We start from the raw sequence: 56,016 nt of genomic DNA, 5'->3' as shown, positions 1-56,016 counted from the left end.
CGTCACCGACGACGACGAGCCCGAGAAGATCCTCGCCAAACTCCGCGAAGCCCTCCCCAGCGGTAGCGCGCTGATCCTCTCGCACGCCTCCCTCGACGGCCGCCCCGACAAGGCCGAATCCCACCAGGACCTGTACCGCGCCACCCCCACCCCGCTCACCATGCGCAGCCGCGAACGGATCACCTCCTTCTTCGACGGCTTCGACCTGGTCGAACCAGGGGTGGTCTACCTGTCCCAGTGGCGCCCCGACGACGCCGACGCCGTCGACCCGCACCCCGAGCGGATCACCGGGATGGCCGGCGTCGGACGCCTGTCATGAACGAGGCGGCCGCTCCCGACCACGGGTTCCGCACCGCCTGGGCCGCCATGCTGCGCACCGGACACGGCGCGGCGGTGCGCCCCGGCGTCCTCAACCCGCTGATCGCGCGGACCGCCGACCTGCTGCGCCGCGCCGCCCTGGAACAGCCGTTCCGCCCGGAGCTCGCCGGGCAGGTCGGCGCCCTGCTGATCGACAACCACTTCACCGATCCCCAACTGCTGTCCGACGCCGTCCAGTTGATCCAGACCCAGCCCGTCCCCGACGGCCGCGGCCCCGCCCTGTCGGGCGCGTTCGCGGCCGGCTGGGCGGCCGCTCTGCGCGAACGCACCCTGAACGAGCAGGAGGCGATCCGGCTGGCCGCCGACACCGCCCGGCAGGAGGTCGAGAGGGCGCTGCGGGTCTCCGAGGCGCGCTTCCGCGCCCTGTTCGAATCCGCGGCGATCGGCATCGGCCTCGGCGACACCGACGGCAACATCCTCGCCGTCAACCGGGCCCTCGGCGAGATCTTCGGCGGCGGCCCCGAGGACATGCAGGGCGTCCGCGTCAACGACCTGATGCACCCCGAGGACACCCCAGGCGTGTGGGAGGCCTACGAGGAACTGATCAGCGGCAAGCGCGAGTACTTCCAGTTCGACAAGCCGTACTACCGGCGCGACGGCGAAGTGGTCTGGACGCACCTCACGGTCTCGCTGATCCGCGACGACGACGGCTCGCCGCTGTACCAGGTCGCGATGCTGGAGGACGTCACCGACCGCTACCGGCTCCAGGAACGCCTGCGCCACCAGGCCACCCACGACCCGCTGACCGGCCTGCCCAACCGCGCCGCGTTCTTCGAACGGCTGGAGCGGCTCTTCGAATCGCCCGAGCCGGACGAACGTTTCGGCCTGTGCTACGTCGACCTGGACGGTTTCAAGGTCGTCAACGACAGCCTCGGCCACGACATGGGCGACCAGCTGCTCACCGTGGTCGCCGGCCGCCTGGAGTCCGCGCTCAGCCCGCTCGGACACATGGTGGCCCGGCTTGGCGGCGACGAGTTCGTCGTCCTGCTGGAGAACTGCCGCGGCGAACAGGAAGCCGTCGCCGCCGCCAAGACCGTCCTTGCCGCGCTCACCAAGCCCGTGGTGATCGGCGACCACCGGCTCGCCGTCGGCGCCAGCGTCGGCGTCCTCGAACGCCGGATCTCCAGCACCACCCCCGGCGCCGCCGTCCGCGCCGCGGACCTGACGCTGTACCGCGCCAAGGAAGCCGGACGCGGCCGCTGGACGCTGTTCGACCCGAAGGAGAACGCGCGCGCCGTCAGCCGATACGCCGTATCGGTGCGCATGCCCGCCGCGCTCGACCGCGGCGAGTTCTTCATCGACTACCAGCCGATGATCGACCTCTCCACCGGCGCGATGACCGGCGTCGAGGCACTGGTGCGCTGGCGTGACCCGGAACACGGCGTGATCGGCCCCGAGACGTTCGTCGGCGTCGCCGAGGAGACCGGGCTGATCATGCCGCTCGGCCGCTGGGTGCTGGAACAGGCCTGCGAACAGGCCGCCGACTGGGTCGCCAGATTCGGCGACCGGGCACCCAAGCTGAGCGTCAACCTGGCCGTCCGGCAGGCCCGCAACGCCGGCCTCGTCGCCGACATCGACCGGATCCTGCGCAACACCGGGCTCGACCCGTCCATGCTGCAACTCGAGATCACCGAATCCACCGTGGTCGGCCCCGAGGACGAAGCCCTCAAGGCCCTGCACGCCCTCGTCGACATGGGCGTCTCGCTGGCCGTCGACGACTTCGGCACCGGCTGGTCCAACCTCGCCTACCTGCGCGACCTGCCGGTGTCCAACCTGAAGATCGCCGGGTCGTTCGTCGGCGACCTGCACGACCCCGCCAAGGACACCCATCTCGGCTGGCGCATCGTCAGCGGCCTGGTCTCGCTCGCCCACACCCTCGGCCTGTCCGTCACCGCCGAAGGCGTGGAGAGCCGCGCCGACGCCGAACGGCTGCGGCTGATGGGCTGCGACCTCGCCCAGGGCTGGCACTTCGGCCGCCCCGTACGGCCCGCCGAGATCGCCCGCCGGATCGCCGAGGGCGACCCGGAACGCGCGGCCGAGATCGCCCTCGAGGCCGGGACCGGCCCGGACGGCGTCGACCGCAGGCACGCACCCGACGGCGCGCCCCGGCCTTTCGTCCTCGGGCGGGAGTACGCCGCCGGGACCGAACCCGCACCCGGCTCCGACAGCGACACCTGAGTTCCCGCCGGGGGTTCCGCGCTCCCGTTCGGCCCACCCGCCCCTTGCTACCGGCCGGTACCCCGGCAAGCTGAGGGGCGTCGGGGCGGAACCGGAGAGCAGGAAGAGGCGGGACGAGATGGTGAAGGCATTCGGGTTCGTCGCGTACGGCGGGCCGGAGCAGCAGACGTTCCTGGACCGGCCGCTGCCCGAACCCGGCCCCGGCGGGGTGCGGATCGAGGTCAGAGCGGCCGGCGTCAACCCGGCCGACTGGAAGAAACGCGAAGGCTGGTTCGGGACGGCCGCCGAACCGCCGCTGGTGATGGGCAGCGAAGCCGCGGGCGTGGTGACCGCCGTGGGGGAGGAGGTCAACGGGATCGCCGTCGGCGACGAGGTCTTCGGCATCGCGCCCGCCGGGGCGTTCGCCGAACAGGTGCTGCTGTCCGCCCGCGCCACCGCCCGCAAACCCGCCGCCGTCGGCTTCGACCAGGCCGCCGCACTGCCCGTCGCCGCCGCCACCGCGTACGACGCGCTCCAGCAACTCGACCTGGTGCCCGGCGAAACCCTGCTCATCGTCGGCATCGCTGGCGGCGTGGGCAGCGCCGCCACCCAGATCGCCCGCGCCCGCGGCATCACCGTCCTCGGCACCGCCGGCGCCGCCAGCGCCGACCACGTCCGCACCCTCGGCGGAACACCCGTCCGCTACGGCGACGGCGTCGCCGAACGGCTCCGCGAAGCCGCCCCCCACGGTGTGGACGCGGTCCTCGACCTGGTCGGCGGAGCCGCCGTCCGCGACGTCGCCGGGGCACTGCGCCGGCCCGGACGGCTGGTGTCCACCGCCGACCGCGCCACCGCCGAAGAGCTCGGCGGCGCGTACGTACGACGCGACGGCACCGCGACCGTGCTCACCGTCCTCGCCGAAATGGTCGCCGACGGGGCACTCGACGCGCAGATCAGCGCCAGGTACCCGCTGGAGCGCGCCGCCGAAGCCATCGCAGAGGTCGAGTCCGGGCACGCCCGCGGCAAGCTGATCCTGGAGATGAACCGCCCGTGAAAATCACCGAGTTGACACCCGGAGCGCCCTGCTGGGTCGAACTGTCCACCAAGGACCCCATCGCGGCCCGGACCTTCTACCACGAACTGTTCGGCTGGCGCACCGAACCCATCCCCGTCGAGAAGGCGATGGGCTACACCCGGCTCTACGCCGGCGAGCAACTCGTCGCCGGACTGGTCGGGTTGGCGAAGCCCGAACAGCCCACCGCGTGGAACATCAGCTTCTACAGCCCCGACGTCGACGCCACCGCCGAGAAGATCACCGCCGGCGGCGGCAGCCTGATCGTCCCGCCGAGGGACGCCTTCGACTGGGGCCGGTTCACCGTCGCCCGCGACCCCGGCGGCGCGGTCTTCTGCGGCTGGCAGCCCCTGACCCTGCGCGGCTGCGACGTGATGAACGAACCCGGCGCGCTCGGCTGGGTGGAACTCGCCACCCGCGACCCGAAAGGCGCCACCGAGTTCTACCCCCAGGTGTTCGGCTGGAGCGTCACCATCGGCGAGATGTACGCCCAATTCGGCCTGGGCGGACGGGACTTCGGCGGCATGATGGACATGGCCGACCAGTTCCCGGCCGAAGTCCCGCCGTACTGGATGCCGTACTTCGCGGTCGCCGACGTCGACCTCAGCGCGGAACGCGCCGCGCTGCTCGGCGCCACCGTCACGCTGCCACCCACCGACGTCCCCGACGGCCCGCGCCTCGCCGTGCTGCGCGACCCGCAGGGCGCGGTGTTCGGCATCCACGTGGCCTATCCGGAGAGTTGAGGCCGGGGCGGGTCGACCTGCCTGCGGGGCGCGGGAGTTGTGGCCGGTTCGCCGGTTCGCCGGTTCGCGGTTCGCCGGTGAGGCACGGGAGTTATGGCCGGTTCGCCGGTTCGCCTGCGGGGCGCGGGAGTTGTGGCCGATTCGCCGGTGAGGGACGGGAGTGGTGGTCGATTCGCCGGTGAGAGACGGGAGTTCACGCAGCGGTCCCGACTGCGTTGCGCGGCAAGGGAGTTCAGACCCTGGCCGACGGCAGGTCCGGCGACGGCGCGGTCGGCTCGCCCCGGCGACGGCGCTCGCGCAGCCGGGGCAGCGCGCCCGCCGCCCCGGCCGCCGCCGTCACCACCAGCGCCGACAGCGGCACCCAGTCGCCGAGGCGGACGTACCACGTCCGGGCCGCCGGATCGGCCGGCGACACCCGCACCGTCACCACCCCCGACTCGGCCGTGGTCAGGAGCGCCAGCCGCCGGCCCTGCGCGTCGTACGCCACCGACTCGCCCGTCAACGCCGCCTGCACCACCGGCCGGCCGGTCTCCGCCGCCCGGATCGCGCCCAATGAGGCGTGCTGCGCCGGGGCCCAGGTGGACTGGAAGGTCGAGGTCGCCGACTGGTAGACGATCAGCCCGGCGCCCTCCCGGGACACGCTGCGCGACATGTCCGGGAACGCCGACTCGAAGCAGATCAGCGCGCCGACCGGCAGCGGACGGCCGTCCCGGCCCACCACCGGCAGCAGGTGCAGCGAGTGGCCCGGCGCCCGGTTCTCGCCCGCCGCCGAGCTCACCCCCGCGATCCAACCCAGCAGCGGGCGCAGCGGAATGTACTCGCCGAACGGCACCAGCCGGATCTTCCGGTAGCGGGCCACGATGCCCGAAGGGTCGATCAGTACCGCGTCCTTGGAGATCCGGCCGTCCGCCTTCCGGGCGTCCTCGCCGACCATCAGCTGCGCGCCCGTCGAAGCGGACAGCGCCGTCAGCCGGTTCAGCGTCGCGCTGCCCCGGTCCAGGTCGGCGGTGGTCGAACTCTCGCCCCACACCACCAGGTCCACGGGCCGGCCCGCCAGCGACCGGGTGATCCGGATGTTCGCCTCCAACCGGGCCTGCTCGTCCGGAGTCTGGCCCGCCTGCACCAGCGCCACCGACGCCGAACCGCGCGAGGCCGGCGCGGCCTGCGCGGCGAACGCCAACGGACCCGCCAGCACCGACACCAGCGCCGTCGCGCCCGCCAGCAGCCGTGGCCACACGCTGCGGGCCAGCACCACAATCGTCAATGCGGTGTTGACGGTGACCAGCGCCCAGCTCACCAGCCACACCCCGCCGATCGAGGCCAGGCCGAGCACCGCCGGATGCTCCCACTGCGACGCGCCCAGCAACGCCCACGGCCCACCCAGCGCATGCCAGGACCGGGCGAACTCGGCACTCACCCACACCGCGGGGACCACCACCAGCGCCGCCGCCGACCGGCCCAGCGTCAACTCGCCGTGCAGCAACCACCACACGGCCAGACCCACCGGCGCCTGCAACACCCCGAACACCACCGCCAGCAGCGGCAGCGCCGGGCCGATCGACGGGATCAGCCAGTACATCGCCGTGAGGATGAACCCCGCGCCGAACCACCAGCCGCGCACCGCCGCCTCGCGCGCCCCGCCCGCCGCCCGCATCAGCAACAGCCCCGGCACCAGCGCCACCCAGGCCAGCACGGCCAGGCCGGCGCCCGGGAACGTCAGGACGGGCAGCGCGCCCGCGGCCAGCGCGCCGTAGCGCGCCGGGCGGGTGAGGGCGATTCGCAGGCTCATGTGGAAATTGTCCGCCCGGGCGGGGTGGAAGGCACCCCTATTCGATCACCGACATGTCGGTGTCGTCCGAGGTGCCGTCCGGCGTTCACCACGCGGGCCCGGTGTTCACTGCCCTGGCCCGGGTCATTCGCCTTCCAGGTCGCCCTCGGTCTCCAGGAAGACCTGCCGCAGCTCCGCCAGCAGCGCCTGGTCCGGCTCCGCCCACAGGCCGCGTTCGGCGGCCTCCAGCAGACGCTCCGAAATGCCGTGCAGGGCCCACGGGTTGGCCTCGGCGAAGAACTCGCGGTTGACCGGGTCGAGGACGTACTCCTCGGTGAGCTTCTCGTACATCCAGTCAGCGACCACGCCGGTGGTGGCGTCGTAGCCGAACAGGTAGTCCACCGTCGCGGCCATCTCGAACGCGCCCTTGTAGCCGTGCCGGCGCATCGCCTCCAGCCAGCGCGGGTTCACCACCCGCGCCCGGAACACCCGGGCCGCCTCCTCGGTGAGGGTGCGGGTGCGCACCGTCTCCGGGCGGGTCGAGTCGCCGATGTACGCCGCCGGGCTGCTGCCCGTCAGCGCGCGCACGGTGGCCACCATGCCGCCGTGGTACTGGAAGTAGTCGTCGGAGTCGGCGATGTCGTGCTCGCGGGTGTCGGTGTTCTTCGCCGCCACCGTGATCCGACGGTAAGCGCTTTCCATCTCCTCCCGGGCCGGGCGCCCGTCCAGCCCCCGCCCGTACGCGTAACCGCCCCACACCGTGTAGACCTCGGCCAGGTCAGCGTCCGTGCGCCAGTCCCGGCTGTCGATCAGCTGCAGCAGACCCGCGCCGTAGGTGCCCGGACGCGAGCCGAACACCCGGACGGTGGCCCGGCGTTCGTCACCGTGCTCGGCCAGGTCCGCCTGCACGTGCGCCCGGACGAAGTTCTGCTCGGCGGGCTCCTCCTGGCCGGCCGCCAGCCGCACCGCGTCGTCCAACAGCGCCACCACGTGCGGGAACGCGTCGCGGAAGAACCCCGAAATGCGCAGCGTCACATCGATCCGGGGACGGCCCAACTCGGCGAGCGGAATCGCCTCCAGACCCGTCACCCGGCGCGAGGCGTCGTCCCACACCGGGCGGACGCCGAGCAGCGCCAGTGCCTCGGCGATGTCGTCACCGGCCGTGCGCATCGCCGAGGTGCCCCACAGCGAAAGGCCCACCGACGGCGGGAACTGCCCGTCGTTGTCGGCCCGGTAGCGTTCGATCAGGGAGGCGGAAAGCGCTTGCCCGGTCTCCCAGGCGAGCCGGCTCGGCACCGCCTTCGGGTCCACCGAGTAGAAGTTCCGCCCCGTCGGCAGCACATTGACCAGCCCGCGCAACGGCGACCCCGACGGCCCCGCCGGAACGAACCCGCCCTGCAGCGCGTGCAGCACCGCGTCCAACTCGTCCGTGGTCGCGGCGAGTCGGGGCACCAGCTGCGCCGCCGCGAACGCCAGCACCTCGGAGACGGCCGGCGGCAGGCCTGCCGCGACCTTCGCGACCGCCGCCGGGTTCCAGTCCTCCGCCTCCATCGCCTCCACCAGCGCCCGCGCCTGCGCCTCGGCCGCGTCCGTCGCCCCCAGCGTCAGTGCTGCCTCGTCCAGACCGAGCGCCTCCCGCAGACCCGGCAGCGCACGCACGCCGCCCCAGATCTGCCGCGCCCGCAGGATCGCCAGCACGATGTTGACCCGGTCAGTACCGCGCGGAGCCTGGCCGAGCACGTGCAGACCGTCACGGATCTGCGCGTCCTTCACCTCGCACAGCCAACCGTCCACGTGCAGCAGGAAGTCGTCGAAGCCGTCGTCCTCCGGCCGCTCCGCCAACCCCAGGTCGTGGTCCAGCTTCGCGGCCTGGATCAACGTCCAGATCTGCGCCCGGATCGCCGGCAGCTTCGCCGGGTCCATCGCCGCGATGTTCGAATGCTCGTCCAGCAGTTGCTCAAGACGCGCGATGTCACCGTACGAATCGGCCCGCGCCATCGGCGGCACCAGGTGATCGACCAGCGTCGCGTGCGCCCGGCGCTTCGCCTGCGTACCCTCACCCGGATCGTTCACCAGGAACGGGTACACGAGCGGCAGATCGCCCAGGGCGGCGTCCGGACCGCACTCCGCCGACAGTGCCGCCGTCTTGCCCGGCAACCACTCCAGATTGCCGTGCTTGCCCAGGTGCACCACCGCGTGCGCACCGAACCCGCCGTCCTGCTGCGCCGCCGCGATCCAGCGGTACGCCGCCAAGTAGTGGTGGCTCGGCGGCAGATCCGGGTCGTGGTAGATCGCCACCGGGTTCTCGCCGAACCCGCGCGGCGGCTGGATCAGCACCAGCAGATTGCCCGACCGGAGACCCGCCAGCACGATGTCGCCGTCCGGGTTCTGCGACCGGTCGACATACAGCTCGCCCGGCGCCGGACCCCAGTGCTCCTTCACCTGCTCGCGCAGCGCCGCCGGGAGCGTGGCGTACCAACGCCGGTAGTCGGCGGCCGGGATGCGCACCGGGTTGCGGGACAGCTGGTCCTCCGTCAGCCACGCCTGGTCGTAGCCGCCCGCCTCGATCAGCGCGTGGATCAGCGCGTCGCCGTCGTGGCCGTGCCCGGTCCCGGTGTCCAGACCCGGCAGGCTGTCGCCCAGGTCCATGCCCTCCGCGCGCAGCCGCTCCAACAGCCGGATCGCCGAGGCCGGGGTGTCCAGGCCGACCGCGTTGCCGACCCGCGCATGCTTGGTCGGATAAGCGGACAGAACGAGGGCGAGGCGCCGCTCGGACGCCGGAGTGTGCCGCAGCCGCGCATGCCGCACCGCGATCCCGGCGACCCGCGACGCACGCTCCGGGTCCGCTGCGTACACCGTAAGCCCGTCCTCGTCGACCTCCTTGAACGAGAACGGAACAGTGATCAGCCGACCGTCGAACTCCGGCACCGCCACCTGCGTCGCCGTGTCCAACGGAGACAGCCCGTCGTCACTGCCCGCCCACTGCGCCCGCGACCAGGTCAGGCAAAGCGCCTGCAGGATCGGCCGGTCCAACGCCGCCAACTCCCCGGCGTCCCAAGCCTCTTCGTCCCCACCCGCCTGCGCGTCGGCCGGCCGGGTGCCGCCCGCCGCCAGCACCGTCGTCACGATCACGTCGGCCGCGCCCAGCTCCGCCAGCAGCTCCGGCTCCGCACCGCGCAGCGACGCGCAGAAGTACGCGCGGGCCTGCGCACCCTCGTCCTCGATCGCCCGGCAGAGCGTCTCCACGAACGCCGTGTTGCCGCTCATGTGGTGCGCCCGGTAGTACAGCACCGCGACGGAAGGGCCCTCCGAGGTGCGGGCGGTGCGCTCCAGCGGACCCCAGGACGGGGCCGAGGCCGGCGGCGCGAACCCGTGACCTGTCAGCAGCACCGTGTCCGACAGGAACGCACCCAGCTCCGCCAGGTTCTCCGGACCACCGTGCGCCAAGTACGCGTGCGCCTCCGCCGCGATGCCCGCCGGCACCGTCGACAACTCCATCAACTGCGCGTCCGGCGCCTGCTCACCCGTCAGCACCACCACCGGACGCGGCCCCGCGAGCAGCACGTCCAGCCCCTCCTGCCAGGCCCGACGCCCACCCAGCAGCCGCACCACCACCAGCTCCGCACCCTCCAGCAGGGCAGGCAGCTCGGCGGGATCCAGGCGTGCCGGATTGCCCCAACGGAACCGCACCGGCCCGCTCGACGCCCGGGCACTCAGCAGGTCCGTGTCCGACGTGGACAGCAACAGGATCATGCGAAAGCCCTCCCGGGCATCTCGAACAGCGCGGACAACCCGGTCAACCCGGTCAACCCGGTGGTGGGAGCACAGGTGCGATCGAGGACGCGGAACGGTCCGACGGGCGGCGCGATGGACAGCCCGGTGGACGTCGCAACGGACGGCCCGGGGGACGTCGCAACGGACGACGGCCCGGTGGATGCCCAGGTGGGGACAGAGCCCACAGGCACCCGCCGGGATGCGGGCATGCGGCAGCGCATGGCACGGACCTTCCTCGGGGTCCTCGCCCCGGGCAGTGGAGGACGGCCGGAGTTCCTGGCTCCCACGGCTCACTGAGCCGCGGTCACAGTGGCGGGACCGCACCGGATTCTCACCGGACTTCCTCCGCTGTGCCGTCGCTGGCAGCGGACACCCCGAGAGGTGCCCGCCCAGCATCGTACGGGTTGATGGCCCGTCGGCGGGAGTGTGACCTGCGACGCCCCACCGGTTCCGCCCCCGGGAACCCGTGCCGACCTGGGGATTTGACCCTGGCGCGGGACCTTCGGGCGAGCTCCGGGCGAGCTCCGGGCGACGGTTGGGGCTGCCACTCGGGTGGTGGCCGGGCTGGTGGCCGGGCTGCTGGTCGGGGCGGTGGTCGGGGTGGTGGTCGGGGCGGTGGCGCGAATCGCGGCCATGGGTATGCTCGCCGCCATGCCACCCACACCCGACGCCCTTGCGGCACCCTTCGTCGGGCCCGACCGAGGCCGCGCCGACGCCTGCCCCGGCGCGCTCCGCCTGCACCCCGCCGAGGACGGCCAACTCGCACGACTCCGCCTCCCCGGCGGGTACTTGACGTACCATCAGCTACTCGCCCTGGCCGACGCGGCCGACGCGCTGGGCGACGGCGAAGTCGAGATCACCTCCCGCGGCAACCTCCAGCTGCGCGGCCTGCGCGAACAGTGCGCCACCGACCTCGCCGAACGGCTCCGCTCCGTCGGCCTGTTGCCCTCCGACACCCACGAACGCGTCCGCAACATCGCCGCCTCCCCGCTCGCCGGCCTCGACGGCCGCGGCGCCCAGGGCGTCGATCTCCCGTACTGGGTGCGAGAGTTGGACGCCGCCCTGTGCGCCGCACCCTGGGCCGCCCGACTCTCCGGCAAGTTCCTGTTCGCCCTCGACGACGGCCGCGGCGACACCGCCGCCCTTGACGCCGATGTGACCTTGATCGCAATAGGCGACGGCCGCGCCCTGCTGCGCCTCGGCCGCGCCGACCACGCCTCCACCGTCGACCACCCCGTCCCCGCCGCCCTCGACGCCGCCCGCCACTTCCTCGACCTGGCCGCCGGCCGTGCCTGGCACCTGCGCGAAGTGCAGTCCGAACTGCCCGCCGGCGACGTGCCGCTGCCGCGATTCACGGGGGAGCGACCGGTGCTGGGTGCGATCCCCGGCGGTGGCGGTGGCGGTGGCGGTGGTGGCGGTGGTGGTGGCGGTGGCGGTGGCGGTGGCGGTGGTGGCGGTGGTGGTGGCGGTGGCGGGGTGTCGGTCGGGCTGCGGTTCGGCCGTGCGACCAGTGCGCAGTGGCGACTGCTGGCGGACGCGCTGGCGTCGGGAGGGGAGGGGTGCGGCGGCGACGCGAGCGGCGGCGGCGGCGCGAGCGTGCGGCTCACGCCGTGGCGGGGCGTCGTGGTGCCCGGAGCCGGTGCCGACTGGTTGCCACGCCTCGCCGACGCGGGCTTCCGGGTCGAGTCCGGCGGCCCCTGGGAGGGCGTCAGCGCCTGCACCGGTCTGCCCGGTTGCGGGAAAGCGCTTGCCGACGTTCGTGCGCAGGCCGTGCGCGCGATAGCCGCCGTTCCTGCTGTGGGGCTGCCCGTCCACTGGTCCGGGTGCGAACGGCGCTGCGGACACCCGGCCGGTCGCTGGGTCGACGTGCTGGCCACCGCGACCGGATACCGGGTCGCCGTGGACGGGCGGGCCCGCGAGGTCGGTCGGGGTGCGGGGGGTGGCGGCGCCGAGATTGTCCGTGCGGGTATCGGGTCCGGTGGGAGGGGGGTCGCGGGGGGTGGCGCCGAGGAGAACATCTATGCGGAGATAATCCGTGCAGGGATCAACTCGGCGGGCTGCAACACCGGCGACAAAAACAGAACCCAAAACGACAGAACCGGGCAGAACGGCACCGGGCAGAACGGCACCGGGCAGAACGGCACCGGGCAGAACGGCGCCGGGCGCAACAGCGCCGAGAACCACAGCGCCGAGAACGACAGCACCGAGCGCAACAGCGCCGAGAACGACATCGCCGAGGCAGTCGCCGAGGCGCGCAATGCCGAATGGCGGAGGACCGAATGATCGACTACGAGAAGGACGGCGCATCCATCTACCGCCAGTCCTTCGCCACCATCCGCGCCGAGGCCGACCTCGCCGCGCTGCCTGCCGACGTGGCCCAGGTCGCGGTGCGGATGATTCATGCCTGCGGCATGACCGACCTGGTCGAGGACCTGCTGTGGTCGCCGAACGTGGTCGCCGACGCCCGGCGCGCCCTGCATGCCGGGGCGCCGATCCTCTGTGACGTCAACATGGTTGCCAGTGGCGTGACCCGCAAGCGGCTGCCCGCCGACAACGAGGTGATCTGCACCCTCACCGACCCGTCGGTGCCCGAACTCGCCCGCGCCATGGGCACCACCCGCAGTGCCGCCGCGATGGAACTCTGGCTGCCCCGGTTGGAGGGCGCCGTGGTTGCCGTCGGCAACGCGCCGACCTCGCTGTTCCGGCTGCTGGAGCTGATCGAGGCCGGCGCGCCCCGGCCCGCCGCCGTGATCGGCGTCCCGGTCGGGTTCATCGGCGCCGCCGAGTCCAAGCAGGCCCTGGCCGAACACCCGGCCGCACTGGAACACCTGGTGGTCCGGGGCCGCCGGGGCGGCAGCGCGATCGCCGCTGCCGCGATCAACGCGATTGCGAGCGAACAGGAATGACTGAGCGTCAGGAAATCGACGGGGCCGGGGAGTCGGCGGCCGGGCGGCTGTACGGCGTCGGTGTCGGGCCGGGTGATCCGTCGCTGATCACGGTGCGCGCCGCCGAACTCATCGGCCGGGCCGACGTCATCGCCTACCACTGTGCGCGGCACGGACGTTCGCACGCCCGGGCCATCGCGGAGCGCTATCTGACGGGTGGTCAGATAGAAGAGCAGCTGATGTACCCCGTCACCGTGGAGACCACCGACCACCCGGGCGGATATCGGGGTGCGTTGGACGACTTCTACCAGGAGGCGTCCGACCGGCTCGCCGCGCACCTCGACGCCGGGCGGATGGTGGTCGTCCTCGCCGAGGGCGACCCGCTGTTCTACGGTTCCTACCAGCACATGCACAAGCGCCTCGCGCACCGCTACCCCACCGAGGTGGTGCCGGGCGTCACCTCCATCAGCGCTGCCGCCGCTCGCCTCGGCGCCCCGCTGGTGGAGGCCGAAGAGGTCCTGACGGTCATCCCGGGCACCCTGCCGGAGGAGGAGTTGACGGCGCGCCTCGCCGCCACCGACTCGGCCGTCATCATGAAACTCGGCCGCACCTTCCCCGCCGTGCGCCGCGCCCTGGAGCGGGCCGGGCGGCTGGACGAGGCGCGGTATGTCGAGCGCGCCACCATGGAAGGTGAGCGCACCGGCCGGCTCGCCGAGATCGAGGCCGACAGCGTGCCGTACTTCTCGGTCGCCGTCCTGCCCAGCCGGGTCGCCGCCCTCGACTCCGAGGGCAAGCCCTTCGAGGCGCTGGCGGTAGAGGGAGGGGAACTCCCCGACGGCGAACCGGCGTTGGGTGAGGTCGTGGTGGTCGGGACCGGCCCGGCGGGGCCGCTGTGGCTGACGCCCGAGGCGCGTGGGGCGCTCGCCAACGCGACGGACCTGGTCGGCTACACCACGTACCTGGACCGGGTGCCGGTCCGGGCGGGGCAGGTACGGCATGGGTCCGACAACAAGGTCGAGGGTGTGCGGGCCGAATTCGCCCTGGAGTTGGCGCGTCGCGGCCGCCGGGTCGCGGTCGTCTCGTCGGGCGACCCGGGTGTGTTCGCGATGGCCACCGCCGTGCTGGAGGCCGCTTGCCAGGACCCGTACCGGGACGTCGCCGTGCGCGTGCTGCCCGGGATGACGGCCGCGCACGCCGCCGCGTCCCGTGCCGGTGCGCCGCTCGGCCACGACTACGCGGTGATCTCGCTCTCCGACCGGCTCAAGCCCTGGGAGGTGATCGCCCGCCGGCTGCGTGCCGCGGCCGAGGCCGACCTGGTGCTCGCGCTGTACAACCCCGGGTCCAAGTCCCGTACCACGCAGGTGGGTTCGGCGCGTGATCTGCTGCTGGAGTACCGCGACCCGGCGACGCCGGTGGTGATGGCCCGGGACGTGGGTGGCCCCACCGAGCGGGTGCGCACCGTCGCGCTGGCCGAACTCGACCCCGCCGAGGTCGACATGCGCACCCTGCTGCTGATCGGCTCCACCCAGACGCAGTGGGTGCAGCGCGGCGGCGACCGTGAAGTGGTGTGGACGCCGCGCCGCTATCCGGAGGACTAATTCACCAGCTCGCGCAGCCAGTTGACCGCCCCGGCGACGTCCGGGGCGGTCCGCACGCCCTGTGGGGCGGCCGGGCGTTGGACGACGACCACCGGCAGGCCGCGTTCGCGGGCGGCGGTCAGCTTGGGGGCGGTGGCGGCGCTGCCGCTGTCCTTGGTGACCAGCACGTCGATGCGGTGCGTCCGCAGCAGCTCGCGTTCGCCGTCGAGGGTGAACGGCCCGCGTTCCAGCAGGACTTCGACGGACGCGGGCATCGGGGGCGCCGGCGGTTCGACCGAACGGGCCAGGAACCAGAGGGTGTTGAGGTGCGCGAACGCGGCGATGCCCTGCCGGCCGGTGGTCAGGAAGACCCGGGAGCCGAGTGCGGGCAGGGCGTCGGCCGCGGCGGCCAGATTGGGCACGGGGTGCCAGTGGTCGCCGTCCTGCGGCAGCCAGCTGGGGCGGCGCAGCGCCAGCAGCGGGGTGCCGGCCTCGGCGGCGGCCAGGGCCGCGTTGCGGCTCATGGTCTCGGCGAACGGGTGGGTGGCGTCGATCAGCGCGGCCACCCGGTGGGTGCGCAGCCATGCGGCGAGGCCGGCCGGGCCACCGAAGCCACCGATCCGCACCTCCCCGGCGGGCAGCCGCGGTTGGGCCACCCGTCCGGCCAGCGAGCTGGTCACCCGCAGGGCCGGGTCGGCGGCCAGCACGTCCGCCAGCCGGCGGGCCTCGCTGGTGCCGCCGAGGATCAGGACGTGCATGGCGGACTCCAGGGGCCGGCGCGATACGGACACAACCAGCCTAGCCGGGGCCGCCCGCGCCGCCCGCGCCGCCCGAGCGGGAACCCGTCGGAGCCCGGTGGGCGGGGCGGGGGCGGCGCGGGGCGGTGTCAGCCGGTGACGACGGCCTGGGCGTCGATCTCCACCAGCATCGGCTCCTGCGGGAGTTCGACGAAGATGGTGGTGCGGCACGGCTTGACGCCGCCCGGCTTGATGTTCTCGTCGATGAACTCGGCGTAGACCTCGTTCATCAGCGGGAAGTCGGCGCGCTTGGTGAGGTAGACGCGGAACATCACGACGTCCTCGATGGTCGCGCCGCCGGCCTCGACGATGGCCTTGACGTTCTCCAGGGTGCGGCGGGTCTGCGCCTTCACGTCACCGTGGTGCAGGTACTCGCCGGTGGCCGGGTCCTGCGGACCCTGGCCGGAGACCTGGAGGATCGGGCCCTTGCGGACGCCCTGCGAGAACATCCAGGCCGGGGCGGGCGCGCCGTCGGTGCGGATCTCGGTCTTGTCGCTCATGTGCGGTGCTCCAAAGAGAAGTTGACGGTACGTCAGGAAAGGTTCCCGCGGGCGGGAAGGCCCGCGTCGGCGGAGATCGCCCGGGTGCAGGCGAGCAGTTGGGGGAGCAGGTCGAGGACCTGCTCGTAGGGGAGGACGACGTCCGGTACGGAGATGGACGCGGCGGCGACCACCCGGCCGGAGACGTCCCGGATCGGCGCGGCCACGCAGTTGATGAACGCCTCGTGCTCGGCGTGGTCCTGCGCCCAGCCCTGCGCGGCGACCTGCTCCAGTTCGGCGAGCAGGGCGGGCCGGCTGGTGATGGTGTTGGGCGTGTGGACGGTGAACTCGATGGTGTCCACCACCCGGCGGCGCTCGGCCGGCGGCAGGTCGGCCAGCAGCACCTTCGCCACCGCCGTGTTGTGCAGCGCGGCCCGCAGCCCGATCCGCGAGTACATCCGCACCGGGTGCCGCGAATCGTACTTGTCGATGTAGACCACCTCGCCACCCTCGTACGCGGCCAGGTGCACGGTCTGGCCGGTCGCCGCGTTCAGCTCCGCCAGGTGCGGTGCGGCGGTGCGCCGGATGCCCCGCTGCTCCAGCGCGAGGCTGGACAGCGCGAACAGGCCCGCGCCCAGGTGATAGCGGTACTGGGCGTCGCGGTAGACGAACCGTTCATCCTCCATGGTCTGCAGCAGCCGCAGCACGGTGGTCTTGTGCACACCGAGCAGGTCGGCCAGCTGGTCCAGGGAGCGTTCGCCCTCGCCGAGTTCGGCGAGCAGGCGCAGTGCGCGGGTGACGGTCTGACTCATGGGTGTCCCGATGTTCCGAGGGTTTCGAGGGCTCCGGGGAGGTTACGGGCTCCGGCGTCCGTCGCCGCTGTCGGATCCGCGGCGAGCGCGGGGGAGACGATGCCGGACGCGGAGACGCGGGTCGCCGCCCAGTCCCGTTCGTCGGCGGCGAGCAGCGCGGCCACCGTGCGGGCGTCCGGGAGGGTGCCGTGGTCGGTGGGCGCGGTCAGCGCACTGGCCGCCGCGAGGTGGCCGAGCCGCAGCCGGGAGCGCTGGTCGAGCCCGCGCAGGGTCCCGGCGAGGTAGCCGGCCGCGAACGCGTCGCCCGCGCCGGTGGGTTCGACCACCTCGACGGCGAGCGCGGGTTCGGTGACCGAGCCGCCGTTCCGGTCGAGCGCGGTGACGAGGTGCCCGGAGTCCTTGACGACGAGCACGGAGGGAGAGGGAAAGCGCTTTCTCAGTGCGGCCGGATCGCCGGTGCCGAACGCGTCCTCGGCCTCGTCCGCGCCGAGCAGCAGCACATCGGCGGCGTCCAGCAGGGCGGGCAGCACCGACGGGTCGCGCCGGCGCCACAGCACGGGGCGCCAGTTGAGGTCGAAGGAGACCAGCCGGCCCGGACGGCGGCGGGCCAGCAGAGCGCGGACCAGTTCCAGGCAGTCGTCGGAGAGGGCGGGCGTGATGCCCGTCAGGTGCAGCAGCGGCGCCCGGTCCAGCAGCGCGGCGGCCGCCGGGTCGTCCAGCAGGGCGGGGGAGAGCGCGGACGCGGCCGAGCCCGAGCGGTAGTAGTGCAGGCGGGAGCGGCCCGCGCCGAGGTCGTGCGGGAGGGCGGAGCCGCCGGTCTCCTTCAGGTACACGCCGGTCGGGCGGTGCGGGTCCACGGCGACGGCGGAGACGTCCACGCCAGCTGCCGCCAGGTCGCCGGTGAGGCGGCGGCCGAAACCGTCCGCGCCGACCCGGCTGATCCAGGCGGTCGGCACACCGAGCCCGGCGAGCGCCGCGGCGACATTGGACTCGGCGCCGCCCACCGAGGGCCGGAACGCGCCGACGGCCTCGAACGGTCCCGGCCGGTCGGGCAGCAGCGCCGCCATCGACTCACCCAGGCACACCGCCCGGGCGACCGCCGCCCCGCCGTCCTGATCCGCCATCAATCCCGCTCCCTCACCCTCGGGCCCACGCCCCCGCTCCCGCCAACAGCGGCCCGCGTGACCGGTACTCGGCGGTGAGCCCCGGTACTGCGTGCCTGGTGGGAGGGTGGACGGGCCACGTCGCGGTCCGTTGACCGCCGTCGGCGTGAATGCTAGAACCGTAACACCAACATGCGCAATAGAGGTTGCACATGTTGCAACATCCCAGCTCGTCGGCGGGCCGGGACCGGAACGGAGGCACAGCCATGAGCAACGCGGCGGCACACCAGCACACCGGACACCACTCCTTCGCGGACCCCGCCCACGGGCCCGGCATCGACACGGCCGCCGTCGCAGCCCTCGCCGACGAGACACTCGACTGGCGCTTCAAAGCCGTCCCCGCCGACGCCTCGGGCCGCACCGTCCGCGACTGGCTCGCCACCGGCCCCACCCTCGACACCCTCGGCACCCCGCTGCTCACCCTCGACGCCGCCGCGCTCGACCACAACCTGCACACCATGGCCGCCTGGTGCCGCGACGCCGGCGTCCTGCTCGCCCCGCACGGCAAAACCACCATGGCCCCCGCCCTCTGGCAGGCCCAACTCGCCGCCGGCGCCCACGCCATCACCCTCGCCAACCTGCCCCAACTGCGCGTCGCCCGCGCCTTCGGCGTCCAGCGCCTGCTGCTCGCCAACACCCTGCTCGACCCCGCCGGCCTCGCCTGGCTCGCCGCCGAACTCGACCGCGACCCCGAGTTCGCCTTCACCTCCTGGGTCGACTCCGCCGACAGCGCCCGGCAGATGGACGCCGCCCTGCGCGCCGCCGGCGCGAAGCGCCCCGTCGAAGTCCTGGTCGAACTCGGCGGCCCCGGCGGCCGCACCGGCGCCCGCGGCATCCCCGCCGCCCTCGACGTCGCCGCCGCCGTGCACGCCGCCCCCACCCTCCGACTGGCCGGCGTCGGCGGCTACGAAGGCGCCCTCGCCCACGACGCCTCCGACCGCGCCCTCGCCACCGTCCGCGACTACCTGCGCGACCTCGCCGAACTGCACCGCCGCCTCGCCCCCGGCTACCCCACCCCCACCCCCATCGTCACCGCCGGCGGCAGCGCCTACTTCGACACCGTCGCCCAGGAGTTGACCCCGCTCGCCGCCGAAATCCCCGGCACCCGCGTCATCGTCCGGGCCGGCGCCTACCTCGCCCACGACGACGGCTTCTACCGCGGCATCTCCCCGCTCGCCCGCACCACCGGAGCCACCCCCCTGCACTCCGCCATGCACGGCTGGGCCCGCGTCGTCTCCCACCCCGAACCCCAACTCGCCCTGCTGGACGCCGGAAAGCGCGACCTGCCGTTCGACGAAGGACTGCCCGAACCGCAACTCGTCCGAGGCGGCGGCGAGTTGAAGGGAGCCGAAGTCACCGCCCTCAACGACCAGCACACCTTCCTGCGCGGCGCCGGCGACGCCGCCCCGATCGGCGCCGTCCTCCGACTCGGCCTCTCCCACCCCTGCACCGCCTTCGACAAGTGGACCCTGATCCCCGTCCTCGACCACGCCGACGCCGAACACCCGCGCGTCGTCGACCTGGTGAGGACGTACTTCTGATGCCCGAACTCCTGCTGCGCGGCGCCACCGTCATCGACGGCACCGGCGCCGACCGCTACCGCGCCGACGTCACCATCACCTCCGACGGCGACATCGACGAGATAGGCCACGGCCTCACCGCCCGCCGCACCATCGACGCCGACGGCCTCGTCCTCGCCCCCGGATTCATCGACCTGCACGCCCACTCCGACCTGAGCCTGCTCGTCGAACCCGACCACCCCTCCCGCATCACCCAGGGCGTCACCCTCGACGTCCTCGGCCAGGACGGACTGTCCTACGCCCCCGCCGACGACACCACACTCGCCGCGCTGCGCCGCCAACTCGCGGGCTGGAACGGCGATCCCGACGGATTCGACTGGAACTGGCGCACCGTCGGCCAGTACCTCGACCGCCTCGACCGGTCCATCGGCGTCAACGCCTGCTACCTCGCCCCGCACGGCACCATCCGGATGCTCGCCATGGGTTGGGACAACCGGGCCCCCAGCGACGCCGAACTCGACCGGATGCGTACCCTGTTGGACCAGGCGCTGGCGGACGGCGCGGTCGGCATGTCCACCGGCCTCACCTACACCCCCGGCATGTACGCCGACACCGCCGAACTCGTCGAACTGTGCCGGATCGTCGCCGCCCGCGGCGGCTACCACGCACCGCACCAACGCTCCTACGGCGCAGGCGCGTTGGAAGGCTACGCGGAGATGGTGGAGATCTCCCGGCGCAGCGGTTGTTCGCTGCACCTCACCCACGCCACCATGAACTTCGGCGTCAACGAGGGCCGCGCCGAGGAGTTCCTCGCCCTGGTCGACACCGCCCTCGCCGACGGCATCGACGTCACTCTCGACAGCTACCCCTACCTGCCCGGATCCACCACCCTGGCTGCCCTGCTGCCCAGTTGGGCCACCGAAGGCGGCCCCGAAGCCACCCTTTCCCGCCTCGCCGACCCCGCCGCGCGCGAACGCATCCGCGCCGACGTCGAGGAGCACGGCAGTGACGGCTGCCACGGCGTGGTCACCGACTGGGACACCATCCAGATCTCCGGCGTCCGGAACACCGCGCTCGCCGGCGTCGTCGGCCGGAAGGTCTCCGAACTCGCCGCCGAACAGGGACTCACCGGCACCGAGGTGTTCTTCGGGCTGCTGCTCGCCGACCAGTTGGGCACCACGATCCTCCAGCACGTCGGCCACGAGGAGAACGTCCGCGCCATCATGCGCCACCCCGCGCACACCGTCGGCAGCGACGGCCTGCTCGTCGGCGCCCGCCCGCACCCCCGCGCCTGGGGCACCTTCCCGCGCTACCTCGCCCACTACAGCCGGGACTTGGGCGTCCTGACGCTGGAAGAAGCGATCGCCCGGATGACCGGCCGCCCCGCCCGCCGCCTGCGCCTCGATCGGCGCGGACTGATCCGCCCCGGCCACCACGCGGACCTGGTCCTCTTCGACCCGGGGACCGTCCGCGACACCGCCACCTTCGACCATCCCCGCCGGCCCGCCGACGGCATCGCGCACGTCCTGGTCGGCGGCGTTCCCGCCCTCACCGACGGCAAGCCGACCGGCGACCTGGCCGGGCGGGCGCTGCGGCGTGACGCGGACGGCCTGGTGCGGGCGGCGAATTGACGATCCGTCAGGCCAGTCGGATGTATCTCAGGAAACAGGAGTTGGGGAGTATGGGAAACGAAGTGACCGACCTGCGCGCGGCGTTGGCCGCACAGCCCGTGATAGCCGTGGTGCGGGCGCCGGTGATCCCGGACGCGGTCGCGCTGTGCGAAGCGCTCGCCGAAGGCGGCATCGCCTGGACCGAACTCACCTTCACCACACCGGACGTGGCCCGCCACGTCGCCACCGCCGCGAAGGCCGGCTGCCGGATCGGCGTCGGCACCGTGCTCACCGCCGAGCAGGCCCGCGAAGGCATCGACGCCGGCGCGGGCTTCCTGGTCACCCCCGGCCTGCGGCCCGCCGTCGCCGCCGTCGCCCGCGACGCCGAAGTCCCCGTCGTGATGGGCGCGCTGACCCCCAGCGAGGTCGCCGACGCGCTCGACCTCGGCGCCGCCGCCGTGAAGATCTTTCCCGCGAAGACCTTCGGCCCCGGCTACTTCAAGGACCTCCAGGGCCCGTACCCCGGCATCCCCCTGGTCGCCTCCGGCGGCGTCAACGCCACCAACGCCAGGGCCTTCCTCGACCACGGCGCCCTCGCCGTCTGCGCCGGCACCGACGTCGTCCCCCCGCAGACCGTCGCCGACGGCGACTGGGCCGAGATCACCCGCCGCGCGAAGGCGTTCATCGCGTCGCTCGGCTGAGAACGGCCGGGCCGGGGGCGGCGACGGAGGGGGCAGCGACGGAGGGGGCGGGGAAAGCGCTTACTCGCCGTCCCGCCGTCGCCTCCCTGCCGCCCCGCGTCGCCCCCGGAGGGAGCGGGAAAGCGCTTACCGGCTGCGGGTGGTGGAGTACAGGTGGCTGTCGCGGAACTCCGTCGCGGCCAGGGTGCGGCCGACGATGATCACGGCGGTGCGGAGCACGCCTGCGGCCTTGACCTGAGTGGCGATGTCGCCGAGGGTGCCGCGCAGCACCAGCTCGTCGGGGCGGCTGGCCATGGCCACCACAGCGGCGGGGCAGTCCGGTCCGTAGTGGGGGAGGAGTTCGTCCACCACGCTGTCGACGTAGCGGGCCGCCAGGTGCAGGACCAGCAGGGCGCCGCTCTTGCCGAGGACGGACAGTTCCTCGCCGGGCGGCATCGGCGTCGCCTGGCGGGCCACCCGGGTCAGGATCACCGTCTGGCCGACCGTCGGGACCGTCAGCTCCCGCTTCAGGGCCGCCGCGGCCGCCGCGAACGCCGGGACGCCCGGCACCACCTCGTAGGGGATGTCCGCCGCGTCCAGGCGACGCATCTGCTCGGCCATCGCCGAGAACACCGACGGGTCGCCCGAGTGCAGCCGTGCCACGTCCTGGCCCTCGGCATGCGCGCGGACGATCTCCGCGATGATCTGGTCGAGGTCGAGGTTCGCGGTGTCCACCAGGCGCGCCCCCGGCGGGCAGTCGGCCAGCAGCTCCTGCGGGACCAGGCTCCCCGCGTACAGGCACACCCCACACGCCGCCAGCGTCCGTTGCCCGCGCACTGTGATCAGATCGGCCGCACCCGGACCGGCACCGATGAAATAGACCGTCACTTCGCTGCTCCTCCGAGTTCCTCGGCCGCACCGGACATCCCGGCGCCGCCGCCCTTGACCACGCTCCACTGAGTGACCGGCATCGCCTGCCGCCACCCCGTGAACCCGCCCACCGGCACCGCGTGTGCGACGCTCAGCTTCACCAACTCCCCGCCGTGGCGCCGGTACCACTGAGTGAGCAGCGCCTCGGACTCCAGCGTCACCGTGTTCGCCACCAGCCGCCCACCCGGGCGCAGCGCCGACCAGCAGGCCTCCAGCACGCCCGGCGCGGTCAGCCCGCCGCCGATGAACACCGCGTCGGGGATGTCCAGTTCGGCCAGCGCCGCCGGCGCCGCGCCGTGCACCACCCGTAGCCGGGGTACGCCCAGGGACGCCGCGTTGCGGACGATCCGCTCCACCCGCACCGGGTCGCGCTCCACGCTCACGGCCCGGCAACTGCGGTGCGCCCGCAGCCATTCGATGCCGATCGAGCCCGAGCCGCCGCCGATGTCCCAGAGCAGTTCGCCCGGCGCCGGGCCTAGCGCCGCCAGCGTCGCCGCGCGGATATGACGCTTCGTCAACTGGCCGTCGGATTCGAAGAGTTCGTCGCGCAGGCCGGAAGTCAGCTGCTGGCGTGGCGAGTTCGGGTCGGTAGCCACGCAGTCGATCGCCAGCACGTTCAGCGGATCGCCCGGCGGCAGCGACCAGTCGTCCGCCATGCCCTCGCGCAGCGTCTCGGCCGGGCCACCGAGTTGCTCCAGCACCCGGATCCGGCTCGGGCCGAAGCCGCGTTCCGTCAGCAGCTTCGCCACCTGTGCGGGGGTCGAGGCGTTCGGGCTCAACACCAGTATTCGGCGGCCGGGGTAGAGCGCGGCGTGCAGCGTCTCGGGGGCGCGGCCGACCAGCGTCACCACCTCGGTCTCCTCGACCGGCCAGCCCAACCGGGCGCACGCCAGCGACACCGAGGATGGATGCGGCAGCACCCGCAGCGACTCGGCCGGGGCGCCGCACTCGATCAGCGTCCGGCCGATCCCGTAGAACATCGGATCGCCGCTCGCCAGCACCACCAGCCGCCGCTCCGCGAAACGATTCAGCAGCCCCGGCACCGAAGGCCGCAACGGCGACGGCCACGGCACGCGATCCGCTGTCACCTCGGCGGGGAGCAGCGCCAGCTGCCGGGCTCCGCCCAGGACCGCCTCCGCCGTGTGCAACGCCGCCCGGGCCGCCTCCGACAGCCCCGGCCAGCCGTCCGCACCGACCCCCACCACGGTGATCGCAGACACGCGCAAACTCCTCACAGCTTGGGGGACGGGCAGCCGCAGCCTACCGGCAGTAGACCGTCATACCCCCCACGAGCTGCGGAGATCCACCGTGCGACATTGGCCACACCGGAGCTCCCGGGCTCCCCGGCTCCCGGGCTCCCCGGCTCCCGGAGCCGCGCGGCGCGGGGTCAGTCGGGCGTGGACACCAGTTGGACGGTGGGCGGCGTGGATGTGGTCGGCGCCGTGGGGGCGGTGGGGAAGGTGCGGTGGAGGAGCAGCAGGGCGAAGATCTCCTGTTCGATGCCCTCGGGGTGGCGGGAGCGCAGGGTCTGGGTCGGTTGAGGCGGGGTCAGGTGGTCGAGCGCCGTTCCGGTGCGGGACTGGTGGGTGTAGCGGGCGGCGAGGTCGGCGGCCGGGGCGGCGGCCGGATCGAGCAGGCTGGTGAGCAGGCGGTGCGGCGGGGCGCTGCGACGGTCGGTGTCGAGGGTGTAGTCGATGACGCGGACCTGGGCGGGGCAGGCGTGTTCGCGAGCCGGTCCGGTCGGGTCGGCCGCGCCGGTCGGACCGGTCAGACGGGAGCCGTCGTCCAGGCGTGCGGCGAGCGGGAGTTGAAGGCTGCCGGGCACCTGCCAGAGCAGGTCGGCACCGCCTGCGCGGGCGGCCTGCCAGATCGCCGGATCGGTCGTGCCGCGGTCGGCGAGCACGAGCATGTCGCGGGTCAGCGTCGGGTAGATGGCTGCGGCGAGGGCGCGTTCGTGGGTCGAGAGCGGGCCGACGTCGGCGGTGAGCGTGGTGTGGGTCCCGCACTCGACCAGGGCGCTGACCCTGGCCTGCGGGTAGTTGACGGGCTCCGGGACGGCGGGCCGCGCGGGAGGCCCGCCGGTGGCGCGGGGAGCGGTGGTGCGGACGGGCTTTCGGACGGTGCTGCCGAGCGTCCGGCCGAAGTGTGCGGCGTTCGGCGGCGTGTCCGGGACGTCGAGGATCGTGCCGTCGAGGGCGACCAGCCGCTTGCCGCGGTACCAGGCGTCGGCGATGGTCGGGCCGGCCGGCGGCGGGCAGGTCCGTTCGAACAGGCGGCGCAGCGGTTCCGGGCCGAGCCGCAGCCGGGCCCGGCCGATCGCGGCGGGGGTGGGCAACTGGCGGGCCCTCGGCCACCAGCGTTCCCGCTCCAGCTCGTTGACCAGCAGTTGGGCGACGTCCGGGTAGCCGAGGTCGGCGAACATCGCCATCGCCAGCACGAAGTAGACCACCACGCGGGCCGGAAGCAGGCGGCTGCGCTGCTCGACCCGTCCGCAGTCGATCAGTACCTGGTCGACCAGTTCGGGCGGGAAGGCGCGCGTCAGTATCCCCAGCGCGGCACGCTCCGCAGGCCGGATGTCCGTCGGTGCGTTGGTCTGCCTTGGCACTGGCACGACCCGTTCAACGAGCCGCCCACGGCGAAGTCACCGCGAACCCGGCCCGGGATGCCAGGCGTTCGCAACGCGCGGCGGCCGGACGTCTGTTGGCGGTGGTTCCGGGCCGGGCTGTGGTCGGACCCGGCGGAGGAGGCACCGCGCATCCTCACTGTCAGTCGAGGTCGTCGGCGGCGTAACGGATGGCGCTGATGGCGCGGGCCAGGAGGTGGCGCAGCTGGTCACGTTCGGCGGCGGTGAACTCCTCGGACAGCGCCTCCTCGATGGCGCTGGCGCGGTCGTCGGCGAGTTCCAGCGCGGCGCGGCCGCGGTCGGTGAGACGGGTCGCCAGGATGTTGCGGTGCCAGCGGTGCGGGGCGCGTTCCACCAGGCGGCGCTCGGTGAGGTGCTTGAGCGTCATGGCCATCGCCTGCGGGGTGACCTGGCAGGCCCGGGCGAGCGCGGCGCCGCTGATGCCCGCGTTCTCGGCAAGCATGAACAGGGCCGCGTACTGCGGCACCGTCAGTCCGGCGGGTTCGACGGCGGTGCGTTTCGCGGCCAGCAGCTCCTGGACGGCGAGGTTCAGATCGATGCCGAGACGGTCACTGGCAGGCATTCCCATGCGGCGATGCTACAAGGGCTGGTCGACGTATAAGCGTTGACAGTCATCAACTGATTGATGATGATCGGGGTGTTGAGCATGCGGGGGAGCGGATGCTGTGCCGCTGCGTTCCTCCCGGCGTGTTGATTTGTCGATCTGTCAGCCCGGCTGACACCCGTGCCCCGGAGGACCGCACACCGATGACCGACCTCTCCTTCCTCTCCGCCCCCGGTATGGCCGCCGGCTTCACCGCGGAGACCCGCCCACGCGCCCACGGTGCGGGCGTCGACCTGCACGAGTACGACCGGGTCACCGCGCCGCTGGAGTCGATGCTCCAGTGGCCCGACGTCTGCCGTGCGGCCGCACTCCGGCACCGCGCCGCCGCCGAACAGGCCGCCAAGGCCGGCCGCACCCGGACGGCCGGCGAGCGCCACCGCCTGGCCGCCCGCTGGTTCCACCTCGCGGCCCTGATGCCCGACCCCGACCGGGAGCGGGCGACGGAGGTCGCGAGGGAGGCGGACCGGTCGATGGAACAGTCGCTGGCCCTGCTCGAACCGCAGGCCCGCCGCCTGTCCGGCGACGGCTTCACCGGATGGCTGCGGATCCCGGGGGAGGCAGAGGGTAAGCGCTTTCCGGTCGCGGTGGTGATCCCCGGCATGGACTCCTCGAAGGAGGAGTTCCACGCTCTCGCGGACGCGCTGCTCCCGCGTGGCGTCGCCGTCCTGGCGATCGACGGACCCGGCCAGGGAGTGCTGGCCACCGAGACGCTGCTGGACGCGGAGGGCCACCGCCGCGCGGTCGTCCGCGCCCTGGACGCGCTCGCCGATGCCGCCGCGGCCGGCGAGGCGCCGGTCGACCCCGGGCGGATCGCCGTGGTCGGCCTCAGCCTCGGCGGATACCTCGCCGCACGGGTCGCCGCCCACGACCGGCGGGTGCGCGCCGCCGCGCTGGTCAGCGGCCCGTACCGGCTGGACTGGGGCGGACTCGTCCCGTTCGTCGCCGCCACCCTCGGCCAGCGGTGCGGCGACGCGGACGCCGCGCGCGCATTCGTCGACGGCCTGGACCTGGCCGCGCTCGCACCGCACCTGCGCTGCCCGTTGCTGCTGGTCGAGGGCGGGGAGGACCGGATCCCCGGCTTCACCAACGCCGACGCGCTCACCGTGGACCTCCCGCACGCCGAGCTGCTGTACGTCCCGTACGGCAACCACCTGCTCGGCAACGCGCAGTCGGAGTGGCTGCCGGACACCGCCGACTGGCTGGCCGAGACGCTGCGGTCGGCATGACAGGTGCGGCGGAGCCTCCGCCCCGGCATCATCGACCGGATGGAGTCTCCGCTGCCCCTGCTCTACCTCGACGTCGACGGCCCACTGATCCCGTTCGGCGGCGACCCCGCCCGCCACCGCACCCACCTGACGGCACGCCGGATCCGCGAACTGACCGGCGAGTCCAACCCCCTGCTGACCCGCCTCGACCCCGCCATCGGCCACCAACTCGGCGCACTGCCCTGCCACTTGATCTGGGCCACCACCTGGTTCGACGACGCCAACACCTGCATCGCCCCGCTGCTCGGCCTCCCCGCACTCCCCGTCCTGCCCGACCCGCCGCGCACCACCCCCCGCCTCCCGCCCGGCGTCCACTGGAAGACCCCCGCACTCACCGCCCACGCCGCCGGAACCCCGTTCGCCTGGGTCGACGACGAGATCACCGAAGCCGACCGCGAGTGGGTCGCCCACCACCACCCCGGACCCGCGCTGCTCCACCGCGTCAACCCCGAACTCGGCCTGACCGAACGGGATTTCACCATCCTCGAGGACTGGCTGCGCCACCCGGCCTGACAGCGGGTCCTAAGGTCGGTCGGGTGGGGCGTCGGTCCCACGACCTGGGCCGATCCGAGGACGAGGCCTACGTCTTCAGTCCGTTACGCGGGCCTGGTGGTTCTGCGTACCGTCCCCAGCATGGATGTCACAGGGACGTTGGACGAGGCGCTCGAACGCCTGCACCGCTCGGGGCCCGAGCGGCTCGGGCGGCTGACCAATCACGCGCCGATGGCGGTGGAGGCCCTCGCCGCCCGCGGGCGGGCGGATGCGGTGCACGGTTGGCTCGACCGGTACGCCCGCATGCTGGAGGAGTTCCCGTCCGGGGTCGAGCGGGTCACGGCCGTCAACTGGCACGAGGCGCTGGGTGATCCGCGCCGTGCGGCCGACTGGATCGGCTTCTTCGAGCGCGAGGTCGCGGAACGTCCGTGGCGCGAGGTGCTCGGCGAGTGGTGGCCCCGCCTGCTGCCCGGGATCTACGGCGGCTCCACCCACCCGGTGATCCGGGTGGGCCACGCCGTGCGCACCCTGCTGTCCGGCGCGGTCACCGAACCCCGGCTGGCCGAACTCGCCCACGGCCTCGGCTACTGGGCCGCCCGCCACCGGCCTGTCGCGGCTCTCACCCCGCTGCCCGGTGCCGACAGCGCGGCCGCCGCCCTCGGGCTGGTGCCGCGGATCGCCGTCCAGGACGGGGGCTTCCCGGCCCGGCTCGACCGCGTCAGGGCCCTGCCGGTGTGGGCGGCCACGGCGATGGAACCGGCCGAGGCGCACCGCCGGCTCGTCGAACTGGTGCGGGCGGCGACCCACCGGTACGCCACCCACGGGCACGGGGAGGAGACGATGCTGGTCCACGCGGCCACGGCTCCCAACGCCGTCCTGCGCACCCTGCCCGCTCTGCCGCACGCCCTGTGGCCGTCGAGCCTGCAGGCCGCCTGGACGGCCTCGGCGGCCGTGACCGCGATGTACGCGCCGGCCGTGGCGGTCCCGTGCGTGCCGCTCGACGGCCTCACCCCCGACGAGGTCGTCGAGCGGGCGCTGTCGCACGGCGACGAACACGTCATCAAGTTGACGGACACGGCGCTGGACGTGGGCGACGGGCCCGCGCTGGCGGCGGCGGTGCGCGCCATGGAGTTGACCGCTCCGATCGGATGATCGGACGGGCGGAGGGTCGGACGAGACGGAGTGGGAGGTCGGAACGGCCGCCTTCCCACCCCGGCGCAGCGTGCCTCAGAGGACGAAGTAGCTCGTCCCGACGGCGTGCTTGGACATCCCGGGATCCACCTCCGCCGTCACCGGGCCCTGGCAGTTCGCGGCGGCGTGCACCAGCACAGCCGAGTCGGTGAAGTTCGTGATGGTCACCGGGGACGTGGTGCTGTAGCAGCCCCGCGCGGGGTTGTGGTGGGCCACCCCGTTCACGATCAGCGTGCCCGTGGCGGCCTGGGCGGGGACGGCGAGGGCGAGCACGCCGGTGACGGCCAGCAGGCCGATTCCCGTGAGACGACGACGCATGACTGTACTCCCTTCCGAGGACGCCCGGCTGGGAGCGGGTGCCTCTTCGAACGGGGAATTCCCCGCACGGCCGGTTCGTCCCCGAACGGCACCGCCAATCGCTCGAATCGGCGAGCGTGCAAGGGTCCTGGGGGTGGTGGCCGACAGGCCGGACTCCCGGGGCTGCGCCACTGTCGGTCGGTGGCGTTAGCGTGCGCTGCCGTGGACGCTGCTGATCTTGATCGTTGTGCCGGGACGATTCCTCCGCCCCTGGTGGTCCGGCTGCTCGAGCTCGGGCACGCGGAGGAGGTGGAAGTCCAGGCCCGGCAGGGGGAGTGGTTCTGCGCGCGGGCGTGGGCGCGGGTGCTGGGTGAGCAGGGGCGGCAGGCGGAGGCGCTTGCGGTGCTGGCGCCGTACGTCGAGTCGGAGTGGTGGCCGGCCGTCGAGGCGCAGGCGGAGCTGCTCGTGGAGTGGGGACGGCCGGACGAGGCGATCGAGCTGGTCCGTCGGCATGCGAGGACCGGTGGGCGTCCGCTGGAGTTCCTCGGCCGGCTGCTGGCCCGGCAGGGGCGTGGCGTCGAGGCATTCACGTTGCTGAGCGCGGGAGTTGAGGACGCGGGCCTGGCCGCCGCGATGGTCGAGGTGGCCGGAGTGGCGGGCCGGGAGGAGGAGGCCGCCGCGCTGCTGGCCGCGAGGATTCCGGCCGGGCACTGGTGCGACGGCCCGTGGTGCTGCCGAGGGCTCCACCCCGGGACGGCGCTCGACCTGCTGGCCACCGTCCGGGAGCGGCAGGGCCGGATCGACGAGGCGATCGCGCTGCTCGGTGCCGAGCAGCCGGTCGACGAAGGCCGGCTGTCCGAACTGCTGGCGCGGCACGGCCGGTTCGAGGATCTGCGCGCGCACGCGGCGGCCGACCCCGACGGGCCTGCGGCATGGCGCCTCGCCGGGGTACTGGAGGAACGCGGCGATGTGGCGGGCGCCGTCGCCGTGTACCGCGCGGCCGGGGAGTCGCGGGACGCTGCCCTCGGGCACGCTCAACTCCTGGCCCGGCACGGAAGGTTGGCAGAGGCGATCGCGGTGATGCGAGCGCTGGTCGAGTCGTACGGCGGGGCGGAGGACTGGATCGTCTCGGCCCTGTGCGCGCTGTACGTCGACCACGGTCGGCCGCAGGACGGACTGGCACTCCTGGATGACATGACGGCCCATCATGAAAACGCGGAGGACTGGGAGTTGTTCAGTTTGCGCCTCAGGCTTCTGGCTGGCTGCGGGCTGCTGGACGAGGCGATCGAGCTGGCTCTGGCGTACCCCGACGACGACCCGCCGTCCGCCGTTCAGGAGATCGCCGAACTGCTCGCCGACCAGGGGCGGTTCGAGGAAGCCGCCGCCCTGCTTCGGCCGCACGCGGATGACCCGTCCTGCCGCCGCCGGTTGGCCGGCCAGCTGATCGAACTCGGCTGCGTCCAGGACGCGGTGGCGCTGCTCCGGCAGGGTCGGACCACGCGGGTGGTCCGACCCGATCTGTACCGGCTGTTCCACCCCTGACCGGCGGCGAGCGGTGCGGTCAGCCGGTGGTGGGGAGCGGGCCGCCGAGGTGGCGGTTGCGGGTCCGGCGGGCCGCGAGGCGGGTGGGGGTGGGGAGTTGGGCGAGGTCGGCGAGGGCGTGGGTGATGGCGGCGGCCAGGTGGGTGCGCAGGTCGGCGGGGTCGTCGGTCTCGGGGACGACCTGGTCGATCAGGCCGGTGGCGGCGAGCGCCGTGGCGGTGATGCCCTGGGCGCGGGCGAGTTGAGGAGCGTGCTCGCCGTCGCGGTGGACGATGGCGGAGGCGCCCTCGGGCGGAAGCGGGGCGAGCCAGGCGTGCTGGGCGGCGATGACGCGGTCGGCGGGCAGCAGCGCGAGCGCGCCGCCACCACTGCCCTGGCCGAGCAGCACGGCGATGACGGGGGTGCGCAGGCCGACCAGGGTGGTCAGGCAGTGTGCGATCTCCATTGCCACGCCGTCGAGTTCGGCCTCGACGGAGAGTTCGGCGCCGACGGTGTCGACCACGGTGAGCAGTGGCATTCCCAACTCCTCGGCCAGTTCCGCCTGTCGGCGAACCGCCCGCAAATCGGCTGCCGTGAAGGGAAGTTCGGGCCGGTCGGGGCCGGAGCGCTGCTGGGCGACCACCATCACCGGGCGTCCGCCGATCAGCGCGAGCGCCCGGACGAGCGCGCTGTCGCCGTCCAGCGGGAGGAACAACTCGGCGGTGTGGGACAGGAGTTCAAGAGAAGAGAGGCGGTCGGGCCGGCGGCTGCGGAGAACCGACTCCCAGGCGTCCTCGGCGGCGAGGGTCGCGGTGGGGGCGGCGGGCGCCGGTGAACTCGGCCGGGGCGGCAGGGCGGTGAGGATGGTGAGTGCGCGGGACAGGAACGCGTGCAGGCGGTCGGGCGGGACGATGGCGTCCAACCGGCCGTTGGCGGCCAGGGTTTCGGCGCGCTGGACGGTGGGCGGCAGCGGCTCGCCGCGCAACTCCTCGTAGACGCGCGGGCCGAGGAAGCCCAGCCGGGCGCCCGGTTCGGCGAGGACCAGGTGGCCGAGGGTGCCCCAGGAGGCGAACACGCCGCCCATGGTGGGGTTGCGCAGGTAGGTGAGGTACGGCAGGCCGGCGGCGCGGTGGGCGTGGACCGCCGCGGTGACCCGGACCATGCACAGGAACGCGGCGGAGCCCTCCTGCATGCGGGTGCCGCCGGAGACCGGCAGGGCGAGCAGCGGGAGGCGCTCGGCGGTGGCGCGTTCCACGGCCCGGGTGATCCGTTCGGCCGTGGCGACGCCGATCGAGCCGCCGAGGAAGCCGAACTCGCAGGCGATCAGCGCCAGCGGCCGGCCGTCCAGCAGGGCGCGGCCGGTGATCACCGCCTCGTCCAGCCCGGTGCGGGCGCGGGCCCGGGCTAGGGCGTCCCGGTACTCGGGGTCGGCCGGCTCGGCGCCGATCGGCTCGTCCCAGGGCGTGAAACTGCCGGGATCGACCAGCAGATCGAGGAGCTGACGTGCCGACACCTGGGGCCTCCGTCGCAGGCAGGGGGATGGGGCAGAAGTGGGGGAGGGGGCGTTGCGGCCCAAAGCTGGCGCAAAGCCGGTGCAGAGCCTATGGGCGGACGCGGGCCGTCGGCGGGTGCGGCGCACAGTGGTGACACGGATCACCGCCAGTGGGGCGGTTGCCTCGCGCGCCGTACCCAGCGCGCCCGGCGGTGGAACGTGACGTACCAGACACCGGGCTAATTGGTATCCAGGATGCCGAATTGGCTAGAGTCAGCGCCGTGAGGCTGACCAAGAGCACCGACATCGCACTGCGCATCGCAATGCGCCTGGCGGTGCTGGGCGAGGACCAGACCCCGACCACCCGCGAGGTGGCCGAGGCGGTCGACGTCCCCTACAACCACGCGGCGAAGGTGGTCAGTCGTCTCCAGCACCTGGGCGTGGTCGAGGCCCGGCGCGGGCGCGGTGGAGGGCTTGCCCTGACTGCCGCCGGCCGCAACGGATCGCTCGGCCGGATCGTCCGGGAGCTGGAGGGCGCAGGGGATGTGGTCGGCTGCGAGGACCAGCCGCCGTGTCCGCTGCGGCACTCCTGCCGACTGCGCGGGTTGCTGCGTCAGGCGCAGGAAGCGTTCTTCGCAACGCTCGACCCGTTGACCGTGAACGACCTGGTCAGTCCGCCGACCGGCCCGGTCCTGCTGGGACTGCCCGGCCGTGGCTAGCCGGGGTCGCCAGCGGTGATCAACAACAGTCAGCAGTGCACAGTCAACAGTCAGCAGTGCACAGTAGTAGTCAGTAGCAGTCACCTGTAGTCGTCAGCGGTCAACAGTGGGTGTTCCCACACCGTAAAATGCGCATCTCAGATGCGAGTTTGGAGCTTCGGATGCTGTCCGAGAAGTCCGCGCAGACCGTGCGTGCCACCCTGCCCGTGGTGGGGGCGGCCATCGAGGAGATCACCGGCTCGTTCTACGGCCGGCTCTTCGCTGCTCACCCCGAGCTGCTGCGCGACCTGTTCAACCGGGGCAACCAGGCCGACGGCAGCCAGAAGTCGGCGCTGGCCGGTTCGATAGCCGCCTTCGCGACCGCCCTGGTCAACAACCCCGACCAGCGGCCGGACGCCATGCTCGCCCGCATCGCCCACAAGCACGCCTCGCTGGGCATCACCGCCCCGCAGTACCAGGTGGTCCACGACAACCTGTTCGCCGCCATCGTCGAGGTGCTCGGCGAGGCCGTCACCCCCGAGGTCGCCGAGGCCTGGGAAGAGGTGTACTGGCTGATGGCCAACGCGCTGATCGCCCTCGAGGCGCGCCTGTACGAGGAGAGCGGCACCCGCGGCGAGCGCCGCCCCTACACCGTGGTCTCGCGCACCGCCGAGACCGCCGACGTCGCCACCTTCCTGCTGCACCCGGCCGACGGCGGTGCCGTCCCGGCGCACAAGCCCGGCCAGTACGTCTCGGTGCAGGTCGAACTCGCGGACGGCGCGCGGCAGATTCGCCAGTACAGCCTGTCCGGCCAGCCCGACGGTGGCCTGCAGATCACCGTCAAGCGCGTCGCCGGCGACCCGGCGGGTGAGGTCTCCAACCACCTGCACCAGCACGTCGACCAGGGCGACACCCTGCTGGTCAGCGCCCCGTTCGGCGACGTCCAGCTGGCCGATGAGGACCGCCCCGTGGTGCTGGCCTCGGCCGGCATCGGCTGCACCCCGATCATCGGGATGCTCCACCACCTCGCCGAGACCGGTGCCACCCGCAAGGTGATCGCCGTTCACGGTGACCAGCAGGAGTCCACCCACGCCTTCCGCGAGGACTTCTCCGGCCTGGTGGCGAAGCTGCCGAACGCCGAGGCGCACGTCTGGTACGAGCGTCCCGAGGGTGAGTGGCCGGCCGACCGCACCGGCCGGGTCGACCTGAGTGGACTGGACGTTCCCGCCGGCGCCGTCGCCTACCTGTGCGGCCCGCTGCCGTTCATGCGCACCGTGCGCACTCAGCTGCTGGAGGCCGGAGTGCCCGCCGCCGACATCCACTACGAGGTGTTCGGCCCCGACATGTGGCTCGGTCAGTAAGACCCCGGAGGTCGCTCAACTTCCGCGCCGGACGCGGTAGCTGAAGCGGCGGACCCGACGGCCTCTCCTCACCGGGGAGGCCGTTGCGTTTGACGGTGCCGAAAGCAGGCGCGCTCATCTCAGGACGTCGCAGATCGCCTCGCGCAGTTGCCCGGCGTCCGGTTGCAACGCCCGGTCCAGGCCGAGGGCGAACGGCAGCACCGCACCGTCCGGCCGGGTCACCCGGCGCGGCGGGGCGAGCAGGCGGCCCTCCTCGCCCGCGATCGCCAGCACCTCGGCAGCGAATCCGGCGAAGCGGTTGGAGTCGTCCACCACCACCAGCCGCCCGGTGCGCCGCAGCGAAGCCAGCAGCGCCGCCCGGTCCAGCGGGTACAGGGTGCGCGGATCGAGCACCTCCACCGACACCTCGCCCGCCAACTCCTCGGCCACCGCCAGCGCTTGATGCACCAGATGACCGACCGCGACCACCGTCACGTCCGTGCCGGTCCGGTGCGTGCGGGCCACGCCCAGCGGCACCGGCGCCAGCGCCGCCGTCACGTCCTCGCGGACGCCCAGCGCGCCCGCCGGGGCGAACAGCACCACCGGATCGTCATCCGCGATCGCCGAACTCAGCAGCCCGTACGCGTCGGTGGGCGTCGCCGGTACCAGCGTCTTGAGGCCGACGTGCGCGAACAGGCCGTACGGATGGTCCGAATGCTGGCCCGCCCAGCCGCTGCGGGAACCCGAACCCGGCACCACCACGGTCAGCGGAACCCGCGCCTGGCCGCCCGTCATCAGCGAGAACTTGTGCGCCTGATTGGCGAGTTGCTCGAACACCAGGAACAGCAGCGACGGGATCTGCAACTCGATCACCGGGCGCATCCCGGACAGCGCCGCGCCGATGCCCGCCGAGGTGAACGCCTGCTCCGACAGCGGAGTGTCCACCACCCGCTCGGCCCCGAACCGCTGTTGCAGCCCCAACGTCAGCCCGGCCAGGCCCGCGCCCACGTCCTCGCCGAACACGCACACCGCCGGGTCGGCCGCCAACGCGTCCGCCAGCGCCCGGTTCATCGCCTTCGCGTACGACAGCAGCGTCACAGCGCCGCTCCCCACCGGGACCGCAGCCCGCTCGCGTACAAGTGGTCGGTCGCGTACAAGTGGTCGGTCGCATACAAGTAGTCGCCCGCCGTGGCCGGATCCGGCTCCGCCGAGCCGAGCGCGAACTCGGCGGCCGAGGAGAGGAGTTCGCGTACCTCGTCGTCGATCGCGGCCACGACGTCGGCGGGCAGTGCCGCGGCGGCCGGGGCGAGCGGGTCGCGTTCGCGCCAGGCCGCCACCTCCTGCGGGGTGCGGTAGGCGAGCCGGAACCGGCGCTCCATGGTGTGGTGCGCCTCGAAGCGGTACGTCAGGCACTCCAGGAACCCCGGCCCGCCGCCCGCCCGTGCCCGGGCCACCAGCCGCTCGGCCGCCGCCCGGACCGCCTCCACGTCCATCCCGTCCACCGTCTCCGCCGGAATGCCGAACGCCGCCGCCCGCCCGCACGCCGAGCCGCCCACCGCCGCACCGGCCGGCAGCGTCGTCGCATAGCCGTTGTTCTCGCACACGAACAGCACCGGGGCCCGCCAGATCGACGCCAGGTTCAACGACTCCAGCAGCACCCCCTGGTTGAGCGCGCCGTCACCGAAGAACGAGGCCACCACCCGGGAGTTGCCCTGCCGCTGCGCCGCCCAGGCCGCGCCGACCGCGATCGGTGCGCCCGCGCCGACGATGCCGTTCGCGCCGAGGATGCCCAGCGAGAAGTCCGCGGCGTGCATCGAACCGCCCCGGCCCCGGTTCAACCCACCGACCCGGCCCGCCAGTTCGGCCAGCAGCCGCCCCGGATCGGCGCCCTTGGCGAGCACGTGCCCGTGACCGCGGTGGGTGGACGTCAGCTGGTCGTCCGCCGCGAGTGCCGCGCAGACGCCGACCGCCACCGCCTCCTGGCCGATGTACGGGTGGGTGCCGCCGACGATCAGACCCGAGCGCACCCACTCCAGCGCCAGTTCCTCGAACGAGCGGATCAGCCGCATCGCCCGGTACCGCCCGGCCCGGTCCGCCAAATGCGGCAGGCTCACCGGCCCGACCGCCACAGCACCGGGCAGAACTCCGGGTCCGCGTAGTCGGGTTGACCGTCCGCCGTGCGCCGCACCACCGCGTCGTGGTTGTACACCACCGGCGAGCCGTCCGGCTTCAGGAACGACCGGTAGCGGTTCGAACCGTCCTGCAGGTGCAGCGAAACGGCGCGGCGCGGCTGGGCGGACCGGTTCGGGCCGGAGCCGTGATAGGTGCGGCAGTGGTGGAAGGAGACGTGCCCGCGCGGGATCTCCACCGGCACCGTGCGCACCTCGGCGCCGTTGAACTCGGCGTTCTCACGCAGGAGTTTGTCGAGTTCGGCGCGGTCGCGGGCGGCGAAGTGCCGGGTCGAGTCGTCGCCGCCGGGAAGCTCCTCCCAGCGGTGACTGCCGTCCACCATGGTGATGGTGCCCATCTCCTCCGTACAGTGGTGGAACGGCAGGAACGCCGTCAGCATCCGCTGCGAGGTGGACGTCTGCCAGTAGTGCTTGTCGAAGTGCCACGGCACCACGTTGCTCAACTCGTCCGCCACCGGCGGCTTGTAGATCAGGGTCGCCTGGAACACCCGGATCTCCTCCGCCTGCGCCAGGCGCGCCGCCACCGCGCCCAGCAGCGGCTTGCGCAGAATGCGGCCGATCTCCGCGTGCTCGTAGTGCACGTAGTCGTTGTGCCGCTGCACCGGACCGTCGGCCGGCGTCCAGGACGCCAAGTGCGGGGGCCGGGCGGGAAGTTCGCGATCGCGTTCGCCCGCGTAGTAGCGCTCGGTGGCGGCCTGCAGGGTGTCCAGCTCCTGGTCGCTGAACAGCCGCCGCGACAGGTACCAGCCGCGCTCCGCGTACTCCAGCACCTCCTCGGCGGTCGGCAGCAGCGCCGACTCCTCCTCCGACAGTCCGAACGGGTCGGTGGCGTCAGGCATTTGAGGGCTCCCCTCCGGTCAGTGGTCGCGTGGTCAGTGGTTGCGTGGTCAGTGGTCGCGTGGTCAGTTGTGCGCGGTGGCGCGTTCGCGTTCGACGGCCTCGTACAGGGCCTTGATGTTGGCGGTGCCGAACGAGCCGGCGCCGCGCCGCTCCACCAGCTCCAGGAAGAACGTCCGGCGCGGGTGGGTGGAGCGGGCGAAGATCTGGAACAGCTCGCCGCCGTGGTCGCGGTCCACCAGCACGTTGGTCCCGCGCAGTTCGTCCACCGGGATACCCGTCGGGCCGAGCCGCGACTCCAGCGCCCGGTAGTACGCGCCCGGCGTGCTGAGGAACGCCACGCCGCGGGCGCTCAACTCCCGTACGGACGTGGTGATCGAGGCGGTGGAGAACGCCACGTGCTGGGCGCCCGCGCCGCCGTGCGCCTCCAGGAAACCGTCGATCTGGCCGGCGGTCCGCGAGGTGTCCGGCTCCAGCAGGGTGAACGTGACGGCGCCGCAAGGGCTTTGGACCACCCGCGAGTCCATCGCCTGGGTGCCGACCTCGACGTACTCGCGGAAGATCTCCTTGAAGCCCAGACCGCGCACCGCCCACTCGACCGAGGCGTCCAACTGCCCGCCCGGTACCGCGATCGCCACGTGGTCGAGGGACAACAGCCCGCCCCGGCAGGGGAGTTCGTCCGGCGGCAGGAGGTCCTGCGCGTCGGCGAAGCGCACCGCCAGGTCGCCGAACCCGGAGACCGTGCCCGCCCCGTCCAGGCAGCCGCCGCCCGCGTTCAGGGCCCGCTCGGCCGCCGCGGCCGCCGCCACCTTGTCGGTGTGCCGGAGCGCGACCACCGCCACGCCGTCGCCGTGCCGCCGCACCCACTCCGTCACCTGGTGCTCGGCGTCCACCGCCGAAGTCACCAGCAGCCGGATCGAGTTCTGGTGGGCCAGCACCTGCGCCGTGCCGGGCGTGGTGCGAACCGGTTTGCTCAGCGTGAAGCCCCAGTCGTCGCGCAGTTGCGCGGCGTACTTGTGGGCGTCCTCCGCGTACAGTTCGAGGTAGGCGATGCCCGACACGGTCATGAGTTACCTCCGAAGTGCTTGGCCGCGATGCCGAAGTGCTCGGCGGCGATGCCGAGTTGTCTGGCCGCGATGCTCGGCGGGCCGAACACCAGGCTCAGGTTGTGCCCGCCGAACGCGAACGAGTTGGACAGCGTGTGGCGCACCGGTGCTCGCGCCGCCGAGCCGCGGACGTGCCGCAACTGGCATTCGGCATCCGGCTGTTCGAGGTTCAGGGTGGGCGGCAGCAGGCCCTCGGCGACGGCCAGTGCGGACACCGCCGCCTCCACCGCCCCGGCCGCGCCCAGCAGATGGCCCGTCGCTCCCTTGGTGGAACTGACCAGCGGGCCCGCGTCGCCGAACACCTCGCGCAGTGCCGAGACCTCCGCCCGGTCGCCCAACTTGGTGCCGGTGCCATGGGCGTTGACGTAGTCGACCGCCGACGGGTCGAGCCCCGCCGAGCGCAGTGCCGCGCGCATCGCACTGGCCGCGCCGGCGCCGTCGGGGCGCGGCATGGTCGGGTGGTGGGCGTCGGTGGCGGCGCCCCAGCCGGACAGTTCCGCGTACGCCGAAGCGCCGCGGGCGGCCGCGTGTTCGGCCCGCTCCAGTACCAGGACGGCGCTGCCCTCGCCCAGGACGAACCCGTTGCGGCGGGCGTCGAAGGGCCGGGACGCCTGCGCCGGGTCGTCCCAACCGGCTGCGAGTGCGCGGGAGTTGTCGAAGGCGGCGGCGATGGTCGGGTGTAGCGGGGCCTCGGCGCCGCCGCACACCACCACGTCCGCGTCGCCGCCGCGGATCAGTCGCAGGCCCTCGGCGACCGCCTGTGCGCCGGCCGCGCAGGCGGTGATCACGGCCGAGCTGTAGCCGCGGATGCCGTGCGTGATGGCGATCCGGGCGGCCGCCATGTTGGACAGCATGCCCGGCAGCAGGTAGGGGCTGACCGCGGCCCGGCCGCGTTCGCGCCGTGCGGCGGCCTGCTGCTCGTAACTCTCCAGCCCGCCACCGCCAGTGGCCAGCACCACTGCCACCCGCTCTGGATCGGCGTCCTGACGGATCGTCAGTTTCGCATCGGCCAGGGCATCGTCGGCAGCGGCGAGGGCCAGCAGCAGGAACCGGTCGGCGCAGCGGGTCTCGGTCGGCGGCAGCACCTCGGCGGCGGGCACGGGCGGGGCGATGCCGGCGGCCCGCAGCCACCCCGCCGCCGGGTGGTCCGGAGGCGGGGCGGTCAGCCCGGAGCGGCCGTCGGCGAGGGCACGGAACACCTCGGGGACGCCGCGGCCGAGGGGAGTCAGCCAGCCGATGCCGGTGATCTGGGCTGCGGGGCCGGTGGGATGGGCAGCGATGCCGGTGATCTGGGCGGCGGGGCCGGTGGGATGCGGGGCGGGCGCGCTCACTCGGCGCCGACCGAGGAGGAGAGGTGCTGCCGGCGCAGCAGGACCTTGCGGACCTTGCCGGTCGGGCCGAGCGGGATCCGGTCGTCCGGCACGGCGAGCACCGCGCGCACGGTGGCGGCGACGTGCGCCTCCAGCGCGGCCAGCACCCGGGCGGTGAGGTCGTCGGATTCGGCTGCAGCCGGGGCGAGTTGCAGCAGCACGTCCGTGACGATCAGGTCGCCGTCGGGGAACGCCACCACCGTGCAGTCGATGACGTCCGGGCAGACGGCGAGGACGCGTTCCTCGCAGGCGGCGGTGTGCAGGCGGCGACCGTCGCCGAGGTCGACGGTGTCGACGGCGCGGTCAACGTGGTAGTAGTAGCCGTCCTCGTCGCGGTACATCAGGTCGCCGGTGAGGAAGTAGTCGCGGATCCGGGTGCGGTGGGTGGTGACGGAGTCGTTCCAGTAGCCGACCGCGAGGGTGGGGGAGCGGGTGCCGAGTTCGCCGACCTCGCCCGGGCCGAGCTCGTTGCCGTCCGGGTCGAGGATCGCGCAGTCGACGAACGCGTGCGGGCGGCCCACGCAGCGGCCGTAGCGGTCGGAGTCGACGGTGTGGGTGATGAAGAAGTGCGAGTGGCCCATCTCGGACGAGCCGAGGCCGTCGATGAACACCGAGCCTGCGGTGCGGACCCGGCCCCGCCGGGTGGCGGTCTCGCGCGAACCCTGGGCGACCAGGCGGCGGACGTGGGTCTCGTGCGCGCAGTCGCCGGTGTTCCACCACAGGCCGACGGAGGACAGGTCGCGGGTGGACAGGTCGTGCCGGGCCAGGTCGGCCCAGGTGGTGGCGAACCCGTACACGCCGAGCGGCTGCCAGCGTTCGATCGCGTCCAGCACCGCCGGGCCCGACTGGCTTGACAGCAGGTGGAGTTGGGCGTCGAAGCTGAGCGCCAGATTGACCGCGATCAGGGTGGCGGCGTGCGCGGCGGGCAGTGCGCTCAGCACCCGGTCGATACCCTGCGGGCGGGGCAGCAGCAGCCGGTGCCGGATCGCTGAGTACAGGCTCTGGTGCGAGTGCAGTACCGCCTTCGGCAGGCCTGTGGTTCCCGAGGAGTGGGTGATGGCGACCGGGTCGGTGGGCCAGTGCCGGTACGGGGTGGGTGCCGACTCCGGGTCGCCGTCGGCGAGTTGGGCGATGTCGGCGAGCAGTGTGGTGCCGAGGTCGAGGCCCGCGAGCGCCTTGGCGCGTTCGGCGTCCGCGAGCAGCCCGGCCGCGTTCAACCGGCGCAGGTAGCGGGCCGAAGTGTCCGCGTCCAGTGCCGGGTTGAGCAGTGCCGGGATGGCGCCGAGCCGGGACAGGGCGAGGAAGGCGAGCACCTGGTCGGCCGCCGCGGAAGCCTGCACCGCCACCGGATCGCTTCGGCGCACCCCAAGCGCGTGCAGTTCGGACGCCCGTGCCCTTACGGCGAGGTCGAGTTGACGGAGCGTCAGCGCTGTGTTGGCGGGGTGGCCGTCGACGGGGGTGTCGAAGGTGAGGGTCGGCGAGTCGAGGCCGAGGCCCTGCTCGACCCGGGTGGTCAGGACGTTGCCGGCGCCGACGGAACTGTCCTCGGACAGGACGGCGCGCAGGGTGCGGAGGCTCATGGATCCCGTTCTTCTCGTGGTGCGGGACTCGTGGTGCGGGGCTCGCGGTGATTCGTGGTGCGGGGCTCGCGGTGATTCGTGGTGCGGGGCTCGCGGTGATTCGTGGTGCGGGGCTCGCGGTGATTCGTGGTGATTCGTGGTGCGGGGGCGTCGGCGGGCGTGAACGACGTGGGGGGTGTCAGGGGGCGAGCAGGACGGCGGTGGCGCGGTCGGGCGGGCCCTGCGCGGCGGTGATCAGCAGGACCTGCTCGGCATCCCCGTCCTCGATCAACAGGCGGGCCCGGTCGTGGAGTTCGGACTCGGTGTCGAAGCCGGGGCCGAGCGCGACGACCGGGCCGTCGAGCTGCCAGCGGGCGGAGAGATGGCCGAGGACGGCGTTCGGGTTGGACTGGAAGAACAGCAGGGGTGCGACGCGCCGGCCAGTGGTGGTGGCTCGGTCGAGGGCGTCCGCCGTGCCGGTGTCGCCGGTCGGGCTGGCCAGCAGCAGGGCGGTGCGGGGTGCGCCGAGGGCGGGTGGCGGCCCGTAGTGGCGGCGCAGACAGCGTTCGGCGGTCTCGGCCACCAGCGGATTGAAGCTGGACTCCACGAACCCCGCGATGGACGGGAGTTGGTCGTCCGGACGCTCGGGCCAGGCAGCGGACGCGAGCACCCGCAGCGGGCCGGTCAACTCCCTCGTCGCGAGCCGCGGAGTGTCGTCGGAGGTGGTGATCACGCGGCGGCCACCAGGAGTGCGGTGTTCGCGCCGCCGAACGCGGAGTTCAGGGTGAGGGCCAGGCCGGGGGCGGCCGGGCGGGGGCGGTCGAGGACCAGGTCGAGCGGGCAGTCCGGGTCCGGGTGCTGCCAGCCGGCGTTGACGGGCAGCAGCCCGGCCTGCAGGACGCCGACGGTGACGGCGAGTTCGAGCAGCGCGGAGGCCTCCAGGGCGTGGCCGTGCACGGACTTGGTGGAGCTGACCGGCGGGGTGCCGGACGGGAACAGGGTGCGCAGCGCGGCGGCCTCGGCCAGGTCGCCGAGCTTCGAGCCCGCCCCGTTGGCGTTGACGTAGCCGATGGCGTCGGGCCGGGCGCCCGCGCGGGCGAGGGCGTCGCGGACCGCCCGGGCCAGGCCGGTGCCGGCCGGGTGCGGCCGACAGACGTGGTGCGCGTCCCCGGTGCGGGCCCAACCGGCGATCCGGGCCAGCGGGTTGCGGCCGCCGCGACGGTGCAGCGACGGCACGGACTCGAGGACCACGGCGACCACCGCGTCGCCGAGCAGCATGCCCTGCCGGCCCAGGCTGAACGGGCGGACGGCGCCGTCCCCGGCGAGCGCCCGGCCGGCGTCGAACACCGCGAAGGTGTCCGGCTCGACCAGGTAGCCCGCGGCGACCAGTACGCGTTCGCGCCGGCCGGAGGCGATCAGCGCGGCGGCGTCGGCGACGGCCGTGGCGGCCGCCACGCACGCGCCGGTGTACACCCTGGGCCGCAGCCCGGTGCGTTCGGCGACCTCCGCGGCGACCGGTCCGGCCCGCCGGTCGCCGTGCAGGGCGAGCAGCAGCTCCTCGGGCGCGCCGGAGGGTGCTCCGGCGGGTGCTCCGGCGGGCGCGCCGTCGGGTCGGTCGGGCAGTGCGCCCGCCTCGGCGAGCACCGACACCAACTGGTCGGCCAGCCGGGCCGGTTCGGGTGCGACGGCGGCCCGGTCGGTGCGGTGTCCGGCGGTGCTGAAGCGGTCCACCGGGACGAACGTCGGCCGTCCGGCCAGCACCCCGTCCAGCAACGCCGCGAGCCCCGGGCCGAAGGCCGAGCGGACACCGATGCCGCCGACCAGGACGGTGCGCCGCGGCGGACCGTTCCGGATCGCGCTCCCGTTCATGCGTCGAGCTGCGGATCGAGTGGCGATTCGGGCTGTGACTTGAGCTGGGTGCCGAGGGCGGCCACGGCGTCGTCCACTGTGCGGATGGCGTCCAAGCTGTGGTCGTCCAGGTCGAGTTGGATGCCGTAGGTCTGCTCGACCTCGGCGATCAGCCAGGTCAGTTCGAGTGAGCCCAGGTGTTCGTCGACCTGCTCGGGGGCGCGGTCGCCGTAGCGGGCGAGCATGGCGATCGCCTCGGAGCGTCCGAAGCGGACCTCGGATTGGGTGTTCATCAGGCCGTGCCCACCGTGGAGTTGGCGATCCGGGCGGCGACCTCGGTGCTGAACTCGTCGATGGTCATCAGCGCGGTGGACTCCATGTCGTCGAGCTCGAAGCGGATGCCGAACTCCTCCTCGACCTGCACCGCCAGGTCGGCCAGTGCGAGGGACTCCAGGTCGAGGCCGGCGGGGCCGAGGTCGGTTTCCGAAGTGACTTGCGAGACGTCGTAGTTCATCGCCGCCAGCGTGGTGAGGACGAACGAGCGGATCTGTTCCTGCATGGACTTGCTCACTCCAGCGCGTCGGGGTGTAGGGGGTGTTGGGGCGGTGTGGTGCGGGCAGGGCGCACCGACGGACGGGCGGACGGTGTCTGGAGCCGTCCACCCGGCCGGGCGCACTGCGCGCGGAAGGGGGGAGTGCGATCAGCGGGTGGCGTCGACCTGTCGGCGCAGGGCGGCGACGTCCCGCAGCAGCTTCCCGGTGGCGGTCCGGGGGAGCTGCGGCATCAGGTGCAGGCGGCGGGGCAGTTTGTAGCCCGCCAGTTCCCGGCCGAGCAGTTCGCGCAACTGCTCGGCCGCGCCGTCCCGTTCGGACGGTGCGGGGGAGGTGCCGTCGGCGGTCGCGGCGTAGGCCTCGATCGCGCCGTCGGCGAACACCACCACGGCCTCGACCACGCCGGGAAGCCCGGTCAGCGTCTGCTCGACCTCGTTCAGGTCGACCTTGAGGCCGCCGATGGAAATCTGTGAGTCGCGCCGCCCCAGTACCGTCACCCGGCCGGTGTCGGCGTCGAGCAGCGCGGCGTCCCGGGTGTGCAGCAGGCCGTCCGACCAGCGGGTCGGGTCGGTCGGGCCCAGGTACGGGGAGTGCGGGCGGCTGATGTGCAACTCGCCCGCCTCCAACGACAGTTGGAGGCCGTGAACGACTTGCAGGGCCGGATGGTGGCGGCCCGACAGGTCGGTGGCGATGACCCCGGTCTCGGTCATCCCGTACATGGTGCCCAGCGGCACACCGTAGCGCTCACGGAACGCGGCGGGAAGCCCGGGGCGGATCAGTTCGCCGGCCACGATCATCCGCCGCAGCTGCGGGAGTTGGGGCGGCGCGGCCACCGCGGCCAGCAGCTCGGCGTGGAACGGCACTCCGATCACGGTGGTCGGGGCGGTGCCGTCGGTGATCGCGGTGAGGATGCCCGCGGGGGTCATCCGCTGCGGCACCACCAGCTCCACGCCCGCGTGCAGGGCGTGCAGCAGCCCGCCGACCAGGCCGAGTACGTGCACCGTGGAGGACAGCAGCACGGTGCGCTCGCCCCGGGTCGGGAACTCGGTCAGCCGTGCGTAGCAGTCGAGTTCGCGCAGCAGGTCGCCCGCCGTCCGGCCGATCACCTTGGACGGGCCGGTCGAGCCCGAACTGAGCTGCACCAGCACGTGGTCGCCGAGTGCGAGCGGCCCGGCGGCCCCTGGGTCGTTCGCGGGCGGCCGGTCCTGCGAGGCGTCCGGTGGCGGCCTGAACTGCGGCCGCCCGCCGGCGAGTTCGACCAGCACCCGGGGGCGCAGCCGGTCCGCCGCGCGGTCCACCTCGACGGCGGTCAGGCGGTGGTCGAGCAGAACGGCCCGCGCGCCGGCCCGCCAGGCGGCCAGCAGTACTGCGACGAACTCCGCCGACGGCGGCATGCGCAGAGCAACCGTTCCGTGTTCGCCGAGACCGGCCGCGGCCAACTGCCGCTGCCGCTCGGCCACCAGGGCCCGCAGCGTCCCTCTGCTCACCGGAGCGCCGAAGCGCAGGCACGGTTCGCCGTCCGGTCCGGCGAGTAATTGTTCGTCCACCCAGTCCGCGGCAACCGTGCGGCCGTGCACCGGGGTTGGGATCAGCGTCAACGCAACTCCACGCGCTCGGATGGGAAGCATGGGTCGGAAGTTGTGATGCTTCAGTGTGGATCCCCCGTCGGTGCCGACCTTTGCACGGGAGCACATCGAGGGTCAAGGTCTATACCAGTGGCGGTCGGACCCCTACGCTGTCCCTCGTTTTCGCACGGGGTGACGGATCATCAGGAGGTTCGGAGACGATGGTTCCGCGATCTCTGGCGGAGCGCGGCGCGCCAGCTTCGACAGCTGGCGTCGCCACGTCCTGTGCGCGTCACTCTCCTTATATATAGGGGAGCGTGACAAGACACCGACAATCGGCCGCTGCCGGACCCCCGATCAAGCGTGAAAGGACCCCGTGGCCACCACCGCAGAACCCGAGCCCGCCCGACCCGAGGCCGCCCGATCCGAGCCCGCCCGACCCGAGGCCGCCCGGTCCGAGGCCGCCCGATCCGGGCCCGCCCGATCCGAAACCGCCCACCCCCTGTTCGCGGACTGGGACTGGGAAGACCCCGCAGGGCTCGAAGCCCGCACCGACGCGTTCACCGAGAACCTCGCCCGGTGCAGCACGATCGAGGTCATCCGTCCCGAAATGCCGTACACACACCAGGACTTCCAGGAGCTCGGGGTCACCGGCATCGAGTTCGCCGCGTTCCGCACCCGGCACCCGCACGGCCTCGGCACCGATCTCGTCGGCCTGCACACCGACAGCGAGGCCACCCGTCCCGGACCGGTCTACCGGATCGACGGCGCCGCGCTGTTCACCCAGCTCGACATCAGCCGACCGCTTCCGATCGCCGACCACAGCGTGGACTGGGTGTACGCCGAGCACCTGATCGAACACGTCCCGCTCGGCACCGCCGTGCACTGGCTCGCCGAAGTCCGCCGCATCCTGCGGCCCGGCGGCCTGCTCCGCCTCACCACCCCCGACCTGGCGCGCTACATCGACGGATACCTCGACGGGCAGGAGCAGTTCTTCCGCCGCCACCGCCGCCGTCTGCGCACCATGCGGGTGGGCCCGCCGATGCCGGAGCGCCGCGCCTTCATGCTGAACCAGATCTTCTACCATTTCGGGCATCGGTGGATCTACGACGAGGCCGAACTCCGGCACGTCCTCGACCGCGCCGGCTACCACGAATTCGCCATCCAGCGACGGGAGTTCCAGCTCGGCGCACGCCCTGACGTGGCCGATCTCGACACGGCCTTCCGCAAGGACGAGTCGATCTACCTGGAGGCCGTTGCCCCCGGAGGACCGCACTGATGCCATTGCACCCGCAGGCCGAAGCCTGGCGTGCCCGCCGGGCCGCCGCCGGCACCCCGCCGCTGTACACCCGCACCCTGGACGAGGCCCGCGCCGCCGACCTCGCCGACCTGCGGGCAGCCACTGGCACCGGTGAACCCGTCGCCGCCGTCGAGGAGTTCACCATCGACGGCCCGGGCGGCCCGCTCACGCTGCGGCACTACCACCCGGAGCGCGCAGCCGCCGATACCGACCGCCCCGGCCCCGCGCTGCTGTACCTGTACGGCGGCGGCTGGGCGCTCGGCTCACTGGAGACCGGCGACCCGATCTGCCGCTCGCTCGCCAACGCCACCCGCGCCGACGTCCTCGCCGTCGGCTACCGGCACGCCCCCGAACACCGCTTCCCCGCCGCCGTCCACGACTGCTGGGCCGCACTCGACTGGCTTTCCCGCCACGCGCCCCGGCTCGGCCTCGACCCGGCCCGGATCGCCGTCGGCGGCGACAGCGCCGGCGGCAACCTCGCCGCCGCCCTCACCCTGCTCGCCCGCGAACGCGGCGGACCGGCCATCGTCCACCAACTGCTGATCTACCCCAACACCGACCACCGCGTCCCGCCGGCGACCCTCGACGGTGAGGACCCGGCGCTGTTCAACCGCCGCTCGGTGGCCTGGTACTGGTCGTACTACCTCGCCGACCCGGCCGACGCGCGAAACCCCCTCGCCAGCCCACTGCGCGCACCCGACCACCGCGGTCTGCCGCCCGCCACCGTGATCACCGCCGAGTACGACCCGCTGCGCGAGGAGGGCGAGGAATACGCCGCCGCCCTGCGCGCCGCCGGCGTCCCCGTCACGCTCCGCCGCTATCCCGGCATGCCGCACGGATTCTTCGCCATGCCCGGCGTCCTGGACGACGGCCGAGCGGCTCAACTCTTCGCCACGGAAGAGCTGTTGGCGGCGTACGGGGCGCCGGTGGAGGCCGGCCGGTGAGCGGCGTGCTGCGGCTGGCCGACCTGCACGGCTCGCTGTCGGACCCGCTGCTGGACGCGATGACCTTCCTCAACGAAGTCACCGGACGCTACCCCGAGGCGATCTCGTTCGCGCCGGGACGCCCGCACGAGGAGTTCTTCGACCCGGCCGACATCCCGGTCCATCTGGCCACCTACCTGCGGCACTTGCGCGAGGAGCGGGGGCTGTCGGAGAACCAGGTCCGGCAGGAGGTGTTCCAGTACGGGCGGACCAAGGGCCTGATCGCGCCGCTGATCGCCCGGGCGCTGGAGTCCGACGAAGGCATCGCGGCCGACCCCGAGGCGCTGATGGTCACCGTCGGCGCGCAGGAGGGCATGCTGCTGGTGCTGCGGGCCCTGTGCGCGGGGCCGGACGACGTGCTGCTGGTCTCCTCGCCGTGCTACGTCGGCGTGACGGGTGCGGCCCGCCTGCTCGACCTGACCGTCCGCCCGGTGCCCGAGGCAGGCCCCGACGGCGGCCTCGATCCGGAGGCGCTGGCCGCCGCCGTCGACGAACTGCGCGCCGCCGGGAAACGCCCGCGGGCCTGCTACGTCGTCCCCGACTTCGCCAACCCGAGCGGCGCGAGCCTGGACGAGGCGGCCCGCCGGCGGCTGCTGGACGTCGCCGAGTCCACGGGCGTGCTGCTGATCGAGGACAACCCGTACGGCTTCTTCGGCCGCAACGGGCCCGTCCGGCCGACGTTGAAGGCACTGGACCGCGACCGGCGCAACGTGATCTACCTCGGCTCGTTCGCCAAGACCTGCTTCCCCGGCGCCCGGGTCGGCTACGTGCTCGCCGACCAGCAGGTGGCCGGACCGGACGGCCGACTCGGCCTGCTCGCCGACGAACTCGCCAAGCTGAAGAGCATGACCACCGTCAACACCTCGGCACTCAGCCAGGCCGTGATCGGCGGCATGCTACTGGCCGGCGGGCTGCGCCTGCGGGAGGTCAACGAGCCCGCCCGGCAGTTCTACGCCCGGAACATGGACACCCTGCTGAGGGAACTGGAAAACGCTTTCCGGTTGGCTCCGGGAGTCTCCTGGAACAGTCCGGAGGGCGGCTTCTTCGCGGTCGTCACCGTCCCGTTCCGGGCCGACGCCAGGGCGCTGGACGCCTGCGCCCGCGCGCACGGCGTGCTGTGGACGCCGATGGACGGCTTCCACCCCGGCGGGGGCGGCGAGCACCAGTTGCGGCTGTCCTGCTCGTACCTGACACCGGAGCAGGTCGTGGAGGGCGTCCGGCGGCTGGCCCGGTTCGTGACGGAACGGGCGGTGCAGGGGAGTTGACGCGGCAGCGGCGTGCGGGGCCCGGCGTGTGCTGCCGGTCCCCGCTTCGTGGTGAGCCGCGTTTCGTGGTGGGCCGCGCTTCATGCCGGTCCCCGCTTCGTGCTGGGCCGCGCTTCGTGGCGGGCCCTTCTCAGCGGATCCGGCGGGCGAACAGCCGGGCCGCCCAGGCCACCGCGAGGACCGTCATCAGGCCGGTCAGCAGCAGGCCGCGCCACACCTCGGGTGCGTCCAGGTGGCCGGCGAACAGGGCGCGCATGCCCTCGACGCCCCAGTAGCAGGGGTTCCAGGACGCGGCGGTGCGCAGCCAGGCCGGGGCGAGTGCGATCGGGAGGAGGGTGCCGGAGAGCAGCGCCAGCGGCTGGGCGATGGTGTTGACGACGGGGCCGAGGGCGGCGTCGGTGGGCACCAGCAGGGCCAGGCCGTAGGAGACCGAGGACGCCATCAGGGCCATCAGCGCGAGCAGCGCCATGGCGAGCAGTAGATCGGTGAAGCCGACGGTCAGCCCGAACGGGATGGCCAGTACGGCGATCAGCAGGGACTGGACGAGCAGCGCGGTGGTCTCCCGCAGGGCGCGGCCGAGCAGCAGCGCGACCCGGCTGACGGGCGTGACCCGGGAGCGTTCGATGACGCCGGCGTGCAGTTCGCCGAGCAGCGTGAACCCGGTGAACAGGCCGCCCATCACGGCCAGCGCGGACAGCAGGCCGGGTACGTAGATCCGGTAGGCGTCGGCGGTGCTGTGCGCGCCGGAGGCGGCCAGTGCGGAGGTCAGCAGCGGGGCGAACAGTAGGAGGTAGCACAGCGGTTGGAGCAGTCCGACGGCCAGCCACGCGGGCGAGCGGGCCATCAGGAGGAGTTGGCGCTGGTAGACCAGCCAGGTGTCGCGGGCGAGTTTCACGGGGACCTCGTGGGGGCGGCAGACGGGAAGTGACGGATCGTCAGTTGTGGACCAGCGGGCGCCCGGTGAGGGCGAGGAACACGTCGTCCAGGCTGGGGCGTTGCAGCTGGACGTTGTCCGGCTCCAGGCCGGCCGCGGCGAGTGCGCGCAGCAGCTGCGGGATCGCGGTGGCGGCGGAGTCCACGTGCAGGCGCAGTCCGTCCTGCTCGGGCAGGGCCTCCAGGCGCTGGACGCACGGGAGTTCGTTGAGGGCGTGGGTGGCGCGGGCGGTGTCCTCGGCGGCGGGCAGGCCGATGGTGACGGCGTCGCCGGAGATCTGCTGCTTGAGCTGCTCGGGGGTGCCCTCGGTGACGATGCCGCCGTGGTCGACGATGCCGATCCGGTCGCACAGGGCGTCGGCCTCGTCCAGGTAGTGGGTGGTGATCAGCACCGTCATGCCCTGTTCGCGCAGGCGGCGGACCTCCGTCCAGACCTGGGCGCGGCTGCGCGGGTCGAGTCCGACGGTGGGTTCGTCGAGGAACAGCACCTTGGGGCGGTGGACCACGCCGAGGGCGAGGTCGAGGCGGCGGCGCTGGCCGCCGGAGTACGTCTTGCAGGCGCGGTCGCCGAACTCGGTGAGGTCGAAGGCCGCCAGGCCCTGTTCCGCGCGTTGCAGCGCCTCGGCCTTGCGGATGCCGTACATCCGGGCCTGGAGGACGAGTTCCTCGCGTGCGGTGGCGTGGTCGGTGGTGCCGCCGCCCTGGGCGACGTAGCCGATCCGGCGGCGGACCTCGCCCGGATCGGTGCGCAGGTCGGCGCCGGCCACGGTGGCCGCGCCGCCGTCGGGCGCCAGCAGGGTGGCGAGCATGCGCAGCGTGGTGGTCTTGCCTGCGCCGTTCGGGCCGAGGAGGCCGTAGATCTCGCCCTCTGCGACGTTGAGGTCGAGGCCGCGCACCGCGTCGACGGTGGCGGCGCCGCGGCGGGGCCGGAAGGACTTGCGCAGCCCCTTGGTCACGATCAACCCGGACTCCTGTGCTCGGTCGGTGGGTTCGGATGCGGTTGCGCTGAGGGGGAGAGGGTGGGGCGGCTGATGCCGGAGCAGACCCTAGGGCCCGACCCCACCCGCCGACAATGGTCTGGACCAGGCGGACGGCGCGGACTCAACGCGGTGCGCGCACGAACCGCTCCAGCCGGTCGACGGCGGCCACCGAGCCGCCGCCGGAGGCCAGTTGACGTCCCAGGCGCTGTGCGGCGGCCCGGAGCCCCGGGTCGTCGAGGACGGCTCGCAGCGCCGCGCGCAGCTGCTCGGAGGCGGCGGTGGCGAAGTCGACCCGGACGGCCGCGCCGAGTGCCGCCAGCCGGTCGGCCGTCACCGGCTGGTCGTGGCGGATCGGGGCGACCACCAACGGCCGTCCGTGGACCAGGGATTCGGCCACGGTGTTCATCCCGCCGTGGCACAGTACGGCGTCCACCGCCCCGCGCTCAAGCAGTTCCAGCACCGGGACCCGCTCGCACGCCACCGCGTCCGGCGGCAGCGGGGCGTCCCCCGGGGCCGCCACCACGGCCTGTACGTCCGGGAGTTCGGCGAGCGCGGCGGCCGTCCGGTGCAGGAAGTCGCCCGCGACCTCGGCCGACAGCGTGCCCATGGTGACCAGCACCCGGCGGCGCCCGGGCTCCAACCGCTCCCAGGGGAACGGGAGTTCGGGGCGTGCCGCGAGCAGCGGCCCCACCAGGGCGTATCCGGCCGGAACTCGGTCGAGTCCGGCGAGTTCCCGGCAGGTCGGGGCGATCAGCAGGCTGGAGGAGAAACGCGGGTCGGTGAACTCGTCGGCGGGCAGGCCGGCCCGCTCCCACAGGCCGCGCAGCACCCCGTCCCGCCAGGACGTCAACTCACCTTCGCCGCCCAGCGGATCGCCGATCTCCAGCGAGGACGGCGCGAACGTCGCCCACCGCACACCCGCGCCGTGGGCGGCCAACGCGCCCGCCGGGCTGTGCTGATCGACCAGCACCACGTCCGGCCGCCACTCCCGCACGGCCCGGCGCACCGCGCCCAGGGTGAACCTGGTGTGCGGCACCACGAACCCGTCCCAGAGCGAACGCACCGCCGCCGCCCCGCCCACCGCCTGCTCCCGGAACAGCCGGCCGCCCGTGGGATGCACCAGCGCGTCCGGACCGAGCACCGGGCGCAGCGCCGACTCCGGCCCCACCCAGGAGACTTGGTGTCCGCGGCCGGCCCACTCCAGGGCCAGCGCCCGGGCCGGCAGCAGGTGTCCGGCGAGCGGGGGGACCACGATCAGCAGGCGCAGCGGGGAATCGACGGGGGGCATGGTGGAGTCCTTCCGGGAGGAGCGGGGGAGGTTCAACGGCGCGGCAGAGGTCGCGACTTGCCGGGCCGATGGAGAAATTCGCACGCGTCGTGTGCAAACGACGGGGAACTGGTACAGACCACAAGGGGGAGTCGGGAAGGAAGCGCCGGAGATCCCTTGTGCGGGCCGGTGAGGCGTGGGAATACTAGCCCGCGTGACCGCTCTGGAAGCAGTCGCCGTCCACCTTCCGCCCGTCGCCGAACCGATCGAACTGGTCGGGGAACGCCTCGGACTGACGGACCGTCAGATCAGGCTCTTCCGCCGGTTCCACGGCCTCGACCAGGTCAGGGTGGACCACGACGGAGGCCTGTCCGACCTGCTCACCGCCGCAGCGAAGGCCCTGGCCCCGCTGCCCGGCAACGAACACCGCGTGAAGTACGTGCTGCACGCGCGCAGCCTGCCGATCGCGGCGCCCTACCCGCACAACCCGCTGCACGACGTGCTCGGCCGTCTGGGGCTGAGCCACGCCCGTGCCTTCACCATCACCCACCACGCCTGCGCCGGCTCGCTGTTGGCGCTCGACGTGGCCGGTCGGCTGCTGGCGGCAGACCCCGACCCCGAGGCGCTGGCGTTGATCCTGGCGGGCGAGAAGACCTTCACCCGGGATGCCCGCACCGTCCCGGACACCGCCCTCTTCGGCGAAGGGGCAGCGGCAGCCCTGGTACGGGCCGAAGGTGAACACGACCGGGTGCTGTCCTACGCGGTCGACCAGCGCGGCGAGTTCGACGGGCGACTCGCCGACGATCCGGACCTGATGCAGCGCTACCAGCGCAGCTACCCGGAGCTGATGATCGCGGTGATGGAAGCCGCGCTGAACGAAGCCGGCGAGAGCTGGGAGTCGATTCGGCTGCTGCTGCCGCACAACGTCAACCAGATCTCCTGGAAACGGATCTGCCGCCAGATCGGGTACCCGCCCGAACAGGTGGTGCTGGACAACGTCCCGGCGGTGGGGCACAGCTTCGCCGCCGACATCCTGCTCAACCACCACACCGCCACCGGCCGCGGCCTGCTCCGCCGCGGCGACCGCTACCTGGTCGCCGCGTCCGGACTCGGCGCGACCTTCGCCGCCATGGTGCTCCAGCACTGAGGCGCCGCGCATTCCGGGCTCCCCGGCTCGGCGCGGCCGAGCGAAGGCGACGCGCCGATGGCGGCCGTGTGAGCGCCGCACCCGGCCCGCACATCCGGGCCCCGCCGACAGGGAATCGCCATGACCGACCCCGCCACCGACCGACCCGCCGCCCCCTCGGAGCCGGCCGACCACGCCATCGACCGACCCGCCGCTCCCTCGGACCCGGCCGACCACGCCATCGACCCCGAGCTGCGCAGCCGCGCACTCGACGGGATCATCCAGCTGCTGCCCCGCGTCCTCAAGCACGAACTGCCCGAAGTCACCGAGAACGCCTGCCTGTTCGACGAGGTCGGACTGACCTCGGCCGCCACCTTGGAACTCATCCTGGAACTCGAGGACCACCTCGACGTGCAGATCGACGTCGAAGGCATCGACCAGGACGACCTCCGCTCGGTCGGCACCCTGGCCGGCTTCGTTGCCGGACACGTCATCGCCGAGGACTGAACGTGCGCGTCCGCGGACCGCTCCCCGCCACCACCCTGCCGCGCACCGCCTCCCCGCTGCGCCTGACCACCGCCCACTCCTTCGACCTGGCCGGCCACTCCCCACTCGCCACCGATCCCGACCTGCGCACCTTCACCGCCGACCTGGCCCGCCCCTACGGCGTGGCACTCGACGAGGGCGCGCTGACCGGGGCCCGCGGCCAGTCCTACCTCGCACTCGGTGAACTCGCCGTACGCGAACTCGTGGACGCGGCCCGGCCGGTCGATCTGCTGGTGCTGGTGTACGCCACACCCGACGTCCGACCCGGGCAGTCGGTGGCGATCCAGCTCGCCGGAGCGTGCCCCGGCGAACCCCTCTCCTTCGCCGTCTGCGACGAGGGCGCCGGCGGCACGTTCAGCGCGCTCGCCATCGCCGACGCCTACGCCCGCACCGGCGGCGCGCGCCGCGCACTGCTGATCACCGTCGAACAGGCCGACCTGCACCACCGGCCGCACCGGCCGGCCCGGTTGCCGGATCGGCACTCCGCTTCGGCACTGCTCTGGGAGGCCGACGGTGGCGGGCGTCCGCTTCAACTACTGCTCAGTGAAGCCGATGTGATGAGGCATCAGAGCGCAGTTGGGGTAGCCGAGTTGTGCGGCGGACTGCCGGAGCGTTCGCTGCTCGTGCTCGGCCCGGGCCTCGCCGAGGTCTCGGCCCCCGGCGGCGTGGAGGCCCGGCGGGCCCGCCCTGGCAACCCGTACACCGGCGGCTGGGCCGCGCTCGGCGACGCACTGGCCGACCCGCAGCTCGCGGGCCGCCCGCTCGCGCTCGCGGACCGGGAGCCCGAGACCGGCCGGCTCGACCTGGCCTGCTGGGCGCCCGAGGAGGCCGCCTGATGGTCGAGGTCTGGTTGATCGCCACCGACACCACTCCCGAACGGGCCCGCGCCCTGCTGGAGTTGCTCGACCCGGACGAACGCGACCGCGCCGCCCGCACCCCCGACGGCCCGCACCGCCACCGCTGGATCGCCGCGCACGCCGCCGCCCGCCGGCTGACCGCCGCGGCCGCGGGCGTTCCGCCGGAGCGTGTCCGGTGGCGGCGTGGCCCACACGGGCGGCCCGAACCCATGGGCCTGGAAAAGGAGTTGAGCGTCAACCTGAGTACTGCCGGCCCATGGGCGCTGTTCGCCGTCCAGCAACGTGCCGACGGAGACGGCGAGATCGGCGCGGACCTGGAACCCGTCCCGGCCGAGCAGGCCGCCGCCCGACTCGCCCGGCGCTACTACCCGCCGTCCGAAACCGGCGGCGGGGCCGCCGAGTTCGCCCTCCGCTGGACCCGCAAGGAGGCGTACACCAAGGCCTACGGCGGACGCCTCGCCGACGGCTTGCGCACCTGGGCCGGGCCGACCGGCGACCCCGGTCCGTACCGGATCGACGGCCCGCTCGGGCCCTGCGCCGTCCACGACCTGCCCGCACCGTCCGGCTATCGGGCCGCCGTCGCCCGCACCGGCAGCCGGCTGCTCCGGCCGACGCTGCTGAGCTACCCGCCGGACCTGGCCGAGGAGTTCGCCGCCCTCGACACGCCCACCCCCGCCCCCGGAGGCAGACCATGACCCGCCACCCAGACGACGCCACCCCGCTGCCGACCGCCGCCCCCGGCGTCCAACTCCAGCCCGCCGCCTACGAGAAGCTGCTCGCCGCTCTGCGCGAGTCGATCGCCCGGCTCGCCGACGACGAACCGTTCGAGCGCTTGGTCGTCCCGCCCGTGATCTCCCGCGCCACCATCGAACGGGCCGGCTACGTCGCCTCCTTCCCGCACCTGCTCGGCACCGTGCACAGCTACACCGGCAGCGCCGCCGACTGGCGGCAACTCGCCCCGCTGATCGCCGAGTCCGGCCCCTGGCACGCGCAGCAGACGGTGTCCGACCTGGTCCTGCTGCCCGCCGCGTGCTACCCCGTGTACGACACCCTCGCTGGTCAGGACCTCCAGCTCCCCGCCCGGTTCAGCGTCGAGGCGCAGTGCTTCCGGCAGGAGGCCACCGCCGAACCCGGCCGCCTGCGCACCTTCCGGATGGCCGAGCTCGTCACGGCAGGCACCCCCGCGCACTGTCTCGACTGGCGCGAGCGCTGGCTGGAGCGGGTCGCCGCCTGGCTGGAGACGCTCGGGCTCAAGCCGTTGATCGAGCTGGCCGACGACCCGTTCTTCGGCGGCGGCCGCCGCCTCTACCAGGCTGCTCAGCGCGCCCAGGAGTTGAAGTTCGAGCTGCGCGTGCCCGTCGCCGACGCACTGGTGCAGGCGATCGCCTCCGCCAACATCCACAAGGACCACTTCGGCGAAGCCTTCGCGTTCACCGCCGACGGCGCGCCCGGCCACACCGCCTGCACCGCCTTCGGCCTCGACCGGATCGCCCTGGCTCTGCTGCACGCCCACGGCCCCCGGCCCGTCGACTGGCCCGAGGCCATCAGAACCGCCCTGAACGGAGACTGAGCACGTGTCCCAACAGCAAGACGTCGTGGTGGAGTTCAGTGTCGAGGCCGCAGAGGCGGAGGGCCCGCTCACCCTCGGCCAGGACAACATGATCCGCTGCCTGCGCCACGACGAACCCTCGCACATGAACAAGCAGGCCACCTGGACCGTCCCCGCCGGCGCCGACCTGCCGACCTGCGCGCGCGCCTTGCAGATCCTCGCCGAACGCCACGCCGCCCTGCGCACCGTCTTCCCCGGCCCCGCCGACCGCCAGCCCGAACGCCAACGCGTCCGAT

51 protein-coding genes and 1 riboswitch (2 of these 52 only partly in view) are annotated in these 56,016 nt (G+C 73.3%); of the genes, 25 read left to right on the top strand and 26 right to left on the bottom strand.

The window, feature by feature from the left end:
• The 4 genes from ACFYS8_RS01735 to ACFYS8_RS01720 all read left to right on the top strand — a co-directional run.
• On the top strand, positions 1-319 hold the end of the coding sequence (locus tag ACFYS8_RS01735) for an SAM-dependent methyltransferase (protein WP_387634254.1). It extends 488 nt beyond the left edge of the window; the window shows 319 of its 807 coding nt (coding positions 489-807); the start codon falls outside the window, past its left edge; it ends in the stop codon at positions 317-319.
• Positions 316-2,556: a putative bifunctional diguanylate cyclase/phosphodiesterase gene (locus ACFYS8_RS01730; RefSeq protein WP_387634250.1), complete on the top strand. Its 2,241-nt coding sequence runs from the start codon at positions 316-318 to the stop codon at positions 2,554-2,556. Before ACFYS8_RS01735 ends, ACFYS8_RS01730 begins: the two co-directional genes overlap by 4 nt.
• Positions 2,557-2,674: 118 nt before the next feature.
• A complete protein-coding gene (locus tag ACFYS8_RS01725) occupies positions 2,675-3,589 on the top strand; it encodes an NADP-dependent oxidoreductase (protein WP_387634247.1) in 915 nt (304 codons plus the stop codon).
• An 11-nt stretch (positions 3,590-3,600) separates the two neighbouring features.
• A complete protein-coding gene (locus ACFYS8_RS01720) occupies positions 3,601-4,350 on the top strand; it encodes a VOC family protein (RefSeq protein WP_387634245.1) in 750 nt (249 codons plus the stop codon).
• 232 nt (positions 4,351-4,582) lie between these two features.
• Here ACFYS8_RS01720 and lnt read toward each other — a convergent pair whose 3' ends face one another.
• A complete protein-coding gene (lnt, locus tag ACFYS8_RS01715; protein WP_387634242.1) occupies positions 4,583-6,139 on the bottom strand; it encodes an apolipoprotein N-acyltransferase in 1,557 nt (518 codons plus the stop codon).
• Positions 6,140-6,262: 123 nt separating this feature from the next.
• Positions 6,263-9,871 (bottom strand): cobaltochelatase subunit CobN, encoded by a 3,609-nt coding sequence (gene cobN, locus ACFYS8_RS01710; RefSeq protein ID WP_387634239.1) that lies wholly within the window; start codon positions 9,869-9,871, stop codon positions 6,263-6,265.
• Positions 9,872-10,145: 274 nt separating this feature from the next.
• Positions 10,146-10,284, bottom strand: a riboswitch (cobalamin riboswitch).
• Between the two features lie 163 nt (positions 10,285-10,447).
• On the opposite strand from cobN, the gene ACFYS8_RS01705 reads away from it, so the two are divergent.
• From ACFYS8_RS01705 to ACFYS8_RS01695, 3 genes are read left to right on the top strand one after another with little or no spacing between them, the layout of a single operon-like run.
• Positions 10,448-12,175 (top strand): hypothetical protein, encoded by a 1,728-nt coding sequence (locus tag ACFYS8_RS01705; RefSeq protein WP_387634236.1) that lies wholly within the window; start codon positions 10,448-10,450, stop codon positions 12,173-12,175.
• Positions 12,172-12,798, top strand: a complete 627-nt coding sequence (locus ACFYS8_RS01700; protein WP_387634233.1) for a precorrin-8X methylmutase — start codon at positions 12,172-12,174, stop codon at positions 12,796-12,798. Before ACFYS8_RS01705 ends, ACFYS8_RS01700 begins: the two co-directional genes overlap by 4 nt.
• Positions 12,795-14,375, top strand: coding sequence for a precorrin-2 C(20)-methyltransferase (locus ACFYS8_RS01695; RefSeq protein WP_387634230.1), 1,581 nt, complete (start codon positions 12,795-12,797; stop codon positions 14,373-14,375). The genes ACFYS8_RS01700 and ACFYS8_RS01695 overlap by 4 nt, the downstream gene beginning before the upstream one ends.
• On the opposite strand, the gene ACFYS8_RS01690 is transcribed toward ACFYS8_RS01695, so the two are convergent.
• From ACFYS8_RS01690 to ACFYS8_RS01675, 4 genes are all read right to left on the bottom strand, one after another.
• Complete coding sequence (locus tag ACFYS8_RS01690; RefSeq protein ID WP_387634227.1) at positions 14,372-15,112, bottom strand: cobalt-precorrin-6A reductase; 741 nt, start codon at positions 15,110-15,112, stop codon at positions 14,372-14,374. The genes ACFYS8_RS01695 and ACFYS8_RS01690 overlap by 4 nt on opposite strands.
• Before the next feature lie 128 nt (positions 15,113-15,240).
• Complete coding sequence (locus ACFYS8_RS01685) at positions 15,241-15,651, bottom strand: RidA family protein (RefSeq protein WP_387634225.1); 411 nt, start codon at positions 15,649-15,651, stop codon at positions 15,241-15,243.
• Between the two features lie 32 nt (positions 15,652-15,683).
• Positions 15,684-16,442 carry an IclR family transcriptional regulator gene (locus tag ACFYS8_RS01680; protein ID WP_387634222.1) on the bottom strand — a complete coding sequence of 253 codons (759 nt, stop codon included), beginning with the start codon at positions 16,440-16,442 and terminating at the stop codon, positions 15,684-15,686.
• On the bottom strand, positions 16,439-17,566 hold the full coding sequence (locus ACFYS8_RS01675; RefSeq protein ID WP_387634219.1) for a sugar kinase: 1,128 nt from the start codon (positions 17,564-17,566) through the stop codon (positions 16,439-16,441). Before ACFYS8_RS01675 ends, ACFYS8_RS01680 begins: the two co-directional genes overlap by 4 nt.
• 245 nt (positions 17,567-17,811) lie before the next feature.
• Between ACFYS8_RS01675 and ACFYS8_RS01670 the strand changes: the two genes are divergently transcribed.
• The 3 genes from ACFYS8_RS01670 to ACFYS8_RS01660 are packed head-to-tail and all read left to right on the top strand — an operon-like array spanning position 17,812 to position 21,436.
• Positions 17,812-19,146 (top strand): amino acid deaminase, encoded by a 1,335-nt coding sequence (locus ACFYS8_RS01670; RefSeq protein WP_387634216.1) that lies wholly within the window; start codon positions 17,812-17,814, stop codon positions 19,144-19,146.
• Positions 19,146-20,756, top strand: a complete 1,611-nt coding sequence (locus ACFYS8_RS01665; protein ID WP_387634214.1) for an amidohydrolase family protein — start codon at positions 19,146-19,148, stop codon at positions 20,754-20,756. The genes ACFYS8_RS01670 and ACFYS8_RS01665 overlap by 1 nt, the downstream gene beginning before the upstream one ends.
• 50 nt (positions 20,757-20,806) lie before the next feature.
• Positions 20,807-21,436: a bifunctional 4-hydroxy-2-oxoglutarate aldolase/2-dehydro-3-deoxy-phosphogluconate aldolase gene (locus ACFYS8_RS01660; RefSeq protein WP_387634211.1), complete on the top strand. Its 630-nt coding sequence runs from the start codon at positions 20,807-20,809 to the stop codon at positions 21,434-21,436.
• A gap of 126 nt (positions 21,437-21,562) precedes the next feature.
• Here the strand turns inward: ACFYS8_RS01660 and cobM are convergent, their stop codons facing one another.
• From cobM to ACFYS8_RS01640, 4 genes are all read right to left on the bottom strand, one after another.
• Complete coding sequence (cobM, locus tag ACFYS8_RS01655; RefSeq protein ID WP_387634208.1) at positions 21,563-22,303, bottom strand: precorrin-4 C(11)-methyltransferase; 741 nt, start codon at positions 22,301-22,303, stop codon at positions 21,563-21,565.
• Positions 22,300-23,565: a precorrin-6y C5,15-methyltransferase (decarboxylating) subunit CbiE gene (gene cbiE / locus ACFYS8_RS01650; RefSeq protein ID WP_387634205.1), complete on the bottom strand. Its 1,266-nt coding sequence runs from the start codon at positions 23,563-23,565 to the stop codon at positions 22,300-22,302. The genes cobM and cbiE overlap by 4 nt, the downstream gene beginning before the upstream one ends.
• 167 nt (positions 23,566-23,732) lie before the next feature.
• Entirely contained in the window at positions 23,733-24,956 is a 1,224-nt protein-coding gene (locus ACFYS8_RS01645) for an IS4 family transposase (protein WP_387634203.1), read from the bottom strand.
• Between the two features lie 154 nt (positions 24,957-25,110).
• The gene (locus ACFYS8_RS01640) at positions 25,111-25,557 is read right to left on the bottom strand and encodes a MarR family winged helix-turn-helix transcriptional regulator (protein ID WP_387634200.1); all 447 of its coding nucleotides are present in this window, start codon (positions 25,555-25,557) and stop codon (positions 25,111-25,113) included.
• Positions 25,558-25,736: 179 nt separating this feature from the next.
• Here ACFYS8_RS01640 and ACFYS8_RS01635 point away from each other — a divergent pair, with 179 nt between their 5' ends.
• From ACFYS8_RS01635 to ACFYS8_RS01625, 3 genes are all read left to right on the top strand, one after another.
• Positions 25,737-26,819, top strand: coding sequence for an alpha/beta hydrolase family protein (locus ACFYS8_RS01635; protein ID WP_387634197.1), 1,083 nt, complete (start codon positions 25,737-25,739; stop codon positions 26,817-26,819).
• 39 nt (positions 26,820-26,858) lie between these two features.
• Positions 26,859-27,371, top strand: a complete 513-nt coding sequence (locus ACFYS8_RS01630; protein WP_387634194.1) for an HAD domain-containing protein — start codon at positions 26,859-26,861, stop codon at positions 27,369-27,371.
• 120 nt (positions 27,372-27,491) lie between these two features.
• Positions 27,492-28,502, top strand: coding sequence for a questin oxidase family protein (locus tag ACFYS8_RS01625; RefSeq protein ID WP_387634192.1), 1,011 nt, complete (start codon positions 27,492-27,494; stop codon positions 28,500-28,502).
• A gap of 75 nt (positions 28,503-28,577) precedes the next feature.
• Here the strand turns inward: ACFYS8_RS01625 and ACFYS8_RS01620 are convergent, their stop codons facing one another.
• Entirely contained in the window at positions 28,578-28,859 is a 282-nt protein-coding gene (locus ACFYS8_RS01620; RefSeq protein WP_387634190.1) for a hypothetical protein, read from the bottom strand.
• A 252-nt stretch (positions 28,860-29,111) separates the two neighbouring features.
• Here ACFYS8_RS01620 and ACFYS8_RS01615 point away from each other — a divergent pair, with 252 nt between their 5' ends.
• Positions 29,112-30,380, top strand: coding sequence for a tetratricopeptide repeat protein (locus ACFYS8_RS01615; RefSeq protein ID WP_387634189.1), 1,269 nt, complete (start codon positions 29,112-29,114; stop codon positions 30,378-30,380).
• A gap of 19 nt (positions 30,381-30,399) precedes the next feature.
• Here ACFYS8_RS01615 and ACFYS8_RS01610 read toward each other — a convergent pair whose 3' ends face one another.
• On the bottom strand, positions 30,400-31,872 hold the full coding sequence (locus ACFYS8_RS01610; RefSeq protein ID WP_387634188.1) for a carboxyl transferase domain-containing protein: 1,473 nt from the start codon (positions 31,870-31,872) through the stop codon (positions 30,400-30,402).
• 260 nt (positions 31,873-32,132) lie between these two features.
• Here ACFYS8_RS01610 and ACFYS8_RS01605 point away from each other — a divergent pair, with 260 nt between their 5' ends.
• Together ACFYS8_RS01605 and ACFYS8_RS01600 are read left to right on the top strand one after the other, a co-directional pair.
• Complete coding sequence (locus ACFYS8_RS01605; protein ID WP_387634186.1) at positions 32,133-32,570, top strand: RrF2 family transcriptional regulator; 438 nt, start codon at positions 32,133-32,135, stop codon at positions 32,568-32,570.
• A gap of 161 nt (positions 32,571-32,731) precedes the next feature.
• Positions 32,732-33,910 (top strand): globin domain-containing protein, encoded by a 1,179-nt coding sequence (locus tag ACFYS8_RS01600; RefSeq protein WP_387634184.1) that lies wholly within the window; start codon positions 32,732-32,734, stop codon positions 33,908-33,910.
• A 114-nt stretch (positions 33,911-34,024) separates the two neighbouring features.
• Here ACFYS8_RS01600 and ACFYS8_RS01595 read toward each other — a convergent pair whose 3' ends face one another.
• From ACFYS8_RS01595 to ACFYS8_RS01545, 11 genes are all read right to left on the bottom strand, one after another.
• Complete coding sequence (locus ACFYS8_RS01595; protein ID WP_387634182.1) at positions 34,025-34,987, bottom strand: alpha-ketoacid dehydrogenase subunit beta; 963 nt, start codon at positions 34,985-34,987, stop codon at positions 34,025-34,027.
• Complete coding sequence (locus ACFYS8_RS01590; protein ID WP_387634180.1) at positions 34,984-36,003, bottom strand: thiamine pyrophosphate-dependent dehydrogenase E1 component subunit alpha; 1,020 nt, start codon at positions 36,001-36,003, stop codon at positions 34,984-34,986. The genes ACFYS8_RS01595 and ACFYS8_RS01590 overlap by 4 nt, the downstream gene beginning before the upstream one ends.
• Positions 36,000-36,917, bottom strand: a complete 918-nt coding sequence (locus ACFYS8_RS01585; RefSeq protein ID WP_387634178.1) for a phytanoyl-CoA dioxygenase family protein — start codon at positions 36,915-36,917, stop codon at positions 36,000-36,002. The genes ACFYS8_RS01590 and ACFYS8_RS01585 overlap by 4 nt, the downstream gene beginning before the upstream one ends.
• Positions 36,918-36,980: 63 nt before the next feature.
• The gene (locus ACFYS8_RS01580) at positions 36,981-37,982 is read right to left on the bottom strand and encodes a 4-hydroxyphenylpyruvate dioxygenase family protein (RefSeq protein ID WP_387634176.1); all 1,002 of its coding nucleotides are present in this window, start codon (positions 37,980-37,982) and stop codon (positions 36,981-36,983) included.
• Complete coding sequence (locus tag ACFYS8_RS01575) at positions 37,979-39,352, bottom strand: beta-ketoacyl-[acyl-carrier-protein] synthase family protein (RefSeq protein ID WP_387634174.1); 1,374 nt, start codon at positions 39,350-39,352, stop codon at positions 37,979-37,981. The genes ACFYS8_RS01580 and ACFYS8_RS01575 overlap by 4 nt, the downstream gene beginning before the upstream one ends.
• Positions 39,349-40,971, bottom strand: coding sequence for a class I adenylate-forming enzyme family protein (locus ACFYS8_RS01570; RefSeq protein ID WP_387634172.1), 1,623 nt, complete (start codon positions 40,969-40,971; stop codon positions 39,349-39,351). Before ACFYS8_RS01570 ends, ACFYS8_RS01575 begins: the two co-directional genes overlap by 4 nt.
• 178 nt (positions 40,972-41,149) lie before the next feature.
• Positions 41,150-41,683: a hypothetical protein gene (locus ACFYS8_RS01565; protein WP_387634170.1), complete on the bottom strand. Its 534-nt coding sequence runs from the start codon at positions 41,681-41,683 to the stop codon at positions 41,150-41,152.
• On the bottom strand, positions 41,680-42,819 hold the full coding sequence (locus tag ACFYS8_RS01560; protein WP_387634168.1) for a beta-ketoacyl synthase N-terminal-like domain-containing protein: 1,140 nt from the start codon (positions 42,817-42,819) through the stop codon (positions 41,680-41,682). The genes ACFYS8_RS01565 and ACFYS8_RS01560 overlap by 4 nt, the downstream gene beginning before the upstream one ends.
• The gene (locus tag ACFYS8_RS01555) at positions 42,816-43,091 is read right to left on the bottom strand and encodes an acyl carrier protein (protein WP_387634166.1); all 276 of its coding nucleotides are present in this window, start codon (positions 43,089-43,091) and stop codon (positions 42,816-42,818) included. The genes ACFYS8_RS01560 and ACFYS8_RS01555 overlap by 4 nt, the downstream gene beginning before the upstream one ends.
• Positions 43,091-43,357: an acyl carrier protein gene (locus ACFYS8_RS01550; RefSeq protein WP_387634164.1), complete on the bottom strand. Its 267-nt coding sequence runs from the start codon at positions 43,355-43,357 to the stop codon at positions 43,091-43,093. Before ACFYS8_RS01550 ends, ACFYS8_RS01555 begins: the two co-directional genes overlap by 1 nt.
• 141 nt (positions 43,358-43,498) lie before the next feature.
• Positions 43,499-44,947, bottom strand: coding sequence for a class I adenylate-forming enzyme family protein (locus tag ACFYS8_RS01545; protein WP_387634163.1), 1,449 nt, complete (start codon positions 44,945-44,947; stop codon positions 43,499-43,501).
• A 343-nt stretch (positions 44,948-45,290) separates the two neighbouring features.
• Here ACFYS8_RS01545 and ACFYS8_RS01540 point away from each other — a divergent pair, with 343 nt between their 5' ends.
• From ACFYS8_RS01540 to ACFYS8_RS01530, 3 genes are read left to right on the top strand one after another with little or no spacing between them, the layout of a single operon-like run.
• Complete coding sequence (locus tag ACFYS8_RS01540; protein ID WP_387634161.1) at positions 45,291-46,193, top strand: methyltransferase domain-containing protein; 903 nt, start codon at positions 45,291-45,293, stop codon at positions 46,191-46,193.
• Positions 46,193-47,158, top strand: a complete 966-nt coding sequence (locus ACFYS8_RS01535; protein WP_387634159.1) for an alpha/beta hydrolase — start codon at positions 46,193-46,195, stop codon at positions 47,156-47,158. The genes ACFYS8_RS01540 and ACFYS8_RS01535 overlap by 1 nt, the downstream gene beginning before the upstream one ends.
• Entirely contained in the window at positions 47,155-48,462 is a 1,308-nt protein-coding gene (locus tag ACFYS8_RS01530; protein ID WP_387634157.1) for a PLP-dependent aminotransferase family protein, read from the top strand. Before ACFYS8_RS01535 ends, ACFYS8_RS01530 begins: the two co-directional genes overlap by 4 nt.
• A gap of 130 nt (positions 48,463-48,592) precedes the next feature.
• Here the strand turns inward: ACFYS8_RS01530 and ACFYS8_RS01525 are convergent, their stop codons facing one another.
• The 3 genes from ACFYS8_RS01525 to ACFYS8_RS01515 form a co-directional block, all read right to left on the bottom strand.
• A complete protein-coding gene (locus ACFYS8_RS01525; protein WP_387634155.1) occupies positions 48,593-49,357 on the bottom strand; it encodes an ABC transporter permease in 765 nt (254 codons plus the stop codon).
• A gap of 40 nt (positions 49,358-49,397) precedes the next feature.
• Entirely contained in the window at positions 49,398-50,351 is a 954-nt protein-coding gene (locus ACFYS8_RS01520; protein ID WP_387636784.1) for an ATP-binding cassette domain-containing protein, read from the bottom strand.
• A gap of 145 nt (positions 50,352-50,496) precedes the next feature.
• A complete protein-coding gene (locus ACFYS8_RS01515) occupies positions 50,497-51,663 on the bottom strand; it encodes a glycosyltransferase (RefSeq protein ID WP_387634153.1) in 1,167 nt (388 codons plus the stop codon).
• Positions 51,664-51,856: 193 nt separating this feature from the next.
• Between ACFYS8_RS01515 and ACFYS8_RS01510 the strand changes: the two genes are divergently transcribed.
• The 6 genes from ACFYS8_RS01510 to ACFYS8_RS01485 form a co-directional block, all read left to right on the top strand.
• Positions 51,857-52,789, top strand: coding sequence for a 3-oxoacyl-[acyl-carrier-protein] synthase III C-terminal domain-containing protein (locus ACFYS8_RS01510; protein WP_387634151.1), 933 nt, complete (start codon positions 51,857-51,859; stop codon positions 52,787-52,789).
• Positions 52,790-52,909: 120 nt separating this feature from the next.
• Positions 52,910-53,275 (top strand): acyl carrier protein, encoded by a 366-nt coding sequence (locus tag ACFYS8_RS01505; RefSeq protein ID WP_387634149.1) that lies wholly within the window; start codon positions 52,910-52,912, stop codon positions 53,273-53,275.
• Between the two features lie 2 nt (positions 53,276-53,277).
• Complete coding sequence (locus ACFYS8_RS01500; RefSeq protein WP_387634147.1) at positions 53,278-54,150, top strand: hypothetical protein; 873 nt, start codon at positions 53,278-53,280, stop codon at positions 54,148-54,150.
• Positions 54,150-54,866: a 4'-phosphopantetheinyl transferase family protein gene (locus ACFYS8_RS01495; protein ID WP_387634145.1), complete on the top strand. Its 717-nt coding sequence runs from the start codon at positions 54,150-54,152 to the stop codon at positions 54,864-54,866. Before ACFYS8_RS01500 ends, ACFYS8_RS01495 begins: the two co-directional genes overlap by 1 nt.
• Complete coding sequence (locus tag ACFYS8_RS01490; RefSeq protein WP_387634144.1) at positions 54,863-55,741, top strand: aminoacyl--tRNA ligase-related protein; 879 nt, start codon at positions 54,863-54,865, stop codon at positions 55,739-55,741. Before ACFYS8_RS01495 ends, ACFYS8_RS01490 begins: the two co-directional genes overlap by 4 nt.
• 4 nt (positions 55,742-55,745) lie before the next feature.
• Positions 55,746-56,016 carry the start of a condensation domain-containing protein gene (locus ACFYS8_RS01485; RefSeq protein WP_387634143.1) on the top strand. Its footprint extends 1,373 nt past the window's final position, so only the first 271 of its 1,644 coding nucleotides appear in the window; its start codon is at positions 55,746-55,748; its stop codon lies beyond the right edge, outside the window.

This window comes from Kitasatospora sp. NPDC004615, from assembly GCF_042873545.1.
Classification (GTDB): Bacteria; Actinomycetota; Actinomycetes; order Streptomycetales; family Streptomycetaceae; genus Kitasatospora.
This window is presented reverse-complemented; position numbering and strand designations above follow the sequence as displayed.

Excerpts from the sequence above, each read along its gene's own strand:
- ACFYS8_RS01730 (WP_387634250.1), top strand. The coding sequence starts at position 316 with ATGAACGAGGCGGCCGCTCCCGACCACGGGTTCCGCACCGCCTGGGCC.
- ACFYS8_RS01725 (WP_387634247.1), top strand. The coding sequence starts at position 2,675 with ATGGTGAAGGCATTCGGGTTCGTCGCGTACGGCGGGCCGGAGCAGCAG.
- lnt (WP_387634242.1), bottom strand. The coding sequence starts at position 6,139 with ATGAGCCTGCGAATCGCCCTCACCCGCCCGGCGCGCTACGGCGCGCTG.
- cobN (WP_387634239.1), bottom strand. The coding sequence starts at position 9,871 with ATGATCCTGTTGCTGTCCACGTCGGACACGGACCTGCTGAGTGCCCGG.
- ACFYS8_RS01700 (WP_387634233.1), top strand. The coding sequence starts at position 12,172 with ATGATCGACTACGAGAAGGACGGCGCATCCATCTACCGCCAGTCCTTC.
- ACFYS8_RS01695 (WP_387634230.1), top strand. The coding sequence starts at position 12,795 with ATGACTGAGCGTCAGGAAATCGACGGGGCCGGGGAGTCGGCGGCCGGG.
- ACFYS8_RS01690 (WP_387634227.1), bottom strand. The coding sequence starts at position 15,112 with ATGCACGTCCTGATCCTCGGCGGCACCAGCGAGGCCCGCCGGCTGGCG.
- ACFYS8_RS01685 (WP_387634225.1), bottom strand. The coding sequence starts at position 15,651 with ATGAGCGACAAGACCGAGATCCGCACCGACGGCGCGCCCGCCCCGGCC.
- ACFYS8_RS01680 (WP_387634222.1), bottom strand. The coding sequence starts at position 16,442 with ATGAGTCAGACCGTCACCCGCGCACTGCGCCTGCTCGCCGAACTCGGC.
- ACFYS8_RS01675 (WP_387634219.1), bottom strand. The coding sequence starts at position 17,566 with ATGGCGGATCAGGACGGCGGGGCGGCGGTCGCCCGGGCGGTGTGCCTG.
- ACFYS8_RS01670 (WP_387634216.1), top strand. The coding sequence starts at position 17,812 with ATGAGCAACGCGGCGGCACACCAGCACACCGGACACCACTCCTTCGCG.
- ACFYS8_RS01665 (WP_387634214.1), top strand. The coding sequence starts at position 19,146 with ATGCCCGAACTCCTGCTGCGCGGCGCCACCGTCATCGACGGCACCGGC.
- ACFYS8_RS01660 (WP_387634211.1), top strand. The coding sequence starts at position 20,807 with ATGGGAAACGAAGTGACCGACCTGCGCGCGGCGTTGGCCGCACAGCCC.
- ACFYS8_RS01640 (WP_387634200.1), bottom strand. The coding sequence starts at position 25,557 with ATGGGAATGCCTGCCAGTGACCGTCTCGGCATCGATCTGAACCTCGCC.
- ACFYS8_RS01635 (WP_387634197.1), top strand. The coding sequence starts at position 25,737 with ATGACCGACCTCTCCTTCCTCTCCGCCCCCGGTATGGCCGCCGGCTTC.
- ACFYS8_RS01630 (WP_387634194.1), top strand. The coding sequence starts at position 26,859 with ATGGAGTCTCCGCTGCCCCTGCTCTACCTCGACGTCGACGGCCCACTG.
- ACFYS8_RS01625 (WP_387634192.1), top strand. The coding sequence starts at position 27,492 with ATGGATGTCACAGGGACGTTGGACGAGGCGCTCGAACGCCTGCACCGC.
- ACFYS8_RS01620 (WP_387634190.1), bottom strand. The coding sequence starts at position 28,859 with ATGCGTCGTCGTCTCACGGGAATCGGCCTGCTGGCCGTCACCGGCGTG.
- ACFYS8_RS01600 (WP_387634184.1), top strand. The coding sequence starts at position 32,732 with ATGCTGTCCGAGAAGTCCGCGCAGACCGTGCGTGCCACCCTGCCCGTG.
- ACFYS8_RS01585 (WP_387634178.1), bottom strand. The coding sequence starts at position 36,917 with ATGCCTGACGCCACCGACCCGTTCGGACTGTCGGAGGAGGAGTCGGCG.
- ACFYS8_RS01580 (WP_387634176.1), bottom strand. The coding sequence starts at position 37,982 with ATGACCGTGTCGGGCATCGCCTACCTCGAACTGTACGCGGAGGACGCC.
- ACFYS8_RS01570 (WP_387634172.1), bottom strand. The coding sequence starts at position 40,971 with ATGAGCCTCCGCACCCTGCGCGCCGTCCTGTCCGAGGACAGTTCCGTC.
- ACFYS8_RS01560 (WP_387634168.1), bottom strand. The coding sequence starts at position 42,819 with ATGAACGGGAGCGCGATCCGGAACGGTCCGCCGCGGCGCACCGTCCTG.
- ACFYS8_RS01555 (WP_387634166.1), bottom strand. The coding sequence starts at position 43,091 with ATGAACACCCAATCCGAGGTCCGCTTCGGACGCTCCGAGGCGATCGCC.
- ACFYS8_RS01550 (WP_387634164.1), bottom strand. The coding sequence starts at position 43,357 with ATGCAGGAACAGATCCGCTCGTTCGTCCTCACCACGCTGGCGGCGATG.
- ACFYS8_RS01535 (WP_387634159.1), top strand. The coding sequence starts at position 46,193 with ATGCCATTGCACCCGCAGGCCGAAGCCTGGCGTGCCCGCCGGGCCGCC.
- ACFYS8_RS01515 (WP_387634153.1), bottom strand. The coding sequence starts at position 51,663 with ATGCCCCCCGTCGATTCCCCGCTGCGCCTGCTGATCGTGGTCCCCCCG.
- ACFYS8_RS01505 (WP_387634149.1), top strand. The coding sequence starts at position 52,910 with ATGACCGACCCCGCCACCGACCGACCCGCCGCCCCCTCGGAGCCGGCC.
- ACFYS8_RS01495 (WP_387634145.1), top strand. The coding sequence starts at position 54,150 with ATGGTCGAGGTCTGGTTGATCGCCACCGACACCACTCCCGAACGGGCC.
- ACFYS8_RS01490 (WP_387634144.1), top strand. The coding sequence starts at position 54,863 with ATGACCCGCCACCCAGACGACGCCACCCCGCTGCCGACCGCCGCCCCC.